This window comes from Providencia sp. PROV122, from assembly GCF_028482365.1.
Taxonomy (GTDB): domain Bacteria; phylum Pseudomonadota; class Gammaproteobacteria; order Enterobacterales; family Enterobacteriaceae; genus Providencia; species Providencia stuartii.
In genome coordinates, this window is record NZ_JAMPQI010000009.1 from 57,672 (window position 1) to 115,342 (window position 57,671).

58 protein-coding genes and 1 other annotated feature (2 of these 59 cut by a window edge) are annotated in these 57,671 nt (G+C 41.3%); of the genes, 35 read left to right on the plus strand and 23 right to left on the minus strand.

The window, feature by feature from the left end:
* From PSE69_RS07620 to PSE69_RS07630, 3 genes are all read left to right on the plus strand, one after another.
* Positions 1-679: the 3' portion of a hypothetical protein gene (locus tag PSE69_RS07620; RefSeq protein WP_272675198.1), read on the plus strand. Its footprint begins 545 nt before the window's first position; 679 of the gene's 1,224 nt are visible here — the last part of the coding sequence; the start codon falls outside the window, past its left edge; the stop codon is at positions 677-679.
* A 3-nt stretch (positions 680-682) separates the two neighbouring features.
* Positions 683-1,921 (plus strand): Zn-dependent hydrolase, encoded by a 1,239-nt coding sequence (locus tag PSE69_RS07625; protein ID WP_223854756.1) that lies wholly within the window; start codon positions 683-685, stop codon positions 1,919-1,921.
* A 68-nt stretch (positions 1,922-1,989) separates the two neighbouring features.
* The gene (locus PSE69_RS07630) at positions 1,990-3,174 is read left to right on the plus strand and encodes a M20 family metallopeptidase (RefSeq protein WP_004919023.1); all 1,185 of its coding nucleotides are present in this window, start codon (positions 1,990-1,992) and stop codon (positions 3,172-3,174) included.
* Positions 3,175-3,638: 464 nt separating this feature from the next.
* On the opposite strand, the gene PSE69_RS07635 is transcribed toward PSE69_RS07630, so the two are convergent.
* Complete coding sequence (locus PSE69_RS07635; protein WP_004919027.1) at positions 3,639-3,815, minus strand: DUF2526 family protein; 177 nt, start codon at positions 3,813-3,815, stop codon at positions 3,639-3,641.
* A gap of 113 nt (positions 3,816-3,928) precedes the next feature.
* Between PSE69_RS07635 and PSE69_RS07640 the strand changes: the two genes are divergently transcribed.
* Positions 3,929-4,279 (plus strand): hypothetical protein, encoded by a 351-nt coding sequence (locus PSE69_RS07640; RefSeq protein WP_088499351.1) that lies wholly within the window; start codon positions 3,929-3,931, stop codon positions 4,277-4,279.
* A 94-nt stretch (positions 4,280-4,373) separates the two neighbouring features.
* Here the strand turns inward: PSE69_RS07640 and PSE69_RS07645 are convergent, their stop codons facing one another.
* Positions 4,374-4,934 (minus strand): helix-turn-helix domain-containing protein, encoded by a 561-nt coding sequence (locus PSE69_RS07645; RefSeq protein WP_004919030.1) that lies wholly within the window; start codon positions 4,932-4,934, stop codon positions 4,374-4,376.
* A gap of 81 nt (positions 4,935-5,015) precedes the next feature.
* On the opposite strand from PSE69_RS07645, the gene PSE69_RS07650 reads away from it, so the two are divergent.
* Together PSE69_RS07650 and PSE69_RS07655 are read left to right on the plus strand one after the other, a co-directional pair.
* On the plus strand, positions 5,016-5,672 hold the full coding sequence (locus PSE69_RS07650) for an AzlC family ABC transporter permease (RefSeq protein ID WP_014658184.1): 657 nt from the start codon (positions 5,016-5,018) through the stop codon (positions 5,670-5,672).
* Positions 5,673-5,674: 2 nt separating this feature from the next.
* Entirely contained in the window at positions 5,675-5,995 is a 321-nt protein-coding gene (locus PSE69_RS07655; RefSeq protein WP_004919032.1) for an AzlD domain-containing protein, read from the plus strand.
* A 77-nt stretch (positions 5,996-6,072) separates the two neighbouring features.
* Here the strand turns inward: PSE69_RS07655 and PSE69_RS07660 are convergent, their stop codons facing one another.
* Together PSE69_RS07660 and PSE69_RS07665 are read right to left on the minus strand one after the other, a co-directional pair.
* Positions 6,073-6,261 carry a YegP family protein gene (locus tag PSE69_RS07660; RefSeq protein WP_004919033.1) on the minus strand — a complete coding sequence of 63 codons (189 nt, stop codon included), beginning with the start codon at positions 6,259-6,261 and terminating at the stop codon, positions 6,073-6,075.
* Positions 6,262-6,524: 263 nt separating this feature from the next.
* Positions 6,525-6,845, minus strand: coding sequence for a hypothetical protein (locus PSE69_RS07665; protein WP_088499350.1), 321 nt, complete (start codon positions 6,843-6,845; stop codon positions 6,525-6,527).
* Positions 6,846-7,100: 255 nt separating this feature from the next.
* Between PSE69_RS07665 and PSE69_RS07670 the strand changes: the two genes are divergently transcribed.
* Positions 7,101-8,111, plus strand: coding sequence for a luciferase-like monooxygenase (locus PSE69_RS07670; RefSeq protein WP_004919035.1), 1,011 nt, complete (start codon positions 7,101-7,103; stop codon positions 8,109-8,111).
* Between the two features lie 320 nt (positions 8,112-8,431).
* Here the strand turns inward: PSE69_RS07670 and PSE69_RS07675 are convergent, their stop codons facing one another.
* The 4 genes from PSE69_RS07675 to hxpB all read right to left on the minus strand — a co-directional run bounded on the left by PSE69_RS07675 (position 8,432) and on the right by hxpB (position 12,105).
* Positions 8,432-8,821, minus strand: coding sequence for a YkgJ family cysteine cluster protein (locus tag PSE69_RS07675; protein WP_004919036.1), 390 nt, complete (start codon positions 8,819-8,821; stop codon positions 8,432-8,434).
* Positions 8,822-9,102: 281 nt separating this feature from the next.
* Complete coding sequence (locus tag PSE69_RS07680; RefSeq protein ID WP_272675199.1) at positions 9,103-10,494, minus strand: L-cystine transporter; 1,392 nt, start codon at positions 10,492-10,494, stop codon at positions 9,103-9,105.
* A 180-nt stretch (positions 10,495-10,674) separates the two neighbouring features.
* Positions 10,675-11,250, minus strand: coding sequence for a metal-dependent hydrolase (locus PSE69_RS07685; RefSeq protein WP_004919040.1), 576 nt, complete (start codon positions 11,248-11,250; stop codon positions 10,675-10,677).
* Positions 11,251-11,439: 189 nt separating this feature from the next.
* The gene (hxpB, locus tag PSE69_RS07690) at positions 11,440-12,105 is read right to left on the minus strand and encodes a hexitol phosphatase HxpB (RefSeq protein ID WP_014658187.1); all 666 of its coding nucleotides are present in this window, start codon (positions 12,103-12,105) and stop codon (positions 11,440-11,442) included.
* Between the two features lie 524 nt (positions 12,106-12,629).
* On the opposite strand from hxpB, the gene PSE69_RS07695 reads away from it, so the two are divergent.
* Positions 12,630-13,169: a YniB family protein gene (locus PSE69_RS07695; protein ID WP_014658188.1), complete on the plus strand. Its 540-nt coding sequence runs from the start codon at positions 12,630-12,632 to the stop codon at positions 13,167-13,169.
* Positions 13,170-13,209: 40 nt separating this feature from the next.
* On the opposite strand, the gene PSE69_RS07700 is transcribed toward PSE69_RS07695, so the two are convergent.
* Positions 13,210-14,079, minus strand: a complete 870-nt coding sequence (locus PSE69_RS07700; protein WP_121875269.1) for a fructosamine kinase family protein — start codon at positions 14,077-14,079, stop codon at positions 13,210-13,212.
* A gap of 381 nt (positions 14,080-14,460) precedes the next feature.
* Between PSE69_RS07700 and PSE69_RS07705 the strand changes: the two genes are divergently transcribed.
* Positions 14,461-16,749, plus strand: a complete 2,289-nt coding sequence (locus PSE69_RS07705) for an FdhF/YdeP family oxidoreductase (RefSeq protein ID WP_014658189.1) — start codon at positions 14,461-14,463, stop codon at positions 16,747-16,749.
* An 86-nt stretch (positions 16,750-16,835) separates the two neighbouring features.
* On the opposite strand, the gene PSE69_RS07710 is transcribed toward PSE69_RS07705, so the two are convergent.
* From PSE69_RS07710 to PSE69_RS07725, 4 genes are read right to left on the minus strand one after another with little or no spacing between them, the layout of a single operon-like run.
* Entirely contained in the window at positions 16,836-17,702 is an 867-nt protein-coding gene (locus PSE69_RS07710) for a metal ABC transporter permease (RefSeq protein ID WP_004919051.1), read from the minus strand.
* Entirely contained in the window at positions 17,695-18,585 is an 891-nt protein-coding gene (locus PSE69_RS07715; RefSeq protein ID WP_004919054.1) for a metal ABC transporter permease, read from the minus strand. The genes PSE69_RS07710 and PSE69_RS07715 overlap by 8 nt, the downstream gene beginning before the upstream one ends.
* A complete protein-coding gene (locus tag PSE69_RS07720; protein WP_014658190.1) occupies positions 18,582-19,472 on the minus strand; it encodes a manganese/iron ABC transporter ATP-binding protein in 891 nt (296 codons plus the stop codon). The genes PSE69_RS07715 and PSE69_RS07720 overlap by 4 nt, the downstream gene beginning before the upstream one ends.
* Position 19,473: 1 nt before the next feature.
* Positions 19,474-20,385 carry a metal ABC transporter substrate-binding protein gene (locus PSE69_RS07725; protein ID WP_004919060.1) on the minus strand — a complete coding sequence of 304 codons (912 nt, stop codon included), beginning with the start codon at positions 20,383-20,385 and terminating at the stop codon, positions 19,474-19,476.
* A gap of 266 nt (positions 20,386-20,651) precedes the next feature.
* Between PSE69_RS07725 and PSE69_RS07730 the strand changes: the two genes are divergently transcribed.
* Positions 20,652-21,308, plus strand: a complete 657-nt coding sequence (locus tag PSE69_RS07730) for a transglycosylase SLT domain-containing protein (protein WP_004919061.1) — start codon at positions 20,652-20,654, stop codon at positions 21,306-21,308.
* On the opposite strand, the gene PSE69_RS07735 is transcribed toward PSE69_RS07730, so the two are convergent.
* Positions 21,305-22,009 carry a MarC family NAAT transporter gene (locus PSE69_RS07735; protein ID WP_004919062.1) on the minus strand — a complete coding sequence of 235 codons (705 nt, stop codon included), beginning with the start codon at positions 22,007-22,009 and terminating at the stop codon, positions 21,305-21,307. The genes PSE69_RS07730 and PSE69_RS07735 overlap by 4 nt on opposite strands.
* Positions 22,010-22,471: 462 nt before the next feature.
* On the opposite strand from PSE69_RS07735, the gene fos reads away from it, so the two are divergent.
* The 14 genes from fos to ihfA all read left to right on the plus strand — a co-directional run bounded on the left by fos (position 22,472) and on the right by ihfA (position 34,359).
* Positions 22,472-22,891: a fosfomycin resistance glutathione transferase gene (gene fos / locus PSE69_RS07740; protein ID WP_014658192.1), complete on the plus strand. Its 420-nt coding sequence runs from the start codon at positions 22,472-22,474 to the stop codon at positions 22,889-22,891.
* A gap of 55 nt (positions 22,892-22,946) precedes the next feature.
* Positions 22,947-23,471: a GNAT family N-acetyltransferase gene (locus PSE69_RS07745; protein ID WP_004919069.1), complete on the plus strand. Its 525-nt coding sequence runs from the start codon at positions 22,947-22,949 to the stop codon at positions 23,469-23,471.
* Between the two features lie 130 nt (positions 23,472-23,601).
* Positions 23,602-23,997 carry a hypothetical protein gene (locus PSE69_RS07750; protein WP_004919070.1) on the plus strand — a complete coding sequence of 132 codons (396 nt, stop codon included), beginning with the start codon at positions 23,602-23,604 and terminating at the stop codon, positions 23,995-23,997.
* A gap of 122 nt (positions 23,998-24,119) precedes the next feature.
* On the plus strand, positions 24,120-24,569 hold the full coding sequence (locus tag PSE69_RS07755) for a methyltransferase family protein (protein ID WP_004919071.1): 450 nt from the start codon (positions 24,120-24,122) through the stop codon (positions 24,567-24,569).
* A 307-nt stretch (positions 24,570-24,876) separates the two neighbouring features.
* Positions 24,877-25,476: a LysE family translocator gene (locus tag PSE69_RS07760; RefSeq protein WP_014658194.1), complete on the plus strand. Its 600-nt coding sequence runs from the start codon at positions 24,877-24,879 to the stop codon at positions 25,474-25,476.
* Positions 25,477-26,285: 809 nt separating this feature from the next.
* Positions 26,286-28,214 (plus strand): threonine--tRNA ligase, encoded by a 1,929-nt coding sequence (gene thrS, locus PSE69_RS07765; RefSeq protein WP_014658195.1) that lies wholly within the window; start codon positions 26,286-26,288, stop codon positions 28,212-28,214.
* 3 nt (positions 28,215-28,217) lie between these two features.
* Positions 28,218-28,757, plus strand: coding sequence for a translation initiation factor IF-3 (gene infC / locus PSE69_RS07770; protein WP_071599650.1), 540 nt, complete (start codon positions 28,218-28,220; stop codon positions 28,755-28,757).
* A 347-nt stretch (positions 28,758-29,104) separates the two neighbouring features.
* Positions 29,105-29,644: a translation initiation factor IF-3 gene (gene infC, locus PSE69_RS07775; RefSeq protein ID WP_036943861.1), complete on the plus strand. Its 540-nt coding sequence runs from the start codon at positions 29,105-29,107 to the stop codon at positions 29,642-29,644.
* Between the two features lie 94 nt (positions 29,645-29,738).
* Positions 29,739-29,936: a 50S ribosomal protein L35 gene (rpmI, locus tag PSE69_RS07780; protein ID WP_004263702.1), complete on the plus strand. Its 198-nt coding sequence runs from the start codon at positions 29,739-29,741 to the stop codon at positions 29,934-29,936.
* Between the two features lie 42 nt (positions 29,937-29,978).
* Complete coding sequence (rplT, locus tag PSE69_RS07785; protein WP_004263714.1) at positions 29,979-30,335, plus strand: 50S ribosomal protein L20; 357 nt, start codon at positions 29,979-29,981, stop codon at positions 30,333-30,335.
* Positions 30,336-30,424: 89 nt separating this feature from the next.
* Positions 30,425-30,549 (plus strand) — a sequence feature (Phe leader region).
* Entirely contained in the window at positions 30,431-30,475 is a 45-nt protein-coding gene (gene pheM / locus PSE69_RS19855) for a pheST operon leader peptide PheM (protein WP_120752679.1), read from the plus strand. It overlaps the preceding feature by 45 nt.
* A gap of 123 nt (positions 30,550-30,672) precedes the next feature.
* The gene (gene pheS, locus PSE69_RS07790; RefSeq protein WP_272675200.1) at positions 30,673-31,656 is read left to right on the plus strand and encodes a phenylalanine--tRNA ligase subunit alpha; all 984 of its coding nucleotides are present in this window, start codon (positions 30,673-30,675) and stop codon (positions 31,654-31,656) included.
* A gap of 14 nt (positions 31,657-31,670) precedes the next feature.
* Positions 31,671-34,058, plus strand: a complete 2,388-nt coding sequence (pheT, locus tag PSE69_RS07795; RefSeq protein WP_004919087.1) for a phenylalanine--tRNA ligase subunit beta — start codon at positions 31,671-31,673, stop codon at positions 34,056-34,058.
* Between the two features lie 4 nt (positions 34,059-34,062).
* Complete coding sequence (gene ihfA, locus PSE69_RS07800) at positions 34,063-34,359, plus strand: integration host factor subunit alpha (protein WP_004919089.1); 297 nt, start codon at positions 34,063-34,065, stop codon at positions 34,357-34,359.
* 248 nt (positions 34,360-34,607) lie between these two features.
* On the opposite strand, the gene PSE69_RS07805 is transcribed toward ihfA, so the two are convergent.
* Positions 34,608-35,504, minus strand: coding sequence for a RhoGAP domain-containing protein (locus PSE69_RS07805; protein ID WP_227698406.1), 897 nt, complete (start codon positions 35,502-35,504; stop codon positions 34,608-34,610).
* A 241-nt stretch (positions 35,505-35,745) separates the two neighbouring features.
* Here PSE69_RS07805 and btuC point away from each other — a divergent pair, with 241 nt between their 5' ends.
* The 11 genes from btuC (at position 35,746) to PSE69_RS07860 (ending at position 46,748) form a co-directional block, all read left to right on the plus strand.
* Entirely contained in the window at positions 35,746-36,747 is a 1,002-nt protein-coding gene (gene btuC, locus PSE69_RS07810; protein ID WP_004919093.1) for a vitamin B12 ABC transporter permease BtuC, read from the plus strand.
* Between the two features lie 6 nt (positions 36,748-36,753).
* Complete coding sequence (locus tag PSE69_RS07815; protein ID WP_121875057.1) at positions 36,754-37,524, plus strand: vitamin B12 ABC transporter ATP-binding protein BtuD; 771 nt, start codon at positions 36,754-36,756, stop codon at positions 37,522-37,524.
* A gap of 132 nt (positions 37,525-37,656) precedes the next feature.
* Positions 37,657-38,802, plus strand: coding sequence for a UDP-4-amino-4-deoxy-L-arabinose aminotransferase (arnB, locus tag PSE69_RS07820; protein ID WP_121875058.1), 1,146 nt, complete (start codon positions 37,657-37,659; stop codon positions 38,800-38,802).
* Positions 38,802-39,794, plus strand: a complete 993-nt coding sequence (arnC, locus tag PSE69_RS07825) for an undecaprenyl-phosphate 4-deoxy-4-formamido-L-arabinose transferase (RefSeq protein WP_004919099.1) — start codon at positions 38,802-38,804, stop codon at positions 39,792-39,794. Before arnB ends, arnC begins: the two co-directional genes overlap by 1 nt.
* Positions 39,794-41,776, plus strand: coding sequence for a bifunctional UDP-4-amino-4-deoxy-L-arabinose formyltransferase/UDP-glucuronic acid oxidase ArnA (arnA, locus tag PSE69_RS07830; protein WP_004919101.1), 1,983 nt, complete (start codon positions 39,794-39,796; stop codon positions 41,774-41,776). The genes arnC and arnA overlap by 1 nt, the downstream gene beginning before the upstream one ends.
* Positions 41,776-42,669, plus strand: coding sequence for a 4-deoxy-4-formamido-L-arabinose-phosphoundecaprenol deformylase (arnD, locus tag PSE69_RS07835; protein WP_004919102.1), 894 nt, complete (start codon positions 41,776-41,778; stop codon positions 42,667-42,669). Before arnA ends, arnD begins: the two co-directional genes overlap by 1 nt.
* 7 nt (positions 42,670-42,676) lie before the next feature.
* Positions 42,677-44,335: a lipid IV(A) 4-amino-4-deoxy-L-arabinosyltransferase gene (arnT, locus tag PSE69_RS07840; protein ID WP_072502212.1), complete on the plus strand. Its 1,659-nt coding sequence runs from the start codon at positions 42,677-42,679 to the stop codon at positions 44,333-44,335.
* Positions 44,332-44,679 (plus strand): 4-amino-4-deoxy-L-arabinose-phosphoundecaprenol flippase subunit ArnE, encoded by a 348-nt coding sequence (arnE, locus tag PSE69_RS07845; protein WP_004919105.1) that lies wholly within the window; start codon positions 44,332-44,334, stop codon positions 44,677-44,679. The genes arnT and arnE overlap by 4 nt, the downstream gene beginning before the upstream one ends.
* Positions 44,676-45,077: a 4-amino-4-deoxy-L-arabinose-phosphoundecaprenol flippase subunit ArnF gene (arnF, locus tag PSE69_RS07850; RefSeq protein ID WP_004919107.1), complete on the plus strand. Its 402-nt coding sequence runs from the start codon at positions 44,676-44,678 to the stop codon at positions 45,075-45,077. The genes arnE and arnF overlap by 4 nt, the downstream gene beginning before the upstream one ends.
* Before the next feature lie 90 nt (positions 45,078-45,167).
* Positions 45,168-45,656 carry a C40 family peptidase gene (locus PSE69_RS07855; RefSeq protein WP_014658203.1) on the plus strand — a complete coding sequence of 163 codons (489 nt, stop codon included), beginning with the start codon at positions 45,168-45,170 and terminating at the stop codon, positions 45,654-45,656.
* Between the two features lie 75 nt (positions 45,657-45,731).
* Positions 45,732-46,748: a lipoate--protein ligase gene (locus tag PSE69_RS07860; protein WP_004919115.1), complete on the plus strand. Its 1,017-nt coding sequence runs from the start codon at positions 45,732-45,734 to the stop codon at positions 46,746-46,748.
* Positions 46,749-46,825: 77 nt separating this feature from the next.
* On the opposite strand, the gene PSE69_RS07865 is transcribed toward PSE69_RS07860, so the two are convergent.
* The 8 genes from PSE69_RS07865 to PSE69_RS07900 form a co-directional block, all read right to left on the minus strand.
* Positions 46,826-48,364, minus strand: coding sequence for a sulfatase-like hydrolase/transferase (locus tag PSE69_RS07865; protein WP_061064119.1), 1,539 nt, complete (start codon positions 48,362-48,364; stop codon positions 46,826-46,828).
* Between the two features lie 397 nt (positions 48,365-48,761).
* Positions 48,762-49,133 (minus strand): helix-turn-helix domain-containing protein, encoded by a 372-nt coding sequence (locus PSE69_RS07870; protein ID WP_272675201.1) that lies wholly within the window; start codon positions 49,131-49,133, stop codon positions 48,762-48,764.
* A 651-nt stretch (positions 49,134-49,784) separates the two neighbouring features.
* Positions 49,785-50,570 (minus strand): heme ABC transporter ATP-binding protein, encoded by a 786-nt coding sequence (locus PSE69_RS07875; RefSeq protein WP_121875264.1) that lies wholly within the window; start codon positions 50,568-50,570, stop codon positions 49,785-49,787.
* A gap of 5 nt (positions 50,571-50,575) precedes the next feature.
* Positions 50,576-51,577: a FecCD family ABC transporter permease gene (locus tag PSE69_RS07880; RefSeq protein ID WP_004919125.1), complete on the minus strand. Its 1,002-nt coding sequence runs from the start codon at positions 51,575-51,577 to the stop codon at positions 50,576-50,578.
* On the minus strand, positions 51,574-52,395 hold the full coding sequence (locus PSE69_RS07885) for a heme/hemin ABC transporter substrate-binding protein (RefSeq protein ID WP_004919127.1): 822 nt from the start codon (positions 52,393-52,395) through the stop codon (positions 51,574-51,576). The genes PSE69_RS07880 and PSE69_RS07885 overlap by 4 nt, the downstream gene beginning before the upstream one ends.
* Before the next feature lie 17 nt (positions 52,396-52,412).
* Positions 52,413-53,462 carry a hemin-degrading factor gene (locus PSE69_RS07890; protein ID WP_121875263.1) on the minus strand — a complete coding sequence of 350 codons (1,050 nt, stop codon included), beginning with the start codon at positions 53,460-53,462 and terminating at the stop codon, positions 52,413-52,415.
* A 26-nt stretch (positions 53,463-53,488) separates the two neighbouring features.
* Positions 53,489-55,489 (minus strand): TonB-dependent hemoglobin/transferrin/lactoferrin family receptor, encoded by a 2,001-nt coding sequence (locus tag PSE69_RS07895; protein ID WP_121875262.1) that lies wholly within the window; start codon positions 55,487-55,489, stop codon positions 53,489-53,491.
* A gap of 114 nt (positions 55,490-55,603) precedes the next feature.
* On the minus strand, positions 55,604-57,671 hold the 3' portion of the coding sequence (locus tag PSE69_RS07900; protein WP_272675202.1) for a TonB-dependent receptor domain-containing protein. The gene runs 71 nt beyond the window's last position; 2,068 of the gene's 2,139 nt are visible here — the last part of the coding sequence; the start codon falls outside the window, past its right edge — the gene reads right to left on this strand; the stop codon is at positions 55,604-55,606.

Consider the following 57,671-nt stretch of genomic DNA (forward strand, 5'->3'; position numbering starts at 1 on the left):
GTGGAAGGCGTCATTATCGGTTGAAGGGGCCGATAATGTTGAAGTGAAAACAGTTGTTTCAGAAGATGAGATGCCGAGATTATTTAAAAAAATTCCTTCTCACTACAATACCAGTTACTTCAAGTTTTTGCGCTTAGCAGCGGTGGGGTACCTTGCTTATTTAGTTTCTACATGGGCAGCACCTATCGTGAGTATTAGCCCGTTTGTATTATGTTTACTATTTGGCGTTATTGCATCGTCACTGGGCTTTTTGGAAAGACAACCGCTACAAAAAGCGAATGGTTTTGGTTTTGCCATTATGGCGTTAATGCTATTTATTTTTGACACTCTGAATCATGCAACCCCAGACATGTTATTAAGGCTTGTCTACCCTATGTTGGTGCTGATCATTGCAGCCGTTATTGGGATGTATTTAGCTTCGTGGATTGTGGGAAAAATACTGGGTGTCTCTAAAGAGATGGCCTTTGCCGTGTCGTTAACCGCACTGTATGGCTTCCCTGCCGACTATATCATTACGAATGAAGCCATCAATGCGCTGACCAAAGATGAGAAAGAGCGTCAAATTTTGACCGGACATATGTTAGGGCCGATGTTAGTCGGTGGATTTATCTCAGTAACCATGGTTTCTGTGGTATTGGCTGGGATTATGGTTGGTTTTATTACACCGCTTGCAGGGTAAATGATGATGGAAACAAGTACATTAAGAATACAACGCCATTTAGAACAATTGGCTGAATTTACAGCAACGCCGGGTCAAGGAACGACACGAATGAGCTATAGCGAGCAAGATAAGCAAGCACGTGATTATATAAAACAGCAAATGCGTGCACTTGGCTTGCAAGTTCGAGAAGATGCCATCGGTAATATTTATGGTCGTTTAGAAGGCTCAGAGGAGGGATTGCCTGCTGTGATTATTGGTTCACACTTTGACTCTGTTCCCCATGGCGGCGCTTTTGATGGCCCGGCAGGAATTGTGACAGGGTTAGATGTGGTTGCGCGTATTCGTGAACAACAATTGCAACCCCGTTACCCTCTTGAAGTGATCGCATTAGTCGAAGAGGAAGGAACGAGTTTTGGTCGTGGCTTGATGGCATCAAGTGTCATTACTGGGCTTATCGGAACTCAAACGCTATATCAACTGAAAGATAGGCAGGGTGTTTCGGCAGCGCAACGCATGGCAGATGCGGGCTTTAATGCAGATAAGGCGGCAGAGGCGGTGCTGGCACCTTCATCAGTCAAAGCTTTTTTAGAATTGCATATTGAACAAGGTCCAGTGCTAGAGCAGGCCAATGAAGATATTGGAATTGTAGATATTATTGTTGGTATTGCACAACTGGAAGTGAAGCTAAGCGGTAAGGCGGGACATGCAGGAACGACACCAATGGATATGCGCGCTGACGCATTAGTCAACGCTAGCCGTATCATTAGCCAAATTCCTGATATTGCTACTGCCGCTGGGGATAATACGGTTGCAACAGTAGGGCGATTAAACGTCTTACCAAATGGCGCAAATGTGATCCCAAGTGAAGTGACTTTTAGCGTCGACATTCGCTCAAGAAATGAATCCGCTTTGCGTAACACCATCGAGCAGATCATTGCATTGGTGAAACAAGAGAGTGCTAAAGGCAATATTCAAAGTGATATCGTTCAGCCTCTTTATGTGTCTCCTACCGAATTAGCCCCTGAAATCCATCAATTGATGGTACAACATGCACAAAAGCAAGGTTTGCGTTATCGCACTATGGTCAGTGGTGCAGGACATGACACGATGATTTTTGCCGGTATTACGCGCACGGGGCTAATTTTTGTGCCTAGCCGTAATGGGTTAAGTCATCACCCTGATGAATGGACGGATTATGCACAAATTGCGCTAGGAGCCGATGTAATGTTCGCGACGGTTCGTTCGCTAACAGAGTGTTAAAGTGAAGAGAAGTATTATGTGATTAAGCAGATGAAGGCGTCTGTGCATAAGAAGGTAAAGGTAGAAAAATGGTAAACACAACAATTACAGCAGCGATCAAAAAACATACCGCAGATATGATTGCATTTCGTCGAGACCTGCATTCACACCCTGAATTGCCATGGGAAGAAGTACGAACCACTAAACGGATTGCGGAAGAGTTAAGTAAAATCGGTATCGAATATCGTTTAACAGAGCCAACAGGCATTATCGCGGAAATTAAGGGCGGTAAACCGGGAAAAACCGTTGCATTACGAGCTGATATCGATGCGCTACCCGTACTTGAGCTGAATGATGCATTAGACTATAAGTCTCAAAATCAAGGAAAAATGCACGCTTGTGGTCATGATGCGCATACCTCTATGTTACTGACGGCGGCAAAAGCGTTGTATGAAATTCGTGAAGATTTGAAAGGCAACGTAAGGTTGATTTTCCAACCGGCGGAAGAGATTGCTCAAGGTGCACGTGAAATGGTCAAGCAAGGTGCAATTGACAATGTTGATAACGTTTTTGGGATGCATATTTGGTCTACAACCCCCTCTGGGAAAGTCTCTTGTAATGTGGGGGGAACCTTTGCGTCGGCGGATTTACTTGTCGTGAAGTTTAAAGGACGTGGCGGCCATGGTTCGATGCCTGAAGCAACGGTCGATGCGGCTGTTGTGGCTTCTTCTTTTGTGATGAACTTACAAGCTGTCATTTCACGGGAAACATCGGCACTTGAGTCTGCAGTGGTCAGTATCGGTAAAATGGACGTGGGAACGCGTTTTAATGTTATTGCGGAGAATGCAGTATTAGACGGAACGGTACGTTGTTTTAATATCGAAACTCGGGATCGTATTGAAGCGGCTATCAGACGTTATGCAGAACATACCGCAGCGATGTATGGGGCTACAGCAGAAGTTATTTATACGTATGGAACACTGCCTGTGATCAATGAAGAGCGTAGTGCGCTATTGGCGCAATCTGTCATTACACAAGCATTTGGTGAAGATGCGTTGATGTTTGAAAAACCAACGACAGGTGGCGAAGACTTTAGTTTTTATATCGAAAATATTCCAGGTTGTTTTGCTTTATTAGGTTCAGGAAACCCTGATAAAGATACACAGTGGGCGCACCATCATGGGCGTTTTAATATTGATGAAGACGCAATGGCAACGGGAGCTGAACTGTATGCACAATATGCATGGTCCTATTTACAACAGGATAATTTCTAGTTGATGGTTCACCTTGTCGCGATAATCGCGGCAAGGTTTTATTTGTATTCTTACCTGCCGATAGAATCGTTTTATCTCATCGTTAAATCACAAGATACCTTGATGGATATTGTGAACATCAAAAATAAATCTAGCCATAAATATCATCTCCCCTAAAAGAGACGCAATTTAAAATTTTTAGAATACGTGAAGTATTAAGATTAAAATTTAGCTATAAATATAAAGAGAGAGAACGTTTTTATTTTTATTCTATTAAAAATGGTGATTTTGCGACGAATAAATAAATTATTAATATAGTGTTTAAAATATTTTACCAAAATACGCATAGTCAAATATAAACAAATGATTGTATATTTCACTTAAGTGGCCTATTTTATTGACATGCTTGTTTTCATTAATATAATTCGGTGAAGTTTTACTTATATTGTGATGAGTAACAATAATTGAAACTCATCACAATTAAGCTAAGACTCATGATGTTTAAATATCGCTTTTCTTAAACGTTGTTGCTGCTCGAAACGTTGCTCTTGTGTTAATTGAGCGTCGTGAGAAAGCTGTGCCAGTAATATATTCATATTTGAGATTGAGTTTTCTGCTAATAGTGCGTCAACGTGTTTAACAATATTGTCGTAGTGTTGCATAACTATCTCCAATAGACATGATTAAAAATTATAACACATGGAATGTGGGTAGTATTATTTATTGTGGCTGTCGATGATTTATTTTTTATTACATCTAGCATAGGAATAAGATATTGAAATTAACCGTTATACTGCTGTGTTTTCTACTGTGTGCTTGTACATCAAAATGGGAACCAATAGGCTCTGTGGAATGGACTTACCAAGAGGCAGATTCACAATGTGAATTTGATTCTTTTAAGCGATTTCCAGTTCGTAACGAAGTCGCCCAAAGAACGGTGTATGAAACAATTACGAAAAAATGCAAGAAAAACGATGAATGCGGTAAAGAGAAAACTTATGAGGAAAAAGTTCCCAAGACGGAAAGTTATGTTTTGGATGTGAATAAGGATAGCCGCCATCGCGAATATATGAGTTGTATGAAAAGAAAAGGGTGGCAAGAGAAAAATATCTACTTTTGGGAATAGGCGCTTGCTAGCGTTTAATTAGATAAAAACTCAGATAGAGCCTTATGTGATAACTGAGGCTCTATCTATTGAGTATGCGTCAAATGGTAGACATCTAATTTTGTTTATCAATGATCATGACAGCCATGGTATTTGGCTCAAGTGCTCGCATAATATGCGGCTCATCACCGGGGTAGTGGATATAGTCACCGGGAAACAACTCTGTTGGGTTATCTAAAGGGCCAACCATGGCACGACCGCTCATCAAAATAATATGTTCACTCACACCACGCATATGAGGTTCTGAAATACGATCTCGCCCAGGCTCAGCAACCACAGTATAGATATCACGTTGTGAGTTTGCGGGTGCTGCTGAAAGTAAAAAAGCGAGATAATTAGCATGTTCAGCACTGACTTGAATACCATCACCATGGCGAATGACGGTGACTGGCTCATGTCTATCTTCAATTAATCGAGAAAACGGCACATCTAAAGCGACACAGATAGCCCATAGAGTTTCAATACTTGGATTGCCATTTCCGGCCTCTAGTTGCGAGAGTGTCGATTTAGCAATGCCCGCCTGACGAGAGAGTTCGGAGAGTGACAGACCACTTTTTTGCCGTTCTCTGACTAATGCTTTGGCGATTAACTCAATAGGTGGAGTGAAGGAGCTCAAGTTTTAGTTTCCTATTTTGATTGCACTTTTAGATAACTACCGACATAATGAACGAACGTATTATATATCGAACGATTCATTATGCTAACCTCAACGCTTAATCATAGCACGGTAAAAAACATTGCACTGGTTTGTCTTGCGGATTTAATTGTCGGCATCTCATATGGGGCACTAGCGCATTCTCAAGGATTTGATTTTTGGGTTCCTTTGACTCTTTCTATTTTAGTGTTAGCAGGGGCGTCAGAATTTCTTTTTATTGGAGTCATTTTTTCAGGCGGAAGCCCTATTTCTGCTGCCTTGGCGGGGTTACTCGTGAATTCACGGCATATTCCATTTAGCTTTGCCGTCAGTGAGTTAGCGGGGAAAGGCCCAAAAGCGCTATTGGGCTATCATATTATGAATGATGAAAGTGTGGTATTTGGGTTATCTCAGGAAACTGAAAAAGAAAAAAGAGCGGCATTTTGGTTATGCGGATTAGGGATATTAATTTGTTGGCCAATAGGCGTATTGATTGGTGAAGGTGTAGGAAGCTTTATTCAAGATACTCATACACTTGGTATGGATGCGATGTTCCCCGCAATTATATTGGCGCTTTCATTACCCGCATTGAAAGATAAGCGATTGCGGTTAGCGGCAATCGTTGGTGCTGTGATTGCCGTGATCGCTACTCCCTTTTTACCAGCAGGGATCCCCGTATTACTGGCCTTATTAAGCTTAGTTATATATGTGAGAGGTTAATAATGATGGATAACCCATGGCTGATTTTGAGTGGAATTTTATTGCTGGCAGTGGGCACTTATCTAATGCGCTCATCGGGTGCCTTGCTCAAAGGAAAAATTATTTTATCAGATAATAGCAAGGCTCTGTTTTCAGCAGCAGCTATTGTGATCTTGTTTTCAGTTGCGATGACTTCGACAGTATTTGAAGGTGACCATTTTTCGGATATACCTAAAATAATTGGTGTGTGTGTAGCCGGATTGCTTACTTGGTATCAAAAACCTTTTATTGTCATTGTGTTATCTGCTTCTGTGGTGACCGCATTACTGCGCTTAATTTTTTGATATTAGCTTAAAACGCCCCGTTCAAACGGACAAGGGCGTTTAATTCACAATAATTTGATAAAACGAGTGGATGGAAATTAAACGGTAAGATCTTTGATTTCGTCCGTTGCTGCATTTTTTTGGACAGAAGCAATCCCTTTTAATGCCGCTTGTTTAGTTGAATACATCTCGCTACTGGCGATAATCTCATGATTGGCCGCTTTAAGAACAAAATAATAAGGCTGAGCGGTGTCTTTTGTTGATTTTTTCAGTTCAAAATAACCCATGATTGACTCCAAAAATGGTATAAAGTGGACACTCAGAATGTCGCAATACTCGCTATTGCCTCTTAAGATTAGAAATAAATAGGCAAATTTACTAGTTTTAGAGCCTATTTAATTTGAAAAAAAGCCTCTATAACATAGAGGCAATCGTAGGATTAATAGAACTAATTATTGTTAGTTTAAGATAACGAATATGAAGAATAGATGCTATTTGATTCTGCATATTAATCTAAAAGGTCGCATCTATAGATATTTTATTTTAGCGTTTATTGTGCAGCAGGCTCTGGTGCTGGTGCACTCTTTGTTGGTTGTGATGTGGGTTTCTGTTTTGCTGGCACATATTCAGGCACTTCAATAATACTCATTTTAACAAGGTAACGTTTACCATCAGCCGCTTTTGGTGCGTCATTCGCTAATTTTTTCAATGTCTCATTCGGTGTCGTTGTTTGTTGAGCAACACTAAACAACACATTGTGGTGGTTCCCCATATGTGGGCGTGAAGAGCGGTTATCAGGGCCATTGGCTGCTGCGGCAAATCCAACAGACATTAACATGAGAGCAAGTAAACCAGAATTTAGTTTGTTCATTGATATATCCTCTTATTTGTATTGATTCAGATAATCAATTAATTCATTTTTTGCCGCAATCGCTTTTACTGCCTTTGACCGAAGCTTCACAATTACTGCACTTTTTCCATATTTTCTACTTAATTAGCCCCGCTCGTATCGACAAGGACTATAAAAAAGCATCACTTGTGCGGTGTCTACTGAGTGGCTGGAAGGCGGCATGATAATCGATTAGCATGGTAGTTAAATAACAAAATAGCAACAAAGTGAGCCGTTATGTCTGAGATACAAATTCCATTTTCAATATTAGATCTCGCACCTATTCCACAAGGCGCTTCTGCGAAGGAGGCTTTCTCTCACTCTTTAGATTTAGCCCAATTGGCCGAGAAACTTGGCTTCCACCGTTATTGGCTTGCAGAGCATCATAATATGACGGGAATTGCCAGTGCCGCCACCTCGGTGTTGATTGGTTACCTTGCCGCCAATACCACAACACTGCATCTTGGCTCTGGGGGCGTGATGTTACCCAATCATTCACCGCTAGTGATCGCTGAGCAGTTTGGCACATTGAATACGTTATATCCTAATCGAATTGATTTAGGGATCGGTCGAGCGCCTGGGAGTGACCAACAAACCATGAGAGCGTTACGTCGCCATATGAGTCATGATATTGATAATTTCCCTCGCGATGTGGCTGAGTTGGTGAATTGGTTTGATGCAACAGATCCTAATCCTCCTGTCAGGCCAGTTCCCGGTTATGGTGAAAAGATACCTGTGTGGCTGCTAGGATCAAGTTTATACAGTGCGCAACTTGCAGCTCAAATGGGGTTACCTTTCGCCTTTGCCTCTCATTTTGCCCCTGATTTGTTATTACAGGCATTACAGACGTATCGGGAAAACTTTACGCCCTCATCTAGGCTCGCTAAGCCATATGCAATAGTTTGTATTAATATTATTGCTGCTGATACTGTTCGTGATGCGGAGTTTTTATTTACATCTATGCAGCAAGCTTTTGTGATGTTACGTAGAGGTCAGCCTGCACAATTACCACCTCCAGTGGAAGATATGGGGAAAATTTGGTCGCCTGCTGAACAATTTGGCGTGCAACAAGCACTCGGGATGTCATTAGTGGGGGATAAAGCCAAAATTCGCCATGGGCTAGCATCCGTATTACGTCAAACTCAAGCGGATGAAATCATGGTTAATGGGCAAATTTTTGATCATCAAGCCCGCTTATATTCATTTGAATTAGCGATGCAAGCAATGCAGGCGCTGAGAGAGCAGTAACGCTTATGAATAGCGGTAGCGACACTATTTATCCCATTAATATAAAATCCGTTTAGCATCACGAGTTAACCGCATTTTTATGGGCTACAGGCGATAACGAGAGGTATTGACCTGTAGACCCAAGCTTCTTCTGTTCGGCTAGATTGCATTCAAGACGCTGGTTTTTAAACGATGCTCTGTCAATTGAGCACAATGAATCGACTTATTTTCCCAATGCTAGAGGGCGACTCAAAATGGCAGAGTACGTTCAACGTGGTAGCATTTAGCTATTATTTTAGAGGATAAGTGAGATAACCCAGAATAATCTGGGTCATAGACGGCTAACAAGCGATTTGTGGCAGATGGGGTTCAAGAGGGGGCAGACCATGAGCCGCTCTAGCTCGGTCACAAGCTTCATTATGAACGCCATCAACCCATGATTGCTCGAATTCGCGGCAAGGGGTAGGCCTTTGACTATAGATAGCACAAGAGACACATTCACCAACCGTACCGGTTAATGCTGTGCAGCGTGTATTGTGTTTTTGATTGGTGCCCTTCATTGCACTCATAAATGGTGTTATTTGCTCAGTGAGATCTTGAGGAACCGTGCCACCACCACTTTCGCTTTCTGCCCAATAAAATGAGACGCGAAAATAAGCACAGCAAGCACCACAACTTACACAGGGATTATTTTCAGGATCAGTTTTTATTATATGAGTAATATTGGTCATATATAAAATCACTAAAAAATTTTGGAAATAATGACCCGCAGAAAACGGGCTGACGCAACATAGGCAGGAGGCCTAGAATCGTTGCTCAAACGCTATTATCTTACGTATTATTTCCGATTGGCAAGATTTTTCAGTGTTTCATACTGATATTTCTCATTATCTATACGATAAATAAATTCGATTAGAATTTTAAAAAACAAAAACTGCACCTTAATCAGTCGTGTTGCAACTTTTGGGGTGCAGTCAGTGGATAATTTTATCTTAAATTACGCTAATGTAAATTAGACGTGTTTTAGCTCACCATCATCCTCTTGGTTGTAGATGGTTTTGTCAGTTTCACCCATTAATTGGCTAGTGACCGTGCCCGCTGTCATAGAGCCGCTGACGTTGAGGGCGGTACGACCCATATCAATCAGAGGTTCGACGGAGATCAGTAAGGCAACCAGTGTGACAGGTAACCCCATAGCAGGGAGTACAATCAGCGCGGCAAATGTTGCACCACCACCAACACCAGCAACCCCTGCTGAGCTAACAGTAACAATCCCAACTAATGTCGCAATCCACAGTGGATCAAATGGGTTAATGCCCATGGTGGGGGCAACCATAACAGCTAACATAGCGGGATAGATACCAGCACAACCGTTTTGACCGATTGTCGCTCCAAATGAAGCCGAGAAGCTGGCGATAGATTCAGGAACACCAAAGCGACGAGTTTGAGTTTCAATGTTCAGAGGAATACTGGCGGCACTCGAACGGCTTGTGAACGCGAATGTTAATACAGGGCCTGCTTTTTTGAAAAACTTAATAGGACTGAGGCCTGTTACCGCAATGAAAATACCGTGAACGATAAACATCAGTGCTAGTGCGACGTACGACACTATCACGAATGTGCCTAGATTAATGATGTCTGATAGGTTAGAGCTTGCAACAACCTTGATCATCAACGCCATGACACCATAAGGTGTTAAGCGCATAACTAGACGGACGAGTTTCATTGCCCAAGCTTGCAGCACATCGATAGCCGCGAGCGCTTTTTCACCACGTTGTTGGTCATCTTTGAGTAATTGCAGAGCAGCAACCCCCAAGAAGGCAGCAAAGATAACCACGCTGATAATAGATGTTGGGCTAGCGCCCGTCAGATCAGCAAATGGGTTTTTAGGAATAAATGATAAAATAAGTTGTGGAACAGTTAGATCAGACACTTTGCCCGCATAATTATTTTGAATTGCATCAAGGCGAGCAGTTTCTTGTTGACCTTGAACCAAACCTTCGGCAGTTAAGCCAAAAAGATTTGCAATCAAAATACCAATAAGTGCGGCTATTGCAGTGGTTAATAACAGTGTTCCGATAGTTAAGAAACTGATTTTACCTAACGATGATGCCTTGTGCAGACGTGCGACCGCGCTCAGTATCGATGCGAAAACTAATGGCATAATCACCATTTGCAATAGCTGTACATAGCCATTACCCACGATATTAAACCAGAGAATAGAGTCTTTCAGTGTTTGGTGATTAGTACCGTACACCAAATGGAGAGCGACGCCATATGCCACACCAAAAACCAGACCTAATAGAACTTTTTTCGACAGGCTCCAGCCTTTTGCCCCTAGTTTTGCCAGTAGTATGAGCAGTGCTACAAAGACAAGCACATTAATAATTAAAGGAATATTCATTCCGAACTCCAATCGCAGTTTTTTGAATTATGTTATTAGCGCTGTAAACCTTAAAGGTTATAAGGAATTAGCTCATCCTAACAACTGGTTATATGTTATCAGCAGATAAAAGACAATTCTTATACTGAAAAGTAATAACTTATGATGAATGATGCTTACAGTATATTACAAAATAGATGACTATGTAGACATGCGTATATCTATTTGATTATGAATATATTTTATTATGCTTTCAAATTGACTATGAAAATCAAAGCTATAACTAACGGGTATAAAGCAAGCACAAACAGCCAAAACGATCGCGATAAAACGTTCTGCACGTTTATTTGACTTGCTACGCAGTAACGGAAAACAAAAACGAAAAGGCAGAGGCCATAAGAAGGGAACTCCGGAAGGGGTGAGTATATCAGCCACTAAATGGCTCATATAACCCAGTAAAAATGCTTGGATCAAATCATTAGGAATAGGCCAGTTGGCCGGTAGCCATTGGTAACAGGCGAGCACTAATAGTAGCCATGCGATTAAACTGTGTGTAAAACCTCGATGCCCACATAATTTGGAAATCGGCAGGGAAAGGATCCTTAACATCCGGCCGGGTATCGATGAAGGGTGGTCGATATCGGGGAGTAATGCCCCCAATAGCGCACCTGGCACCATATGCAGCCAATCACCTTGAGCAAGCTCAGGTGTGATCTCTAGCTTATGTGCCATTATTAATGAGGCGACAGAAAATAGCAGGTGCCCTTCAGCGGTCATGGTGGATAAATTACCATCTGTTTATCTATACAGTTAGGAGGGCAGTATAAAGCGTTTAAAAAGAATATGATAGGGCTAGAAATGCAAAAAACTCTTAGTTATTAGCAAATAACATCAGAGTTTTATACTTTTATGTAATATCCCTATCAAAACGTGATAGGGACGGGCGAAAAAAGCGGCAATAGATAATTAACGCAAATATTTTTCGGTGAGTTCATTAAGTGATGCGAGTTTAACATCCGCTAATCCCCAACGCGGATCATGAAAATGCTGTTGGTCAGGAACAACGATTGAGCGCATTCTTGCCGCTTTTGCAGCAATCATACCGTTAAAGGAGTCTTCTAGTGATACGCAGTGGATGGGTTTTGTCTCCAGCAAAGCAGCTGCATTGAGATAAACTTCAGGGTGCGGTTTACTGTGAGGTAAATCAGCCGCCGAAACAACCGCCGAAAAATAATCACGGATCTCAAATAAGTTCAGTACTTTCTCTAACATGTATTGCGGCGAGGCAGAGGCGAGGGCGATATTCAATCCCATTGAACGGCATAGTTCTAATGCGTGATGCACACCGGGAAGGAGGGGACGCTGCTCTTCAACTAAGCCAATAACACGATCAATAATCATCTGTTCGACTTCTTTTAGGCTATGTCCTTGCCACGGAGAAGCGTGATACCAAAGCTCTACGACATGGTCGATTCGTAAGCCTAGTGTATCGGGTAGTTTATCAGCGATGGATAGGTCGATGCCTAATTGAGTAAAAATTTCACGCTCCCCTTGCGCCCAAAAAGGCTCAGAGTCAATCAGCAAGCCATCCATATCAAAGATAACAGACTGGATGGATAAGTTGTGGTACATGTCAAAACTCCATTCATGTATGTGTGACCTTGCCATGTTTCAAGGTGTTGTATGCAGTAACAGGATTGACCCAATTAATTTGCCACCGTATCAATTCAAGGTATTGCATATCATCTGAAACTGATAGCCCTTTATTGCGATGAGTATTGTAGCAAGTCACTGACTGATTATATATATCGAAACGGTCATCTTTATCTTGAGTGTGAACGATCCCCAAAAGTTGGATCTTTATGAAACTATTCAGTTATGGATTGAAAATGCTCGATAACATGGCTGAGATATCAACACAGCAATCCATATCCGACACAAGGGAATATGGGAATGACAAGCCCCCTAAATCCGTCATATCGCGGTTGCGGTCTAAGAAGTGGGCAGCTTTGCCACTGACGACAATGGGCAGTCACGAAAGCGCAAGTTAAATAATCTGAAATTGCGAGTATCCGTATTATTCCTTGTGGTAAATTTGGTGGCTTTATAAAAATTCAGTTATGATTAGTTATAAAAAAATTTTTAGAGGGTCAATAATGAATTACCAGACTGCAAGTTATGTCGCAATCGGCAAGCGTATTATCGGTTGGATTGTTTTTCTTGTAGCATTGATTTCCACTTTAGCGTCATTAGTCAAATTGGCGGGTATGAAAGGGTTAGAAGGAGAGGGTATTAATGCAGTAGCCAATGATTTTATTAAATTAATGGCTGAAATGACGCGCCAAAGTACACCGTTTCTTAATGTCTTCTGGAACAACTCCCCAGTACCTCAAGTTGCCAATGGTTTTTCAGGCGCGAATATCGGCTTTATCATTATCTTTCTTTTTATCTTTGTTGGCTTAGCACTAAGCGCTTCTGGCTTACGCATGTATCGACAAATTAAATTTATTCGTGAAAGCCTCGAAGATCACGTGATATTGGAAAAAGCCAAAGGAAATGAAGTCTCGAAAGAAGAGCTTGAGGCTAAAGTGACGATCCCTCGACACACCATATTTACCCAATTCTTTATTCTTTATTTTTCGCCAATCGCATTCGGTATAGTTATCTATTTGGCATTAAAGTTGCTGAATTGGTAATTATCTGGCCCAGTCAGGCATCGCTGGGCCAACACCGTCATTATTTCTCGCCAATTAACTCATCGATAATGGTACGTGCGTGAAAATAGCTTTTTTCAAGGCCAAAAATATTGGATTGGCAAAGTAGATAATAAAGTTGATAAATAGGTTGCCTTTCGAGGAAGCCCGAAGGTAAAGGCCACACACTTTGGTATCCGTCAATAATTTGGATGGGTAACTCTGGGTATAAAGGCAACATTGCCATATCACATTCTCTATCCCCCCAATAGCAGGCGGGGTCATATAAAATACCATTCTGCTCTTGTGTCATAGCGCAGTTGGCAGGCCACAAATCCCCATGAAGTAAGGAAGGTTGCGGTTGATGTCCTGTCAGGCGCTCTTTGACAATATCAACGATCTGCTGAATATCGCCAAAGACCATTCCTTTCTCAGCGGCAATTTGTAATTGCAAACCAATACGTTTTTCGGCGAAGAAAGAGTTCCACCGTTTTTCCCAACCATTTGGCTGAGTGATGGTGCCTAACATTGTATCAAAGTCAAAACCATAGCTCGGTTGCTCTTCCCATTGATGTAGGTGGGCTAATTGCTGACCGAAACGCCATGCGTTAGTTGCATCAAAACTTTTTAAAGGAAAATATTCTAATAGCAGAAAGCTGTGGTGTTTATTACTCCCTACACCATACACTTTAGGCACAGTGATGGTTTTGCTTTTGGCAAGCATTTCAAGCTGTTCGGCTTCTTGTTTAAATAAAGGCAGAAATTCACGCAGATTCTGTTTGACGAAAATGGTATGGCCACCGTAATCGATTTTCATCGTGTGATGAATATCACCCCCAGAAAGTATTTCTTTGTTATGAAGTTCTGCTTCACCTAAGTGTTCGCTTAATAAACGGTACATTGCTTGCCACATGATACACCTCGCTTTGCTTTGGTCTTCACTAACACGATTCTATAGCGACAGTTTAGGAATTAACAGCAATAATTATTTAAAAAGAAGAGCCTATCACGAAATGGCTCAACTATAACATTATGTTGAATGGATTATTTTAGATATTCATTATTATCGATATATTGTTTTTAAATTAATAACTAGTCATAAATAAATATTGAAATAAGACTATGAATATATTTCAAATATTATTTTTCTTTTTTAAAAAATAAAGCCTTATTGTAATGACTATTATTTGCTATATTTTCTAATGAATATAATAAAATTAATTTTATACATAATTAGATTGTAATTATTCGATGTTTATTTTTTGCAATATTTAAATTAAAAAGAGTAATGAAAATGAAAGAGAAAATTGAAAATTACACTGGTCCTGCCGCTGGCTGGGGCGCGGTAAAAGCCGTGGCTGAAGCTATTCGAGGCCAAATGGAAATTGGTCATGATGTGATTGCTATGTTTGAAATGAATAAGCCTCAGGGGTTTGATTGCCCTGGTTGTGCATGGCCTGATCCTAAACATTATGCCTCCTTCGATATATGTGAAAATGGCGCAAAAGCCATGTCATGGGAAGCAACATCGAAAAGAACCACACCTGAATTTTTTGCAAAACATTCAGTAACTGAATTATTAAAGTGGGATGATTACGATTTAGAAAATGAAGGTCGTTTAACGCATCCAATGAAATATAATCCGCAAACTGACCATTATGAAGTGATTGAATGGGAAGAAGCCTTTGCACAAATAGGTAAACATTTATCTGGCTATGCCGACCCTAATGTGGTCGAGTTTTATACCTCTGGGCGCACCTCAAACGAAGCTGCGTTTTTATATCAACTGTTTGCAAGAGAGTACGGAACGAATAATTTCCCTGATTGTTCCAATATGTGCCATGAACCAACGAGTGTTGGACTTGCTGCATCTATTGGGGTGGGTAAGGGGACTGTGTTATTGGAAGACTTTGATAAAGCCGATTTAGTGATCTGTATTGGTCATAACCCCGGCACTAACCACCCAAGAATGCTGAGCTCATTGCGTGAAGTGTCAAAACGTGGTGCAAAAATTATCGCGATCAATCCGTTAAAAGAACGAGGGTTGGAACGGTTTGAGTACCCACAAGATCCTGTTGAGATGCTGACTTTAGAGTCAACTCAATTAGCCCAACACTATTATAAAGTACGCATCGGTGGCGATACCGCATTAATAAAAGGCGTGATGCGTGTTGTTATTGAGCAGCATGAGGCTGCGGTCGCACAAGGTAAATCGCCTATATTAGATAATGAGTTTATTCAGTCTCACACTGCCGGTTTTGAGGCACTCAAACATGATGTGATGTCGACGCGTTGGGAAGATATATTACGTGTTAGCGGTCTAACTCGTGATGAAATCGAACAAATAGCCCAATTATATATTGAGGCGGATAGCACGATTATTTGTTATGGAATGGGGATCACTCAGCACCAGCACGGTACACAAAATATTCAGCAATTAGTGAATCTGCTGCTGCTCAAAGGGAACATTGGACGTGAAGGGGCCGGCATCTGTCCTTTACGTGGGCACTCCAATGTACAAGGAGACCGTACTGTTGGGATCACCGAAAAACCAAGCCAAGCTTTTCTCGATAAAATCGAACAACGGTTTGGTTTTAAACCCCCAGCTAAATTTGGCCATGCCGCTGTCGCGAGTATGCAAGCTATTTCTCAAGGAAGTGCGCGTGCATTGATCTGTATGGGCGGTAATTTAGCGGTTGCGATGCCGGATCAGGATGCCTGCTATAGCGGTATGAAAAAATTAGACTTAGCAGTGCATGCAGCGACTAAACTTAATCGCTCCCATCTGTTGACAGCCAAAAACACATTCCTATTCCCCGTATTAGGGCGTACTGAACGGGATGAACAAAAAACCGGACCACAAAGTATTACCGTTGAGGATTCTATGTCGATGGTACATGCCTCGCACGGTAAGCTAAAACCGGCTAGCCCTCACTTGAAATCAGAGTGTGCCATCGTAGCCGGTATGGCTAAGGCTACATTGCCAAATACTAAAGTGGAATGGGATGAGTTTATCGATGACTACGATAAAATTCGTGACGCGATGGAGGCGGTGTTACCGGGTTTTGAAGATTATAACGCGCGGATCCGTGTGCCCGGTGGTTTTCACTTAACCAATGCGGCTGCAGAGCGGCGCTGGTTGACGTCATCAGGAAAAGCAAACTTCATTACGACGCAAGGCGTTATTGAAGACCCTAAATCAGCGGTGAATAGTGAATTAGTCTTGGCGACAGTACGTAGCCATGACCAATATAACACCACTATCTATGGACTCAATGACCGCTATCGCGGTGTTTTTGGCCAACGTGATGTGATGTTTATTAGCGAAGCACAGGCTAAGAAACAGAACTTAGCCGCAGGCGATAGAGTCAATATTATTGCACTGGATAGTGAACAAAAGCGCACTCATCGCCGCTTAGATAACTTAAAAGTGGTTATCCATGATATGGCTGATCGCTGCGTGGCGACCTATTTTCCAGAAGCGAATAACTTAATTGCGTTGGATAATTTTGACCCGCAAAGTGGTATTCCGGCTTACAAAAACATTCCAGTGGTACTAGAAAAAGTGGATGTAGCGTCTTAACACCATCTCTTGATGACATAGAGACAAAAGCCACCCTTAAGATGATTGGGTGGCTTTTTATTTTGCTTATTATCGCTAACAGCGCATTAGGCCGACTGTAACTTTTCTTGCGGCAATTTCGCTTTTTTACGCGCTAAGACCATTTTGCTATAGAGCAGGGCAATGATGAAGTAGATGGCTTGAGTAATAACAATACAAGGGCCTGTAGCACCGTCAATGTGGAAACTGACAATGGTTCCAATCACACTAGAGGTGACGGAGGCAATCACGGCCACAAAGAGCATCCACCCAAAGCTTCGACATAGGACAAAAGCGATGATGCCCGGGGAGATAAGCATCGCAATGACTAAGATGATCCCAACCGCTTGAAGCGAGGCGACAATGGTAAGGGCGAGCAATGAGAGCAGACCATAATGGATCAACTTTACAGGCAGGCCAATCACACGCGCTTGATTAGGATCAAAGCAATACAGCATAAAATCTTTACGTTTTAGTAAGATAATAGCGATGGTAATGCCTGCAAACCATAGGTTTTGCTTAAATTCGGCATCGGTAATACCAAGAATATCCCCAAATAGGATATGAGTAAGATGCTGCTCGGTATCGATTTTGGCAAACATCACTAAGCCGACGGCGAACATGCCTGAAAAGACAATTCCCATCACGGTATCTTCTTTGATACGACTATTCTCTTTGAGGTATCCGGTGGCAAATGCACAAAACAGGCCCGAAACAAATGCCCCAATAGCAAGTGGTATACCCGCAACAGAAGCAATAACAATCCCCGGTAATACAGCATGGGAGATGGCATCCCCCATTAATGACCAGCCTTTAAGCACTAAAAAGCAAGATAAAATCGCACAGACAGCACCTGTCACGATAGCCGTAATAATCGCTTTCTGCATAAACGGGAAAATAAAAGGTGCCGTTAGTAAGTCAATAAAATCACTCATTAGAGGCTCCTTGTTGTTTTATTTTATGCAGGTTCTCGACTTCCTGTTTTGCCTTACGACGAGAAGCAAAAATGCCGTGTTTTGGCGCAAAGAAGAATGCCAATAAGAAAATAACCGTTTGAAGCGTCACAATTAAGCCGCCAGTTGCTCCATTGAGGAAATAGCTGGCATAAGCACCGATCGCGCTGGTGGCAGTACCAATAGCGACTGCAATGATTAATAAACGCTTAAATTGGTCAGTGAGTAGATAAGCTGTTGCCCCGGGAGTTACCACCATAGCAATAACTAAGATTGCACCAACCGTTTGTAATGCAGCTACCGTACAAGCACTTAGTAGAGTAAAAAAGATAATTTTTAAGCGCAATGGATTCAAGCCAATTGAACGAGCGTGGCTTTCATCAAAGAACACGGCGAGTAAATCCTTCCATAAAGCCAGTAGCACGATAAAGGAGATGGCGATAATAATTTCAACCTGCAATACATCGGCGTCGGCGATACCTAAAATATTACCGAAAATGATGGTTTGCACATTCACTGAGGTTGGGTTTAAAGAGACGATTAATAGCCCCGCGGCAAAGAAAGTTGAAAAGATAAAGCCGATAACGGCATCTTCACGTAACCGAGTAATATGCTTAATAAAGGTCATAGCTAGGGCCGCGAGGATCCCCGTAAAAAAGGCGCCGGCGGCATAGGGTAAGCCTAACGCATAAGCTCCGGCAACACCCGGTACAACGGAATGAGAGAGGGCATCGCCCATTAATGACCAACCTTTGAGCATTAGGTAAGCTGAAAGAAATGCACAAACGGCACCCACAATAGCGCTTACCCAAATGGCTTTAACCATATAGTTGTACTCGAAAGGTTGCAGTAACAACTCGATCATACTGGATCCTTAGGCTGGTTTGTTCTAACGGGGGCATTGTGGTCATGGCCATAGAAAACGGCGGCGCGTTCATCATCGGTAATCACCGTGACAGAGCGTGGATCGTCGTCGTCATGCAGCTCTTGACCTGAAAGATTGATATGGCGTAGCACACCACCAAAAGCCACTTGCAAATTCTTTTGGGTAAATGTGGTTTCAGTCGGACCACTTGCGAGTACGGTGCGATTAATCAAAATGACTTGGTCACAAAACTCAGGCACACTCCCTAAGTTGTGAGTAGACACCAAAATCAGGTGGCCTTCATCACGTAGGCTACGTAACAGGTCAATAATGGCGTTTTCTGTTTTAACATCGACCCCTGTAAAGGGTTCATCAAGTAGGAGCACTTTACCTTGTTGGGCTAGCGCACGAGCTAAAAAGACGCGTTTTTTCTGCCCGCCAGAAAGCTCGCCAATCTGGCGATGCTCTAACCCTGCCAAATCTACACGTTCAAGTGCTTTTTTTACCGCTTCTTTGTCTTCACTTTTAGGAATACGAAAAAAGCCCATTTTGCCGTAACGCCCCATCATCACCACATCGGAGACAAGCACAGGAAAGTTCCAATCCACTTCCTCTGTTTGAGGAACGTAGGCAATAATGTTTTCTTTGAGAGCCTCTTTGATTGGCTCACCATTGAGCGTGACACTGCCAGATGATGGGGTGACTAACCCCATGATCGTTTTAAATAAGGTGGATTTACCACTGCCGTTGACGCCAACCAATGCACATATTGATCCGCCTGTAATATCAAAACTTGCATCATAAATTGCAGTGTGACCGTTGTTGTAAGTGACAGTGGCATCATCCACAACCAAATTAGGGTGTTCAAAGCGTTTCGAGTTACTCATATTACTGATCAAATCCTTTCGCTATAGTGTCAACGGTTGTATTTAACAGTTCGATATAGGTTGGTACTGGGCCATCTGCGGTTGATAGTGAATCTACATAAAGGACTCCACCGTATTTTGCCCCAGTTTCTTTACTAACTTGGCGTGCTGGTTTGTCTGAAATTGTACTTTCGCTAAATACCACAGGGATATTATATTTACGTACAGTATCAATCACATTTTTAACTTGTTGTGGCGTTCCTTGTTCTTCCGCATTAATTGGCCAGAGATAAGCTTCTTTAAAGCCATAATCTTTTGTTAAGTAGCTGAAAGCGCCTTCACTTGAGACTAACCAACGTTTCTCTTCAGGGATACGGTTGAGTCGCTCACGCAGTGGAGCATCAAGTTGTGCAATCTGTTCAGCATATTTTTTCGCATTTTGGTTGTAGATTTCTGCGTTTTCTGGATCATACTTAACCAATGCTTTGCGAATATTTTCGATATAAATTTGGGCGTTTGCAGGTGACATCCATGCGTGTGGGTTCGGATTCCCTTTATATTCGCCTTCACGAATTGGCATAGGGTCAATCCCCTCAGTGACGACAACAGCAGGAACATTTTGGAAATTTTCAAAGAAGCGTTGGAACCAGACTTCAAGGTTTAAGCCATTCCATAAGATCAGGTCGGCATCATAGGCCTTCATGATATCTTTTGGTGTTGGTTGGTAACCGTGGATTTCAGCGCCAGGCTTGGTTATCGATTCCACAACGGCGGCATCCCCTGCGACATTTTGTGCGATATCTTGAATAATGGTAAAAGTTGTGACGACCTTAAACTTTTTAGCTAATGCAGGTTGACTGATTAGTAAAATAGTAGATAAAGCAAAGACAGCAGAAAGTAGTGGTTTAGACAGTAGAGATAGTGTTTTCTTCATTATTCAGACCCTGACATCATTGGCTTAGTGGATTTTTTAATTACCCTGTTACGCATAAAAAGAATAGCAGGAGCAAAAGTCAATTGATAATGATTATCAATATCAATTGGATAAAGTCAAGACAAAAAGAGTGTGATTTTTCTATTATTGTGATTACTTTTTTCAATGACTAAAACATGTCTTGAAGTAAAAGTTAAGTAAAAATTATTTTATTTTTCTTACTATTAGTTATTCTTCCGTCAGTTTTATTAGCAGAGGATATCTCGGTGAAAAAAAATATCAGTGGCGCATTGGTATTTCTGTTGCTAGCGGGTTGCTCTAGTGAACCAGAAAAACAAGTATCAACACAACGGATGTTAAATAAAAGTAGCAATTTATCAACAGTGCAGCAAAATATTTCCTTTCCTCGTACGCCATTTGATGAGTTCATTCGAGAGTCTGCGAGTCGTTATAATGTTGATGAAACCTTAATTCGGGCCATCATTGAGGTTGAATCAAATTTCCGACCGGATGTCGTCAGTAAGTCGAATGCGATTGGTTTAATGCAAATCAAAGCTTCAACTGCGGGGCGTGATGCATATCGTTACCAAGGGAAATCAGGGGAGCCTTCAACGCGAGATTTAAAAGATCCGAGAAAAAATATTGATATTGGCACAGCTTATATTCGGATATTAAAAGAGCAACACCTTGCTGGGATTAACAATCCCCAAACGATGTACTATGCGACTGTCGTGGCTTACGTCAATGGTGCTGGCGCCTTGTTAAGGACATTTGATAATGATAAAGGCAGAGCTATCGCGATGATTAATCGATTGACACCTGAAGAGTTTTATCAACACGTTCAAACGAAACACCCAGCGCCTCAAGCTCCGCGTTATTTATGGAAAGTCAAAAATGCCTATAATTCATTAGCCATGAATTAATGATGTGCCGCCACTAAATGTGGGAGTTGCGCGACAATCTCAACGATACCGTTGATAACAAACTGCACTCCCATACAAATTAATAAGAACCCCATTACCCTTGATATCGCATCAATTCCACCATTACCTAACCATTTCATGATAGAAGTGGCACCTCGTAATGCTAACCAAACAATTAAGCTAACAATGAAAAAGGTGATTACCGGAGCGACTTTTAATACCCAAGGGGCAAAGCCAACATCACCTTGTAAAGAGGCCGCTGAGCTAATGATAATAGCGATGGTACCTGGCCCGGCAGTACTCGGCATGGCAAGGGGAACAAACGCAATATTAGGTGATTTTTGACGTTTTTTAGAGACGGTTGTGTCATCAGGTGTTAAGGCACTGGTATCATCGTTATTCTCACCGCTAGGGAATAGCATACCAAAACCAATAAATGCCACAATTAACCCACCAGCAATGCGTAATCCGGGAATCGAAATACCAAATGTATTCATCACTAATTGCCCTGCGTAGAAGGCAATAGTCATGATCGCGAAAATATAAATAGAAGCCAAAAGTGATTGATGGTTTCGCTGCTCTTTGGTCATGTTGCCAGACAAACTCAGCATCACTGCAATTGTTGTCAATGGGTTGGCAAGAGGAAGTATTAAAACCAATCCAATACCGATGGCCTGAAATAGCTGAAGAAAATCATTCATAATAGGCAAATTAAGCTCTTAATGGAGGTTAAAATTCAGTGCGAATTGGCACTATAGCAAAAATTATGCACAGATGCCCCGTAAAACCGCTTATCTCGCTACACAATCTCTGATATATCACGCGATAAAGTTACCAATCTTATTGAGATGATTTTTTTAAGATTTAAAAAGAAGTAGTTGTACACATTAACTGTGGATAACATTCGCATTCTATTGTGAATAAGTTGATTTACTCTTTTTATAACAGTGAGATATAACAGTGAGCTAAAAAATGTTCAATTTTTAAGATAAAAAAAACCCTTTTTATGGGGGACATAAAAAGGGAAAGGGCATCTATTAGTAGGTTGTCAAAATTTCGATATGGTTAAGTTATACCGTTAATTTTGTTATTTACTTACTGGTTATGTAAATTCATTAAAAGAATACGTGTACAATTATTTATTAGTGAGCGAGGGAGAAAAAATGCTAATTGGAATCAATCATTTAACTCTAGCCGTTAGTGACATACAAAAAAGTATTTCTTTTTATCAGACGGTATTAGGAATGCAGTTACATGCAAGTTGGGAGCGAGGGGCTTATTTAACCTGTGGTGCACTATGGGTATGCCTTTCTTATGATCCGATGAGACAAGAGGTTGCTGCTGCAAAGCGTCGTGATTACACCCATTATGCTTTTACGGTGTTAGCTGAGGATTTTTCGGATATCGTTGAAAAATTGCATCAAGCCGGCGTGACTGTCTGGAAAGATAACCGCAGTGAAGGTGACTCCTTCTATTTTTTAGATCCAGATGGTCATCAATTAGAAATTCATGTTGGTTCATTAATAGATAGATTAAAGAGTTGCCGCAAAAAGCCGTACGACGGAATGGTATTTTATTCATAGTCAATACACCGCGGCGAATAGGTGATAACACAGGTGAAAGTTATAGGGAAACATTATGTCTATTCAAAGTGTAGCGACTGTTGGTGGATTGGAACAACAATTAGATTGGTTATTAATCGACTGTGTGAACAGTGGGGCTTCGATTGGATTTATTGCTCCAATAACACAGGTTGAAGCGCGCAATTATTGGCAAACAGTTGATCAAGGCTTGCAAACCGGTGAACGTTTATTACTCGTAAAATTAGTCGACAAACAGTTAGCTGGGGCAATTCAACTTTCATTTTGCGCAAAGGCAAATGGTCGCCATCGGGCAGAAGTTGAAAAACTCATGGTACACACAGCTTTTCGTCAGCAAGGCATAGCTAAACAGTTACTTCTCGCTGTGGAGCAGGTAGCGCTAAGCCATCAACGAACATTACTTGTATTAGATACTCGTACAGGTGATGTTGCTGCACATCTGTATCGCCAACAAGATTATATCGAGGTGGGCGAAATTCCTCATTTTGTATCGAATGCTCAACAGGAGTTTGAAAGTACAACTATTTTCTATAAGCACTTAAGCGTAAACGTATCATCTTAATTTGCTTGCTTTTATTAGCCTATTAATATTGCTAGAGTTTTCTTTACAAACTATTTTTTATTATAAATATTGCTTTACGCCCTATGCACTATGCTAACTAAAGTCAAACAGGTAAGTTTTGGGGTTGTAAATGAAAAATGTAATGACGGCTCTGACGGCATTCGTCATGCTAATGGGAGTCGCAATAGCTGCACTGCTTATTGTTTTTCCGCAGCAATGGAAGCAGGACATCTATCCTAGTGTAGCAAGTATTTTGCCTGAATCTATTAATGCGCTAATGCCAAGCTGGGGTGCGGATTATAATGCATGTGACAGTTTAGAAAGTAATTTGCAAACCTTTGCCGAATATTTAAAGACAAATGAAGATGTTGTCAACGTTAAAGGTATGAATGGACTGGACGACCAATTGAATGCCATACGCTCACGGGTTGAGAGTATGCCAGTACAAGTACGGAAATTAGTTTGCCAACAAGAATATGCACGCTTAGAAGGGTTAAAAAGTGTGTTCTTTTTGGGAAATAATTAGCGTTAATTTAATCAAAATAGTGCAGAAAATATCGCAAGGATAGAAAACAAAATTTGTTATTTAAAACATCTTACATGATCTGTGTTAGTCTAAGTATGCCGTGTTGATTTAGGGAGCGTATCATGCGCATATTTAGACTTCCTTTCTTAAATTGGCTAATTTTCAACGCCATCGCCTTCTATTATCTTGATACGAAAAATAGCCTGTCTTGGAATTTCTCTGGTTGGATGGGAATATTGGCGATACTGGTTGCGTTGGAAAGCTTTGGGTGGATAGCCGCCAGTTTATATTATTTTTATCGTTACAAGACATCCCCTAATCCCATCGTTCAGGCAACAGCGTTGATCACGGAAGGGCCATTTAAATTCTCTCGTAATCCACTCTATTTGGCGTTTACATCCTTGTGTGTCAGTTTGGCACTGTTTACCCAATCACCGTATTTTCTTGTATCAGGCCTTGTATTTTGGCTGGTGACCGATCTGTATACCATCCCTCAAGAAGAAAAGTTCCTATCAGCACGTTTTCAAGAGGAGTGGCAACGTTATAGCCAACAAACACGACGCTGGCTGTAACTTAAGAATACGGTGTGTATTTTAAAATAACCGTTAAATATGCATTTTGTTCTTAACAACTAGCGCAAAATATCGTTGTTTATCATATTGTCTTGTTTATTTATCAGCGGAGCGTATCACGACTAGAGGTATCTATTTACTGGTTGATGACGTAAAACAAGGCATGCGCACGCAGAGATAAAAAAAGTGAATTCAGATCACTTTACACTGCTCTTCACTCAGTATTCAGCGGCCTGAAGGCCAATGCATTGAGTAAACAATCCATTGCTATTTTTTATTAACCATTTGCTCAATAGATGCACACACTATGAATATTGAAACTTTCATTTCGTTATCGATGTTTTCTTTTGTCACGTCCATTACCCCAGGCCCCAATAACATCATGTTACTTGCATCGGGGATGAATTTTGGACTAAAGCGAACTATGCCACACGCATTAGGGGTCTCAATAGGCTTTTTGGTGATGCTAATTGCAGTGGGAATGGGAGTGGGGGCTTTAATTAAGTCGTCAGAGATCGTTTATAATATTTTGAAGTATCTAGGGATAGCCTATTTATTATGGCTAGCTTGGAAGACGACAATCAGCCGTTCAGTTGGATCAGCAAAAAACAGTAATGAAAAACCGCTAACGTTGTTAGAAGCAGCGCTGTTTCAATGGGTAAACCCAAAAGCATGGATGATGGCGATATCGGGTATGGCCCTCTACACAGACTCAACGAACCCTTATAGCTCAATGTTGCTTGTGGCGGTTATTTTTAGCCTAATTAATTTTCCATCTGTCACGATTTGGGCTATGTTTGGTAGTGAGTTGCGCGAACGATTGAAGAACCCTAATGTTTTGAAAAAGTTTAATTTAATTATGGGGCTATTGCTTGCGGCAAGTGCGATATCAGTGATATTCCAATAATATCTTATCGCCTCAACAGTAAGGCAAAAAGGGAAATATTGGGTTATCGGATAAGTGATAGTGGATATACAGCATTATGGTGTATATGGGGAGTGTAAGCAGGCTGGTGGAAAGACGCATACCACCTATACATTCCGCTATATACCTCCACGCGCACAATTGAGTTAATTAAACCAATCGAAACGGGAATGAATATTGAGCAAACCTACGATTAAATAAATCGGATAGAAAGTCAGCATTAGTGAAAAAGGGGCTGACTGAATTGTGATTATCATTGCGCTGATATATAGGCTCAGTTTTTCACTCGTCATTTTGAAAAATAGGCGGCCTTTAATGGGAAGCAGCTATTAGCAACCTGTGGTGACAATCCAAATATTTTTCCAGTTGAGCAAAGCCAAGGGTTGATTATTTTAGTATTTATACCTATTTATATTGTTGTGGCAATGCGGCATATCTTGTTTTAATTGTAGAAAATAGACTCAGTATTTTTATTACGCTCATTTTCGTATTGATTGGTACTTCATATAAACTCACCATTTTCTATGTTGCACTATTCAAATTGTGTCCATCGCTCTATTTGAGCAGGCTTGAACTATTCGGCGATAATAATCACTCATCTATCGCGAATAAATCAGTCTGTGTTATCATTGTCAATGAGTTACTTTTAATGTGCATAGTCAGTTAGTCATTTGTGTACATATCTCGCATAGTGAAGTGAGGAATTAATCGTAACGTATTGTTTTATAAACTTGGAATAATCAAGCAAGTGATCTTTCGTGTGGGTCACCACTGCTGATAAGGATTTATTAATGCCTGTTATTACCCTTCCTGATGGAAGTCAGCGTCAGTTCGACCATGCCGTTTCTGTGATGGATGTTGCGCGTGATATTGGAGCAGGTCTCGCAAAAGCGTGTATTGCGGGCCGTGTAAACGGTGAATTGGTTGATGCCTGTGAACTGATCGAGCATGATGCCAATTTGGCTATCATTACCAGCAAAGATGATGAAGGGTTAGAAATCATTCGTCACTCTTGTGCTCACTTGCTAGGTCATGCAATCAAACAATTGTGGCCAAACACCAAAATGGCAATTGGTCCAGTTATCGATAATGGTTTTTATTATGATATTGACCTAGATTATGCGCTGACGCAGGAAGACTTGGAAAAGCTTGAAAAGCGTATGCTTGAGCTTGCCAAAACAGATTATGATGTAATTAAAAAACGTGTTTCTTGGGCCGAAGCTCGCGAAACCTTTGTTGCCCGTGGCGAAGATTATAAAGTTGAAATTCTTGATCAAAATATTAGTCAAGACGACCGCCCAGGCTTATATCATCATCAAGAATATATTGATATGTGTCGCGGTCCACACGTACCTAATATGCGTTTCTGTCACCACTTTAAATTACAGAAAGTGGCGGGTGCATACTGGCGTGGTAACAGCGATAATAAAATGCTGCAACGTATTTATGGTACCGCTTGGGCAGATAAAAAGCAGCTGAATGCCTATCTATTACGCCTTGAAGAGGCGGCTAAGCGTGACCACCGTAAAATTGGTAAGCAATTAGATTTATACCATATGCAGGAAGAAGCGCCGGGTATGGCGTTCTGGCACAATGATGGCTGGACAATCTTCCGTGAATTAGAAACCTTTGTACGTACTAAACTGAAAGCCTATAATTATCAAGAAGTAAAAGGTCCATTTATGATGGATCGGGTACTTTGGGAAAGAACTGGGCACTGGGAAAACTACAAAGATGCGATGTTCACAACGTCTTCTGAGAACCGTGAATATTGCGTGAAACCAATGAACTGCCCAGGTCACGTACAAATTTTCAACCAAGGTTTGAAATCATACCGTGATCTGCCATTAAGAATGGCTGAGTTTGGTAGCTGCCATCGTAATGAACCATCCGGCGCGTTACACGGTTTAATGCGTGTACGTGGCTTTACACAAGATGATGCTCATATCTTCTGTACTGAAGATCAAATCTTAAGTGAAGTCACCGACTGTATTAAAATGATTTATGACGTTTATGCAACATTTGGTTTTGAAAAAATTGTTGTTAAATTGTCTACACGTCCTGAAAAACGTATCGGTACTGACGATATGTGGGATACCGCAGAAGCGGATCTGGCTCAGGCGTTAAAAGATCAAGGTATTGAGTTTGAATACCAGCCAGGCGAAGGGGCATTCTATGGTCCTAAAATTGAATTTACACTGTATGACTGCCTAGACCGCGCATGGCAGTGTGGTACTGTACAGTTAGACTTCTTCTTGCCAGGTCGCCTCAATGCATCTTATGTTGGTGAAAACAACGAACGTATTGTGCCTGTGATGATCCACCGTGCGGTATTAGGTTCACTTGAGCGCTTTATCGGTATTTTGACAGAAGAATATGCAGGCTTCTTCCCAACATGGTTGGCGCCACAACAAGTGGTTGTGATGAACATCACTGATACTCAGGCGGATTATGTTCAAGAATTAGTCAGCAAGCTACAAAGTGTTGGCATTCGTGCGAAAGCGGACTTACGTAACGAAAAAATCGGCTTTAAGATCCGCGAACACACCTTGCGTCGTGTTCCTTACATGTTAGTTTGCGGCGATAAAGAAGTTGAATCAGGTAAAGTCTCTGTACGTACCCGTCGCGGTAAAGATTTAGGCAGCCTAGATGTCAATGAATTTACAAACAAACTGCTAGAAGAAATTCGCAGTCGTCAGCTTAATCAGATGGAGGAATAAGGTATTAAAGGCGGAAAAAAACTCCCAACAGCACGTCCAAATCGTATTAACGAAGAAATCCGTGCAACTGAAATTCGAGTTACCGGTTTTGACGGTGAGCAACTCGGTGTCATGAGTGTGCGTGAAGCACTTGCGAAAGCGGAAGAGGCTGGTGTTGACCTAGTTGAAATTAGCCCTAATGCTGAGCCACCTGTTTGCCGGATCATGGATTACGGCAAATATCTTTATGAGAAGAGTAAGTCTCAGAAAGAGCAAAAGAAAAAACAAAAAGTTGTTCAAGTGAAGGAAATTAAATTCCGTCCAGGAACAGATGAAGGCGACTATCAAGTTAAACTACGTAGTCTGATTCGCTTTTTGGAAGATGGTGATAAAGCCAAAGTTACCTTGCGTTTTCGCGGTCGTGAAATGGCTCACCAACAGATCGGTATGGAAGTGCTTAACCGCATTAAAGCCGATCTGGATGAACTGGCGTCTGTGGAGTCATTCCCTTCAAGAATTGAAGGTCGCCAGATGATCATGGTCTTAGCACCAAAGAAAAAGTAAGTTTATCATCATGAACAGCACCCGCATAAAAGCGGGTGCTATATCCTGTTGAACCAATCATTGAAAATATCTAACAACCTATATTGGATGCTCTGAATATAGGCTTGATAATATGAAAAGACATGGGTTTGTGCGAAAAAATTGATTATCTACTTGAGTAATCGGGCAATAAGCATTAAAATCCGCGGTCGAATCGCCTTATCATTCGGTAATTACCCGAGGTGACGTAGGCAAAGAATATGGCACTTTAGTTATCAACATATTGAATCTATTAGATTAAACGGTAACTAGGGTGTATGCTTTAGAGAATATAAGCAAATCTCTTTATCCAGTTGGAGGAATAAAGTATTAAAGGCGGAAAAAGAATCCCAACAGCACGTCCAAATCGTATTAACGATGAAATTCGTGTGAATGAAGTCCGTTTAACCGGTTTAGACGGCGAACAGCTCGGCATTATGAGCCTGCGTGATGCACTAGAAAAAGCCGAAGAAGCAGGGGTAGACCTTGTTGAAATCAGCCCAAATGCCGAACCGCCAGTTTGTCGTATCATGGATTACGGCAAATTCCTTTATGAGAAGAGCAAGTCTCAAAAAGAACAGAAGAAGAAGCAAAAAGTTGTTCAGGTGAAGGAAATTAAATTCCGCCCTGGTACAGATGAAGGTGATTATCAGGTCAAACTACGCAACCTGATTCGCTTTCTCGAAGATGGTGACAAAGCTAAAGTTACACTGCGTTTTCGTGGTCGTGAAATGGCTCACCAACAAATCGGTATGGATGTACTTAACCGTATTAAGTCCGATTTGGATGAGCTGGCGTCTGTGGAGTCATTCCCTTCAAAAATTGAAGGGCGTCAGATGATCATGGTGCTGGCACCTAAGAAGAAATAATTAGGCCATCAAGTAATTGTGTTTACAGCAATGTAGATGCTATTCGCCTAATTAATTCGTAGTTTATCACAATGCGAAGTTGGAAATTAAAGAAATGCCAAAGATTAAAACTGTACGTGGCGCAGCAAAGCGCTTTAAAAAAACTGCAGGCGGTGGCTTTAAGCGCAAGCATGCAAACCTTCGTCACATTCTGACTAAAAAGTCTACTAAGCGTAAACGCCATTTACGTCCGAAAGGAATGGTATCTAAGGGCGATCTGGGTCTGGTAGTTGCCTGCCTGCCTTACGCATAAGTAAACATTGGTTAATAAGATTAAAGACGATAGGAGATAGCTATGGCTCGCGCAAAACGTGGTGTAATCGCCCGTGCACGTCACAAAAAAATTCTGAAGCAGGCGAAAGGTTACTATGGTGCACGTTCTCGTGTTTACCGCGTAGCGTTTCAGGCGGTAATCAAAGCTGGTCAATACGCTTACCGTGACCGCCGTCAACGTAAACGTCAGTTCCGTCAACTGTGGATCGCGCGTATCAACGCAGCGGCTCGCCAAAACGGTCTGTCTTACAGCCGTTTCATCAATGGCTTGAAAAAAGCTTCAATTGAAATCGACCGTAAGATCCTGGCAGACATCGCCGTATTCGACAAAGCAGCATTCACTGCTTTAGTTGAAAAAGCGAAAGGCGCTTTAGCTTAATGTTTGCTTGAAAAGAGGAAGGAGACTTCCTCTTTTCATTTATGTGGTTTTATGTTAATACTTAAGTAATACAGTCCGTTTAGTGAATTAATTATATGCAAATCGTCGCTTTTCGTTTCTTCTTTTACTTTAGCACCTGAGTTTCGGGGGCTTGCGCGCGTAAGAAAAGAAACGAAAAGTTACGCTAAAGCCTCCGTCAGGAGGCTTTTTTGTTTTTGATTGAAGAAAAATACAGTAAAATCAGTTAAGTGCTTATCCATTCAATAAATGGCAAGTGAGAACTTAATAAATCGGTGAATAACTAGCAAAACGACCGTAAGGTCATAAAGGGGAAATAATGCCACATCTCGCTGAGTTGGTTGCACAGGCAAAAGCAGCCATTGAACAGGCCCAAGATGTTGCTACGTTAGAGTCAGTTCGTGTTGAATATTTAGGCAAAAGTGGCCACTTCACACTACAGATGAAAACGTTGCGTGATCTGCCTGCTGATGAACGTCCAGCAGCAGGGGCTGTGATTAATGAAGCCAAAGTACAGGTTCAAGATGCACTGAATATGCGTAAAGCAGCCATGCAGGCTGAAATACTGAATGCACGTTTAGCATCGGAGAAAATTGATGTCTCATTACCTGGGCGTCGTATGGAAAATGGGGGATTACACCCAGTTACCCGTACCATTCAGCGAATTGAAGAGTTTTTTGGTGAGTTAGGCTTTAGTGTTGAGACAGGGCCTGAAATCGAAGATGACTACCATAACTTTGATGCATTAAATATTCCTGCCCACCACCCAGCTCGTGCCGATCATGATACTTTCTGGTTTGATGCGAAGCGTTTGCTGCGTACCCAAACTTCCGGTGTGCAAATTCGTACCATGAATGGGCAACAACCGCCAATCCGTATTATCGCACCTGGTCGTGTTTACCGTAACGATTACGACCAAACACACACGCCAATGTTCCATCAAACAGAAGGGTTGATTGTTGATAAAGATATCAGCTTTACTAACCTAAAAGGCACATTGCATGCTTTCCTAAATAATTTCTTTGAAGAAGAAGTCCAAGTCCGCTTCCGTCCATCTTATTTCCCATTCACAGAGCCTTCTGCTGAAGTGGATGTTATGGGGAAAAATGGTAAGTGGTTAGAAGTGTTAGGTTGCGGCATGGTTCATCCAAATGTACTACGCAATGTGGGTATTGATCCAGAAATCTACTCAGGCTTTGCATTTGGCATGGGAATGGAGCGCCTTACAATGTTGCGCTACGGTGTTTCTGATTTGCGCGCATTCTTCGAAAATGATCTTCGTTTCCTCAAACAGTTTAAATAAGGCGGGACTTTCTCATGAAATTCAGTGAACTTTGGTTACGTGAATGGGTGAACCCAGCCATTAGCAGTGAAGCATTATCCGAACAAATCACGATGGCCGGTTTGGAAGTTGATGGTGTTGAACCGGTGGCGGGGCAATTTACAGGTGTTGTTGTTGGTGAAGTGGTTGAATGTGGTCAGCATCCAAATGCAGATAAACTACGAGTCACAAAAGTCAATGTTGGCGGCGATCGCTTGCTTGATATCGTGTGTGGGGCACCTAACTGCCGTCAAGGCTTGAAAGTAGCTGTCGCAACGGTTGGTGCAGTTCTACCCGGCGATTTTAAAATCAAAGCAGCAAAACTCCGTGGCGAGCCGTCAGAAGGGATGCTCTGTTCATTCTCTGAGTTAGGTATTTCTGATGATCATAGCGGTATTATTGAGCTGCCATTAGACGCGCCAATTGGTACTGATTTACGTGATTATTTGAAATTTGATGACAGCATCATCGAAATTAGCATTACGCCAAACCGTGCGGACTGTTTAAGCATTCTTGGTGTAGCACGTGATGTGGCTGTAATCAATAAACAAGCACTGACAGCGCCTAAGATTGAGGCGGTGAAAGCCACTACAACCGATACCTTCCCAATCCGCGTTGAAGCACCTGAAGCATGTCCGCGTTTTCTTGGTCGAGTTATCAAAAATATTGATGTCTCTGCACCAACCCCAATGTGGATGAAAGAGAAATTGCGCCGTGGTGGCGTGCGTTCAATCGATGCTGTTGTTGATATCACAAACTATGTATTGCTTGAACTGGGTCAACCTCAGCATGCCTATGACCTCGATCGCCTAAATGGCGCTATCGTGGTGCGTATGGCAAAACAAGATGAAAAGCTGGTTCTGTTAGATGGTAGCGAAGCGACGCTGAACGCTGATACGCTAGTGATTGCTGATGAGAAAAATCCACTCGGTATTGCGGGTATTTTTGGTGGTGAGCATTCAGGTGTTAACAGCGAAACCAAAAACATCCTTCTAGAATGTGCGTTTTTTAATCCACTAGCGATTACAGGCCGTGCACGTAATTATGGTTTGCACACTGATGCTTCTCACCGTTTTGAGCGTGGTGTTGATCCTGAATTACAGTTCAAAGCCATTGAACGTGCGACACAATTGATTCTGGATATTTGTGGTGGTGAAGTTGGTGACATTATTGATGTCACCAGCTCAGCACATTTACCGAAAGTCGCTCATATTACTCTGACTCGCAATAAACTCGATCGATTGATTGGTTATGCGATTGCGGATGATGTTGTGACAGATATTTTGACCCGTTTAGGTTGCCAAGTGAAAGCTTCTGAAGGGCGTTGGGATGTGGTTGCACCAAGCTGGCGTTTCGATATGCAGATCGAAGAAGATCTGGTTGAAGAAGTTGCACGGGTTTATGGTTATAACAACATTCCAGATGTACCGCTGCGTGCAGATTTAGTCATGACTAAGCACAAAGAAGCTAATCTGCCGCTTAAGCGTATTAAGGCGATGTTAGTTGATAAAGGCTACCAAGAAGCAATTACTTACAGCTTTGTCGACCCGAAAGTGCAAGCTTTGCTTCACCCAGAGCAGGAAGCATTAGTGTTACCAAACCCAATTTCTGCTGATATGTCGGCGATGCGTTTGTCACTTTTAACAGGTCTTTTGACTACGGTAGTCTATAATCAAAATCGTCAACAAAATAGAATTCGATTATTTGAGACAGGTTTGCGCTTTATCCCTGATAATCAAGCAGAATATCAAATCCGTCAGGAAACCATGCTGGCTGGCGTGATTGCGGGTAACCGATTCGATGAACATTGGTCATTAGATAAACAAGTTGTGGACTTCTTTGATTTAAAAGGTGATCTTGAAGCTGTTTTGGAATTGACTGGCAAACTGAATCAAATTACATTTAAACCTGAAGTACATCCGGCATTGCACCCTGGTCAAAGTGCTGGGATTTATCTGGAAAATGAACATATTGGTATTATTGGTGTTGTTCATCCAGAACTAGAACGTAAACTCGATTTAAATGGTCGAACTGTGGTATTTGAGGTTCGTTGTGATGCGATAGCACACCGTGCAATCCCTGATGCGAAGGCGATTTCACGCTATCCATCGAACCGTCGCGACATTGCGATTGTTGTGCCAGAAAACGTTGCCGCCGCAGATGTTTTGGCAGAATGTAAAAAAGTTGGCATAAATCATATAGTTGGCATAAACTTGTTTGATGTGTATTGTGGTGAAGGGATAGCAGACGGTTATAAGAGTCTCGCTATCAGTCTCGTCTTCCAAGATACAACGCGTACCATGGAAGAAGAAGAGATAACCGCGACCGTTGATCTGTGTATTGCTGCATTAAAACAGCGATTCCAAGCCTCCTTGAGGGACTAAAACTATGGCGCTTACTAAAGCTGAAATGTCAGAAAATTTGTTTGAAAAACTGGGTGTTAGCAAACGTGATGCTAAAGACCTTGTGGAATCTTTCTTTGAGGAGGTTCGCCTCTCCTTAGAAAATGGTGAGCAAGTGAAATTATCTGGATTCGGTAACTTTGATTTACGTGATAAAAATCAACGTCCCGGTCGTAACCCAAAAACTGGGGAAGATATTCCAATTACTGCACGCCGTGTTGTCACTTTCCGTCCTGGCCAAAAATTGAAGAGCCGCGTCGAAAAAGCGACACCAAAAGAGTGATAGTAGACTTGCATTGCGAGTAAAAGACCGCCGTTTAGGCGGTCTTTTGTTTTTCATGGCACAGCATTATTTCAATATATTTTATGCTATCTATCTGGATGCAGAATAGGGCTTCCACACTATCAGCTAGAAAATATTTAGAGGGTATTGAGGATTGATCACACTGATGTATTTATCGATATTTTAAATAGCTACCTATGGTATCGGTAGCTATAGCTTTAAAGGTGGAAAAATTTATATTCGGTCGCTTATCTTTGCAACAATGCGGTAAAATAATTAATAGGTAATTGTGCAAGTCCTATTTGTTTGAGTTGATCAAGAGGATTTCCCGCTGTTTTAGAATAATCGGTTCTATCGAGAGTCGGGGCAAAGGCGATCGATAAATTTTCTGGGGTCATCTGGTGTTTTTCTGCATGACGGCTGATTTCGGTAAGTAGGGGCACCGCTATTTGCAATATCAATGGCAGTTTTTTTAGCGGTGGCAGTGAGTCTAAAATTTTTGTATCAGAAACGGCTAAAATATTATTTTCGCTCGTTGCCAATGTTGGGTTTGTTTCAATAGCACGTTTCACTGTAGCTTTGTTTCCGATTGCATCATGATATTTTGTGAAGAGAGTCGATAATGTTTTTTGTTCACTCGATGAACTATCTAAAACGTTGCCAACTAATTTTTTATATGCTGATGTTAGATCAGATACGTCAATGTTATTTTTTTGAATAAAAAAGATATCAATAGATTTATTGCTAGCGAGATGCTCTAATATTATTTCAACTCTCTGTTTGTTGCCTGATATTCGAAATGGTCCTGTTTCATGTAAGTAATTTGGATGAGATAAGATAGCAGTACCAATCTCATTAATTTGCTGGTATTTAAGGCGATCTTCATAAGCGATACCAATATACTCATTGATAGCATCTATATTCTGTTTTTCAATGAGTTTTGCTGTTTGTTGTTGCGCTATCCGCATTTGCATTGCGTTTAATTCAGCCGGGGTTTTGTATTGAGAAGGGGGGAGCGCATTTTCTTGATCGCTATCGCTTAATTTTTTGTAATTTAATACATCAATATTTTTGTTTTTTATTTCAATAGATTCATGTTGGTGTTGCGAAGGTAACCCTAAAAATTTTTTTAAAACATTAGTCACTCGTTGGATTGATGCAGCAAAGAGGCTTGTTTTGGGTTGATTGATAGGCTTAAGGGGTGTATCGGTTATTTTAGTTGTGGAAGTGAAGTCGGGCGTTGATGTTGATAAAGTCGATTTCATATTGTCCCTTCAAATGCTCAAATAAAAATGGATGTGCAGTATAAATTTGCTGCATTGGTATCGCTTGCACAAAAAGCTATAATTGGGCAATACTGTTAATATTTAAGACATTTTCTACTTAATGAATAATCAATTGCTTACCCTTCAAAAACGTCAGAGGCACGCCGATATACGGTTACTGTGTGTATTGGTCTGTTTTTTAATCGTTGTCAGTGTCTTGGCTTTGAGTGTCGGTGAAGTAGGGTTATGGCCAAACCAATGGGCGAGCGAATCGGCACAATTATTTATTTGGCAAATTCGTTTTCCTCGATTATTGGCAGTCATTACCATTGGTGCAGCCCTTGCGGTAACAGGGGCTATCATGCAAGCCTTATTCGAAAATCCACTGGCTGAACCTGGGTTATTGGGGATCAGCAATGGTGCTGGTGTCGCCGTCGTTCTGATTGTTTTGCTCTCTCATGGGGTAACTCAGTATTGGCTAATAAGTTCAGGTGCAATTGTTGGTGCATTATTATTAACCGCGATACTGCTGTTTTTTGCCAAACGAAAGCATTTTAATAACACGAGCTTACTGCTAGTTGGCGTGGCGCTTGGTGTGATTTGTGGTGCGATAATGACTTGGATGGTCTATATGAGTAGCAGCCTAGACCTACGTCAACTCCTCTATTGGATGATGGGAAGTTTTAGCGGTATTGATTGGCGTCAATTTGCTCTAGTCATTGCTTGTATTCCTTTTTTATTGTGGGCAATTTGCCAAGGTAATACACTCAATTACTTATCACTTGGATCATTGCAAGCTTATCAACTCGGTTTTTCTCACCATCGCTGGCGTCTTGCTCTGATTATCGTGACGGGGGTGCTAATTGGTTTGAGCGTTGCTATTGCGGGTGCTATTAGTTTCGTTGGGTTAGTCATTCCCCATATTTTACGGTTGGCAGGATTGACCGACCACCGAACATTATTGCCGGGGTGTGCTATCACAGGAGCGGGAGGGTTATTATTAGCCGATATGCTTTCACGCACACTGATTGCTAATGCTGAGGTACCTATTGGTGTGATAACCGCGACGTTAGGGGCACCTATCTTTATTTGGCTATTAGCGCGTAACAATCAATGGCGATAAAATAAAATGATGAATAGACAACCTATCATTGAGCTAATTCAGTTTTCCATTGATAGCCGACTTATCAATATTAATGAAACTGTGTTTGCGGGAGAGCAAATTCATTTACTTGGTGCAAATGGGACGGGGAAAAGTACCTTGCTCAGTGGAATGAGTGGTTTTTTAGCTTTTCAAGGACAATTAAATATTAATGGTCGGGCGCTCAACGAGTATCGGGTGCAAGCTTTGCGTCAGCAGAGAGCCTATTTTCCTCAGCAAGTATCAACGCAACCTATTTTAAAAGTCTTTCAATATCTGGCGCTGTTTTATTCATCAAATGAGTATCAAATAGCGTTATTTAACCAATTAACTGAAGATTTCCAATTAGCGTGCTTGTTAATGAAACCTATCACACAACTTTCGGGTGGTGAATGGCAGCGAGTCCGTATTATTGCAACTTTTTTGCAAGTTTGGGATCGTCAAGATTTAAGTGGAAAATTTATTCTATTTGATGAGCCAACAAACAATTTAGATATTATTCAACAATCCAAGCTTGATAAATGGGTGAAATATTTTTGTGATTGCCAAGGAACGGTTATAATGAGTGGGCATAACTTGAGTCATTCATATCGACATGCAAGTCGTATATGGATGTTAAAAAAAGGTGAAATTATTTTTTCAGGTAAACCTGAGCAAGTGATGACTGACTTTAATTTATCTGAGATATTTGCAAGTAAAATTATTTCAAGTACAGATAGCGAAACGAAAACTTGGCAAGTAATTAGTTTTGACGAGTAGCAGAAAAATTGTTTTAATCGTCGGTTTCATTATGCTTTACGATATAAGAAATGTTTTCAGGTGTTGATGTTCGGTTAAAGTAACTTTAACTAGAATACTCTCTTCTTAATAAAAAATTAGGCTACAGATTATATGAGCAATTTCCTTCCGTTTTCAAAACCGGCAATCGGTGACGAAGAGGTTAAGGCAGTAGAGAAAGTTCTACGTTCAGGCTGGATTACGACAGGGCCTCAGAACCATCAGTTGGAACAAGATTTTTGTGAACGTTATGGTTGTAAGCATGCAATAGCGCTAAGTTCAGCCACTGCGGGTATGCATGTTGTTTTAATGGCATTGGGTATCGGCCCAGGCGATGAGGTGATCACCCCGTCGCAGACATGGGTATCCACCATTAATATGATTGAGTTATTAGGCGCGACACCCGTTATGATTGATGTCGACCGTGATACATTAATGGTACAACCCGATGTGGTAGAAAAAGCGCTTACTGCGAAAACGAAAGCGATAATTCCTGTACATTACGCAGGTGCTCCTTGTGATCTTGACGCTTTGCGTACTATCGCGCAAAAAGCGGGAGTGGCGTTGATTGAAGATGCGGCTCATGCGGTGGGAACGCGCTATAAAGAAGAATGGATTGGTCAGCAGGGAACCGCTATTTTTTCTTTTCATGCAATTAAAAATGTGACGTGTGCGGAAGGTGGATTAGTCGTCACTGATGATGATGAATTAGCACAGCGCGTTCGTACCTTAAAATTCCATGGTCTCGGGGTTGACGCCTTTGATAGACAAATGCAAGGTCGAAAACCACAAGCAGAAGTGGTTGAACCTGGTTTAAAATATAATTTATCTGATATTCATGCAGCGATTGCTGTTGTTCAGTTGTCTCGTGTTGAAGAAATGAATCAACGTCGTGCACAATTGGTAGCGCGTTATCGTGCCGCACTGAAAGACTCCCCATTACAAATGCTTTCAGTTCCTGAATATTCACATTTGCATGCTAACCACTTATTTATGGTGCGTGTCGATAAAAGTGTATGCGGTATTGATCGTGATAGCTTTATGGAAAAACTAAAAGCGTATGATATCGGTACAGGTTTACATTTCCGTGCCGCACATACACAGAAATATTACCGTGAGAAATACCCAGAGCTCTCACTCGTAGAGTCAGAATGGAACACCGCGACCCTTTGTTCCCTGCCTCTCTTCCCTGATATGTCTGATGCAGATGTTGATCGGGTTGTTAAAGCGATAAATGAAATCCTTTTGGAGTCAAAATAGTGTCATTTGTAGATGAATTTGAAGAGATAAAAAAAGTCTCTGTTGTAATCCCTGTTTATAATGAAGAGCAAAGCCTACCTCAGTTACTTGAGCGTACAATTAAAGCGTGTAAACAACTTACGCAAGAGTATGAGTTGATTTTAGTGGATGATGGGAGTAGTGACCGTTCCGCTAAAATGTTGACTGAGGCAGCAGAAAATCCTGATAACCATGTTATCGCGATTATTTTGAATCGTAATTATGGGCAGCATTCTGCAATTATGGCTGGTTTCAATCAAGCGGATGGTGATTTGGTGATTACACTGGATGCTGATTTACAAAACCCTCCAGAAGAGATCCCTCGCTTAGTGCAAACGGCGGCACAAGGCTATGATGTTGTTGGCACGCGTCGTGCTAACCGTCAAGATTCTTGGTTCCGTAAAACGGCATCTAAAATGATTAATGCGATGATCACAAAAGCGACCGGTCGCTCTATGGGCGATTATGGTTGTATGTTGCGTGCTTATCGCCGTCATATTATTGATGCGATGTTACAATGCCATGAAAGAAGTACATTTATTCCAATTTTAGCCAACACGTTTGCTCGTAGAACCATTGAAATTGATGTAGCGCATGCTGAACGTGAGTTTGGCGATTCTAAATACAGCTTTATGAAGCTGATTAATTTAATGTATGACCTGTTGACGTGTTTAACAACAGCACCTTTGCGTTTGTTAAGTGTTGTTGGGAGTATTATTGCAGCAGGCGGTTTCTTGCTTGCAGTGTTGTTAATCGTATTACGTTTGCTCTTTGGTGCAACATGGGCCGCTGACGGCGTATTCACACTGTTTGCAATACTCTTTATGTTTATCGGTGCACAATTTGTTGCTATGGGCTTGCTTGGTGAATATATCGGCAGGATTTATAATGATGTGCGCGCGAGACCCCGTTATTTTATTCAAAAAGTCGTCGGTGCTAAGGCTAAGACTGACAAAAACCAGGAAGAAAACTAATGAAAGCTATTGTTTTTGCCTATCATGATATTGGCTGTGTAGGGCTGAAAGCGCTAAAAAAAGCAGGTTTCGATATTCAAGCAGTATTTACTCATACTGATGATCCTAACGAAAACCACTTTTTCTCTTCAGTAGCGCGTGTCAGCGCGGACATGGAACTTCCTGTTTACGCGCCAGAAAACGTAAACCATCCGCTATGGATTGAACGTATTCGCGAATTAAAACCTGATGTAATTTTCTCATTCTATTACCGCGATATGCTCAGTGAAGAATTGCTGGCATTGGCCCCTAAAGGTGCATTTAACCTGCATGGCTCTTTACTGCCTAAATACCGCGGTCGTGCGCCAATTAACTGGGCATTGCTGAACGGCGAGAAAGAAACAGGCGTGACGTTGCACAAAATGGTCACTAAAGCCGACGCTGGTGACATTGTTGCACAAGAAAAAGTCACAATCACCGATACTGATACTGCATTAACGTTACACGCAAAAGTTCGTGAAGCGGCTGAAGTACTGTTAGATAAAACACTGCCATTGATTGAAGCGGGTAGCTATAAAACAGTGGCGCAAGATGAGAGCCAAGCAAGCTATTTCGGTCGTCGTACCGCTCAAGATGGCTTGATCGACTGGAACCGTTCTGCAAAAGAAATTGATTGCTTAATTCGTGCTGTTACTGAGCCATACCCAGGCGCATTTACCTATTTAGGTGAGCGTAAAATGGTAATTTGGCGTGCACGTGTGCTCGATGATAATCAAGGTAAACGCGCGGGTACAGTATTATCAAGTGACCCTCTGCGTATTGCTTGTGGCGAAGGGGCTATTGAAGTTGTTAGTGGTCAGGGTGACTCCGGTTTATATATGCAAGGCAACCGTCTAGCAAATGAAATGGGTATCGTGACTGATGTTCGTGTAGGGCCAAAACCGACTGCACAAATTAAACGTCGTAAGCGTGTTCTGATCTTAGGTGTTAACGGTTTTATCGGTAACCATTTAACAGAGCGTTTATTGCAAGATGATAATTATGATATCTATGGTATGGATATCAGCTCATCGGCGATTGACCGCTTTATTGGTAACCCACGTTTCCACTTTATCGAAGGTGACGTCAGTATTCATACCGAATGGATCGAATACCACATTAAGAAATGTGACGTTATTCTGCCATTGGTGGCGATTGCAACACCAATCGAATATACCCGTAACCCACTGCGTGTCTTTGAATTAGATTTTGAAGAAAACCTGAAAATCGTGCGTTACTGCGTGAAATATAACAAACGTATTATCTTCCCATCGACTTCTGAAGTTTATGGTATGTGTGATGATAAAGAGTTTGATGAAGATGAGTCACGTTTGATTGTTGGTCCTATCAATAAACAGCGCTGGATCTACTCTGTGTCTAAACAGCTGTTAGACCGAGTAATTTGGGCATATGGCGCGAAAGAAGGCTTGAAATTTACGTTATTCCGTCCGTTTAACTGGATGGGGCCACGTTTGGATAGCCTGAACTCAGCACGTATTGGTAGCTCTCGTGCGATCACTCAGTTAATCTTGAATTTAGTTGAAGGTTCGCCAATTAAATTGGTTGATGGTGGTGAGCAAAAACGCTGTTTCACTGATATTAAAGATGGTATCGAAGCACTGTTCCGTATTATTGAAAACAAAGACGGCAAATGCGACGGTCAGATCATCAATATCGGTAACCCAACAAACGAAGCAAGCATTCGCCAATTAGCTGAAATGTTACTTGAAAGTTTCGAAAAACACCCTCTACGCGGCCATTTCCCTCCGTTTGCAGGTTTCCGTGAAATCGAAAGTAGCAGCTACTATGGTAAAGGTTATCAAGATGTTGAGCACCGTAAACCAAGCGTGGAAAATGCACGTCGTCTGCTTGATTGGGTTCCAACAATCGATATGAAAGATACTATTGAAGAGACACTGGATTTCTTCTTGCAAGGTGCGGTAGAAGAATTAGGTAAGAACTAATGAAAAAAGTTGGCTTGAGAATTGATGTGGATACCTATCGAGGCACATTAGAAGGTGTACCGCAACTACTCAACGTGCTGAAACAGCATGACATTCAGGCCAGCTTTTTCTTCAGTGTAGGACCCGATAACATGGGGCGCCATTTATGGCGCCTTTTGCGTCCTAAATTCCTGTGGAAAATGCTGAGGTCAAATGCCGCCTCCCTATATGGGCTAGATATTTTATTGGCGGGTACAGCGTGGCCAGGTAAAAAAATAGCCAAAGATTTAGGCTATTTGATGAAACAAACGCTAGATGCAGGTCATGAAGTAGGGTTGCATGCTTGGGATCACCAAGGTTGGCAAGCCAAAGTGGCTAAATGGAGCGAAGCCCAATTAACGGAGCAGGTTAAATTGGGGGTTGATGCTTTGCAGCAAGCCATCGGTCAGCCTGTTACGTGTTCGGCGGTTGCTGGCTGGCGAGGCGATGAACGTGTGCTTGAGGTTAAACAAAAGTTTGGTTTTAATTACAATAGCGATTGTCGCGGTAAGTATCCATTTAGACCCATTTTACGTGATGGTTCAATAGGCACGGTACAAATTCCTGTCACATTACCGACTTATGATGAAGTCGTTGGCACCGTTGTCAGTGATGAAAATTTTAATGATTTTATCCTTCAAGCGATAAAAGAGGATCAAGGTGTCCCCGTTTACACCATTCATACTGAAGTTGAAGGTATGTCTAAATCAGAACAATTTTCACAATTATTGGAACGAATTGCCCAAGAAGAAATCCAATTCTGTACATTGAGTGATTTGCTGCCAGAAGACATTAGCACTTTACCTAAAGGGAAAGTCGTGAGAGCGCCATTCCCAGGGCGTGAGGGTTGGCTTGGCTGCCAAGAAGAGGGATAGTATAAGCATGTTGAATAATCGAGCGAGCAAAGTAGGAGCCTCTCTGCTGGCTCTTTTTTTTATCTTAACTTATCTGCTACCGTTAAATAGCCGTTTACTCTGGCAACCTGACGAAACACGATATGCAGAAATCAGCCGTGAAATGTTACAACGCGGTGATTGGATCGTGCCATATATGCTGGATATACGCTATTTTGAAAAGCCAGTAGCAGGCTATTGGATCAACAATATTAGCCAAATGATTTTTGGCGATACTAACTTTGCAGTTCGTTTTGGTTCGGTATTTTGTATTTTGCTCAGTGCATTACTTGTTTACCGAATGGCAAAAATGATGTGGCGTAACAACCATGTCGCTTATGTCGCAAGTTTTATTTATGTGTCGATGTTCTTGGTATTTGCTGTCGGCACCTATAGTGTACTTGACCCTATGCTATCACTCTGGATAGCAGCCAGTATGTATTGTTGCCTATGGGCAATGAAGGCGCGTGGCATAAAAGAAAAACTTGCTGCATGGATATGTCTTGGTTTAGCGTGTGGGATGGCCTTTATGACTAAAGGGTTCCTTGCGCTTGCCATTCCTGTGATTGTAATGTTGCCTATCACAATCTACCAAAAGCGCTTTCTTGAGATGGTGAAGTATGGGCCATTGGCGATTATATCAGCGGTTATCATTAGTTTACCTTGGGCGCTAGCCATCGCTAAACAGGAGCCTGACTATTGGAATTACTTCTTCTGGATAGAGCACATTAAACGTTTTACCGCCGATGATGCGCAACACATTGCTCCTTTTTGGTATTACATTCCGATTATTTTATTAGGCAGTATACCTTGGGTTGGGTTATTACCTGGCTCTTTGCTGAAAGGTTGGAGAGAGCGCAAATCAAGTCCAGATATGTTTTTCTTGCTCTGTTGGTTTATTGTGCCTGTGATCTTCTTCAGCATTTCACGCGGCAAATTGCCAACATATATGCTGCCATTTATGGCTCCACTAGCACTGCTCATGGCTAAATATGGGGTGGATTGTGTACGCAGTGGGAAGATGAAAGCATTAAAGGCCAATGGCATGATCAACGTTGCGATTGGGGTGCTCGCCGTAATCGCTGTCATTGTTGTCAGTACGGTGATTAAGCGCCCGTTATACGAAGCCGACGAATGGTCAAAAATGGTGCTTGGTATCGTTGCTTTTTCGATTTGGGGTATCATCGGTTACCTATGTACCGTGTTAAATGCCAAATATTGGCTATGGGCCGCCTCTTGCTCGTTGGCGGTGAGCCTGTGTATCGGTAGTGCATTGCCAAATAACACGATAAATTCCAAACTGCCACAGAGCTTTATCCACCAAAACCATGACTTGTTGATGGATAGCAAATATCTTATGGCGAGTAATGTGGGCATTGCAGCCGGGTTAGCGTGGGAAACGAAAAACGCTAATATCTACCTGTATAATAGCAGCGGTGAGCTGACTTATGGTTTGGAATACCCGGATAGCCAACACCGTTTAGTGAAGCCTGATCAATTTGCGGCTTGGTTGGCAAAAGCTCGCCAAGAAGGCCAAGTGACAGTGGTTTTCTTACTTGGACGTAAAGAAGGATTACCGGATATTCCTAAGCCAGATGAGGTGATCAGTAATTCGCGAATTGCGATAGTGGTGTATCACAAACAATGATTGCTCAATTATTATTACTGCTTTTAGTTAGTGTACTCACTTGCCTTGGGCAAATAGCGCAAAAGCAAGCGGTGGTATGCTGGCAGGGTGATAAACATAATAAAACGGCATCAGCCATTCGTTGGCTGGTGCTGGCATTGCTAATGCTTGGGTTAGGCATGCTGTTTTGGCTTAAATTGCTCGAAAGCATGCCGCTTAGCATTGCGTATCCAATGCTTAGTATTAATTTTGTGTTGGTTACTTTGATTGGTCAGTTTGTCTACCATGAGCAGACAGGGCTTAATCATTGGTTAGGTGTGGCGGCAATTATGTTTGGTATTTTCTTGATGAGTATAAGCGGATGAACAAAGGCTATTTTTGGGTAATAGGAAGTGCGCTATTAGTCACCATTGCACAATTAAGCTTAAAAGCAGGTGTAGTGGGGTTGCCTTCGTTTACATTAGGATGGCATTGGTTACAATCTGAATGGCTACTCGCAAATCTGGCAAATCTTAGCATAGTGTTCGTGGGGTTAGTCTGCTATGCCTTATCAATGCTATGTTGGTTGTTTGCACTAAAATCCATCCCGCTTAATAAAGCCTATCCGCTGATTAGTTTAAGCTATGTATTTGTTTATCTATTGGCGGTTATTTTACCTTGGTATCATGAACCCGCGACTTGGCTAAAAGCAGGGGGCGTTGCATTTATTATCCTTGGTGTTTGGTTAATTAGCCGTCCAACAAAAGGACAATCTCAAAAGTAGAATAATTTGGTTGCGTGATAATTTATTTTTCATATTTGAGCAACTATGATAATAAATTAAGCGTGTCGATTGTTTATTTAAGGGTGCAACATGATAATAAAATGGCAACACCTACCATTATTGCTTTCATTAGTGTTGATTGGCTGCTCTTCCACGTCGGTAAAAAGAACGCCACCACCGCCACTAAAAACGCAATTATCTGACCCTATAATGACCATTGCACAACTTAAAGAACAGTTAGAGCAATGGTATGGTACGCCATATAATTATGGTGGGATGAGTCAAAGCGGTATTGATTGCTCTGGGTTTGTTTACCGTACATTTAGCGACCGTTTTGCTATCCAATTGCCGCGTACAACGATAGATCAAACACGATTGGGAACGCGTATTGATAAATCCGACCTGATGCCAGGTGATCTCGTCTTCTTTAAAACGGGGTCCGGTGAAAATGGTTTACATGTCGGAATTTATGATACAGATAATACCTTTATTCATGCATCGACCAGTAAGGGTGTGATCCGTTCGTCAATGGATAATGTGTATTGGCGAAAAGTGTTTTGGCAAGCGCGGCGTATCTGATTTCCCGTGTGATCCCCTCATTTTTGTCTTCAATTATGCTATCTTAGTTGCAACTTTTGTTTCTAGGATAGCTTAATGTCTCGCTTACGTTTACTGATTTCAGAATCTTTCGACCCTTGGTTTAATCTTGCGGTTGAAGAGACGATTTTTCGTCAAATGCCCGCCGATCAACGTGTTATGTTTTTATGGCGTAACGCTGACACGGTCGTTATTGGGCGAGCACAGAACCCATGGAAAGAGTGTAATACGCGTCGTATGGAAGAGGATAATGTACGCTTAGCTCGCCGTAGTAGCGGGGGCGGTGCCGTTTTTCAAGATCTCGGCAATACGTGTTTTACCTTCATGGCGGGCAAACCAGAATATGATAAAAGTATTTCGACAAAAATTATTGTGGATGGCTTAGCAAGGGTGGGGATCAATGCTGAGGTTTCTGGTCGCAATGATTTGGTATTAAACACCGATGATGGGCCAAGGAAAATATCAGGATCTGCTTACCGAGAAACCCGTGACAGAGGATTCCATCATGGTACTTTACTTATCAATTCTGATTTAAATCGGCTTGCAGATTATCTTAACCCTGACCCTAAAAAATTACAGGCTAAAGGGATCACTTCAGTTCGCTCAAGAGTCACGAATTTATGTGAACTGGTATCAGATATCAGTCATGAAAAAGTGTGCGAGGGTATCGTAAAAAGCTTTTTCGATTATTATGGTGAAACCGTTGAGGCTGAATTTATCTCACCTGAGAAATTACCGGACTTACCGCATTTTCGTGAAACTTTTGCGAAGCAAAGTAGTTGGGAATGGAATTTCGGTCAAGCACCTGCTTTTACCCATTATAGTGATACACGTTTCCCATGGGGAGGTATCGAATTTCATTTTGATATCGAAAAAGGGGTTATTAAACGTTGCCAATTTTTTACGGACAGTCTTGACCCATCCCCATTAGAATGGTTAAGCCAGAAACTTACCGATCAAGTTTACCAAACAGAAACCATTCGTAAATTAATATTAGAAATGCATCAAATATGGCCTGAATTAACCGAACAGTTATCTGATCTTGAAAGCTGGCTAGTGCATGAGTTAAGCTAAATACGCTTTGTTTCTATGCTGCTTAAATGTTACCTAACCCGAAATAAAAATAGGTAAGGGGTAGGTAACATTAAGCGTTATTTACCATGAATATTAATAGCGTCATCCGGTTTGTCTTCTATTTTTTCACTCAAACCAAAATCTTCTATATAATTTTCTGAATTAAATAAATGATAATTTTCATTTAGAAGTGGATTAGAAACGCCTAACCAATTAGCAATACCATCAATAAACATCATCCCAGATTTGTTAGCAACAATATATTGAGTTGATTGGTGATCGGAAGAGAGCTGGATTAATGGAACACGGTACGCATATTTTGTTTTTCCGTGTAGGAGCTTTATTTGGTCTCCCTCTTCTTGATGGGAAAGACCATGATCAGCAAAGTAAATCATTGAGAATTTACGTTCTTTTTGTTGGTATTGCGTCTCTAACAATGAATAAATTGACTCAAGGATCTCATCTGTTTTATTAATGCTTGCAACATAGCAGGAGATATTATGATATTGCCTATCTTGGGTAATAAAATGATTTTCATAATCCTGAATTCTACCGCATGGGTTCGGGTGTGAACCATAAAGATGTATAATAAATAATCTTTTCTGTTTCTTTTGGATAGGGGCATTTAATTCTTTTTGAAAGATAGGAATAAGGGAAAAATCACTTTCATCATTAGAATTGAAGGCACCGAGTTTATTGAATTTTTTCACATCAGCATGCTTTGCTATAAAGGTAATTGGAGTGTCGTGTTTACCGATATAACCTTGATTCGATATCCAGTATGTTTTGAAACCGGCTGATTTGGCGAGTCCAACTAGATTTAAGCCATAATTAGGTTCTAATTTTTCTTTATCTGACTGTGTTAACATTAATCTTAATGAGCCAATAGTGTTATTTCCAGCACTGTTTAACCCATCAATAATGGTACTGTTCACACGGCTTAAGAAGGGGGTGTTATTTATAGGGTATCCATAGACACCCATATAATCACGGCGAACACTCTCTCCGATCACTAATACATAGTCATCATAACGGCTGTTGTTATTTAACGTTGATTTTCCCCATTCGCTGGGTTTGGTAAAATCATGTAGTGCGCTAACTTCACCCTTAACCTTAGATACGGATTCATAAATATTGTAGAAATAATCAAATGGCGATTGATTAATCAAGGCAATTATCACCAGAATGATCATCAGTGTTTTGTTTCGATAATAATTAATATTTAATTTTGTACATAATTTTTGGAAGGCGAATATTCCAACAATAATGAGGACGGCATAAAGATAATGAGTAAATGGAATTTGTGTGAAAAACTCAATGCCTTCAATAGCATCAGTTGCAATAACCGAAGCAAAATATTGGTAGGTTGGTTTATCAAAGGTCAGTCCAATAGGCGTATAAATAGCATACAATATTGCTATTGGTACACCTATCCAATAATAAGCTTTTTTTGAAGCGTAAAGGATAATATAAAGAGCACAGACGAGCGTAATGTCTCTCGGAGTTGGATGAGCATACCCAGAACCTTTCAACATTAATTTTGATGAAACGATAAGAATGATGAGTGGTATAATGTATAAAAAATAGTGTTTTATTTTTAAAATTTTATTTTGCATTCTATTTTTATACCATGCAAATAATCTGGAATGTCCCACAAAAACAGCCTTTATAACAATAAAAAAATAATATTAATAATAATTTAACTATAACACTCATAAATGAGTTGCCGCAGATTATGTTTTTTTTCACTGAATGTCAAAAAAATACACATTGGACGTGTGTGCTTTAAAGGCATGACATCACTCTATTATCCGTTCTGAAATGATTTTTTAAGAGAAGATAGCTTTCTTTTGTTGCTATATAAGGCGGTATTGAGGATAAACTTGTTAGCGATATGGGCAAATTTCAAAAAAAGAGCCGGTATTTACCGGCTCGGACATAGACTTCAATGTTTAGGGAATGAAAAAATAATTAAGGGGACTATTAATACTCAACTATACAACTGAAATTTATTTAGTTGTTGCAGTTGCAAGACATAAATGTTTTACATTCAGGCAACTGACCACTTTGACGAAATTTTGCTGGGGTAATGTCAAAGTGTTTTTTAAAGATACGTGTAAAAGTGGCTTGTGAGCTAAAACCATATTGCAGAGCGATATCTAAAATTGGCAGGTTACCATTGCGTAATGATTTAGCAGCTTCTAATAAACGGCGTTTACGAACGTATTCGCCAAGCGTGCAACCTTTCATTTCTTTGAAAACACGCTGTAAATGCCACTTTGAATAACCACTTTTATCGGCAAGTGTGTCGATTTTGATGCCTTCATTGCGCTGTAACTGACTTTCCAGCCATTTAACAATATCGTTGACTACACTCTCAGACATATTTACCTCCCACTTCTATGGGTTATTGTTCATTAATAACTAATAATAACTAAAGAAATTACTGTCTATTCTTCCCATTTTTCCGATATATCGATAGGCATAACGTGCTTTTTTTTAATGAGAATAGTTATTGATACGATAGATTTTATTAATAATTCAAATTTATACATACAAGAGTGTATGTTATTTGTCTATTAAAATCAAATAGCTGAGTGTAAATGGTAGGGGTTGATATATCAAAAAAGCAGTCGGATATATCAAGTTCAATTTTTTTGTTGGATGTATTCGAAATTATTAACCAAGTAAAATATTGAAAAATTAATTTAACTTAAGTTGTGACAGGTGTGCTGATTTTTACCATCAATACTTAGGAAATACCGAGGTAATAGTGACGGGGGTTAATGCTCAATAATCTGTGATTTTTGATGCTAATGGTTGACTGTTTAACTTTAGTTGAACTATCAAATAAGTCAATTTACTTAACGTATCTTTAACAATTTAAAAAAATCACTTGACTCAACATGGTATAAGCAAGAAATACATGGCGTGGCATTCATGTCCTGTTTTGGCAAAGAGGTTAGCTGGAGATGAAATTATGCAAAGGGAAGACTATTAGGTTTCTTGAGAAGACCCAAGAAACCTAATAGGTGACTAACGACGCAAGTAGATGTGTGGGGTGGCTGTTTCAGGATGTGAGATCACATCTAAATCTGCTTTATACCAACGAGTTAGATTTTCTGTCGTCAGAACTTCTTCAGGCGTACCTGCCGCCGCAAGTTGGCCTTGGTGAATTAAGTACACGCGATCAGCATACAGGGAGGTAAGGTTAAGATCGTGTAAGACGCAACACACGCCAAAAGGCCGCTCACGTGTTAATTGGTGTAATAACCGTAGGCTATGTTGTTGATGGTAAAGATCAAGAGCTGAAGTTGGTTCATCAAGAAAAAGACAAGCAGGGCTATGGTTGGGTTGCCAGACTTGAGCAAGTACTCGTGCTAACTGAACGCGTTGTTGTTCACCACCAGAAAGCTGACGGAAATCGCGTTGGCGTAATTCCAAACAATCTGTTTGTGCTAACGCCGCTTCAATGGCTTGTTGCTTATGCTCAGCGCCATACGGGCTACGCCCCATCGCCACGACATCTTCAACAGTAAAGGCAAATGATAAGCTACTTTGTTGCTTCATCACCGCACGTTTTTTCGCCAATGCATTATGTTGCCATTTGCGTAAATCTAAACCTTCTAACAGACACTCCCCGTGAGTGGGAGAGTGAAAACCAGTCAGTAGTTTTAATAAACTGGATTTTCCTGCACCGTTTGGACCAATAATGACGACCATTTCATGTTGCTGTATGGATAAACTGATATCTTTTATTAATACCTTATCGGCAACGTGAAAACTGAGGTTACGTGCTTCAAGTAGAGTTTGTGTATTCATGATGTTTAAACTCTCCCTGCTGGTTGACGTAAAATTAGCCATAAAAAGTAAGGCCCGCCAATGAGCCCTGTTAGTAATCCAACAGGAATTTCAGCAGGAGAAACCGCAGTTCGAGCAATGGTATCGGCAATTAAAAGTAAGGTCGCTCCAACAATCGCAGAGCCAGGTATTAGCCAGCGGTGATCAGGGCCTAGCGTCATACGGATTAAATGGGGCACCACGAGGCCGACGAAACCAATCACGCCACTCATTGCAACAGCACAACCTACCAGTAAGGCGCTAAGGAATAGTAAAATAAATTTTGTTCGCTCCACATTTAACCCGAGATAGTGAGCGTCTTCATCACCTAGTTGCAGTAGATTAAGTCTATTACCTTGCCAAAGGCAGACAAAGCAGGTCGGTAAGATAACACTGGCGGCAATCGTTAAGGAAGTCCAGTCGACATTCGCAAGTGTTCCCATCATCCATAAGCTAAAAGTACGCAGCTGTTGGTCATCGCTGATATAGCTTAGTACGCCGATGAATGACATACACAAGGCATTGATCGCAATCCCAGCGAGAAGTAAGCGTGCTAAATTCCCATTTGAGTAGCGATTTAAGCTAAAAATAATAATTGAAACAATAAGGCTGCCGACGAAAGCGGCGCCAATATGCCCATAGTTAAGTAGGGCGGTAGGTAATGAAAAAGAGAATACAATAAATGCAGCGACACATAAGGCCGCGCCACTGCTGATCCCTAATAAGCTGGGATCAGCAAGCGGGTTACGAAATAACCCCTGCATGATGGCACCTGAAACAGCAAGAGCAAGACCGACTAAAATCGCTAACAAAATACGTGGTAGCCGGATATTGAGCCAGATCTGCCAAAGAGGGTCTGTGGCAGGCGTCTGCCACAGAGTTTTAAACGATACATTCATTGCGCCAGCGTTGGAGGCAAGTAAGGCTATCGCCATCAAAACGAACAATAACGCAATGATAGCGAACAGAGGGTATTTAATTCGACTCATTGAAACTTCTCTAATGCCTCGCGTATCTGTTGCATGACTTTAGGGGTACCAAGGCTAAATCCAAGCATTCCCATATCATCAACAACGATTAGTGCCTTATTTTTTGCGGCAGGTGTCATTGCCAGGCCTGGCAATTTCCAGACTTTATCTTCACCACCTAATGATTTGATGCCTTCATGGGTGACGATAATCAAATCAGGTTGACTTGCAATCACACCTTCTTGTGATAATGGGCGGTAACTATTAAACCCGTTCATGGCGTTTTTAGCTCCCGCCGCTTTGATAAGACTATCCGCAGCGGTTTGCTGCCCCGCAGCAAGCGGCATTACGCCACCATGACTCATGATAAACAGAATTTTTTTATCTATGGGTGAGGTATTTACTTTGGCAATCTGTTGATTAAATTGCTCAACTAACCGTTTACCTTGTTCTGTTTTACCGACAGCATTAGCCACCGTTGTAATTTTTTCTGGAATGGCTTCTAATGCAGGCTTACCAGTCACCTTGATGACTTTTACACCACTTTTTTCTATCTGGGAAAGTGCCATTGAGGGTTTTGCTAGTTCACTGGCAAGCACAAGCGTTGGGCGCATAGAAAGCACACCTTCAGCGTTGAGCATTCGCATATAACCGACATCGGGTAGCTTAACAGCTTGAGCAGGATGAAGGCTGGTGCTATCTCGAGCAACCACTTGAGCGCCTGCATCAAGTTCAAAAACAATCTCCGTAACATCACCACCTAACGTGATGATCCGTTCGGCTGATTGAGCGGAAAAGCTCATGATTAATGTCACTGCAATTAGAAGCCATTGTTTCATTTTTATTTACCTAACGATTAAATGTGCGGTAGCGCCATAACCTGATTACGCCATTGTTCTTGCTCTGGAGTACCTTCAGTACGTTGCCCGTACATTTGTACGATTTGATTACCGTCTTTATCGAAGACTTCAAGGCTTGTTACGAAACCATCTTGAGTAGGTTTACGTGTTACCCAACACTCTGAAACGCCGTTTTCAATCATATGCAACGTAAAGTCTGGATTAAAAATGTTGAGCCATTTAATGTCCGAACCTTCTGCTTGATATGGCATAAGGCGTTTTAATTGACCAGTAAAAATCTGCACGCAGCCACGATTACCGACAAAAATCATGATTTCATTTTGGTCATTAAACGCGGTATTGACTAATTGATTGAATGAATCAACAGGAACTTGCCATGCTAAATCATCACTAACGGCACGGAAGACTTGTTGGCGACTAAGATTATTTTTTTTCAATAAAATAAAGAACTGGTGGACATCGGTCATGTTGCGCCACTCTTGTTCTAGCTGCTGTTTCAATTCATCACTGATTGGCTGCTCAGAGAATGGCACAGCGGCTTCAATAGCAAGAGGTGGATTGTCTGACGTTGCATATTGTGCAATGAGAGAGTTCCATGCCGCCATATCAGTCTCATCTGTAGTATAGACTTTATGCAGCGCATCGCCTTGTTTATCGAAAAATTGAATACTATGGCGTTCACCATTTTTTGAATCTTCAGTCAGCGTGAAAATGGCATCCCAATGAGAGAAGAACATGCGTAAGTCTAAGGCGCGTGGATTTAAAATTAACCCTGCATGGTCGCTAAATTTTGCATTGTCATAGCGACCAACTTGCTCATGAACGACATACTCATTGCGGGTGATGGCCTTAACTTTACCGACAGATGCTAGCGCTTTCAGTAGTGTTGGGGCATCAACATTCAGTCTTTGTGCTTTGTCATGACCTACACGACAATGCAATAGTTCACCTTCTGAAACATTAAGGTAGGCAGCCAGATCACGAGCGTATTTTGCTTTGTTTTCTGCTTTTGCTTGTTGGTAACGCCCGAAAAGTGTTGAACTCACAGTGTATCTCCTTAATTAACTATAAATTACCATTGGAAGCTGACGAGCAGCTTGGCATTACGCCCATCCTGAGGGACGCCTTGTGACGAGTAGTATTCTTTATCGAAGGCATTGCCTAAAACGACACTGGTTCCTAGGCCTTTTAATTGGCCTTCACCTTGGTAGCTAACGTAAAAATCATGAACAGCGTAGCCTGCTTGGCGCGGTGCTTTGGATGCATCGTTGAAATCGGTATGACGAGTAAATTCACCTAACCAACCCACAGAAAAACCACTGTCTGAAATTGGTACGTTAAGGTTGCTGGTTAGCGAGTCAGGTTTAATGGAGGTAATTGATTTACCATTTGATTCATCTTTACCTTCGGTGTGGTTATAAGCTAAATTCCAATCCAAATAGTCGTTTTTATAGTCCATTGAAGCATCCCAACCCCAAATTTTAGCTCGTTTTGTATTGATGGAGGTTGTGTAGTTATTCTGAGGATTTCTAAAGTCAACGTTCACATAGGTATTGATATAGTCTTTTGCTTTAGTGTCAAAATAACTTGCTTTAAATTGTAGATTGTCACGTTCAGTGAATAGATCATCAAACCGTAGCCCAACCCCATATTCAGCAGTACGTGTAGACTCTGGTTTGAGATTCGGATTTGGTCGCCATTTATTTACTATTGGGCCCATTTGGAAATGAATTTCATCGTTATACATTTCCATCATAGAAGGTGCTCGGAAAGCTTCTGAATAAGAGGCAAATAGCATTGACCAGTCTGTTGGTGTAATGCTAACGGCGCCTTTAGAAGACCATTTGCCTTCTTTCACGTCCTCATTATCTTTAGCGGTTGCTTTATAATGGTCATAGCGAGTGCCAACAATAAACGATACAGGTAAATCTTTTAAGGCGATTTCATCTTGCAAGAAACCTGAAGCAAAGGTGATATCAGCATCAGGGAATTGCGTTGTTGAAGCGTAAGGTGTTTGATTTTGTTTGTATGTTTCGCCGCCATAAGTAAAGTTATGGGCTGCGATAGGTAAATCATACAAGTGTGTTTTATTATCAACTTTCAGACCATAAGTTTTTTGGGTACGGCCTTCATAGTGAGTATTTTTACCTTTAGCGGTAATATTAACGTCAGAATAGTAAGTGGTTGCTTTAAGATTTAACCAATCGTTTGATTCTGGGTTTAACTGGTAAGTCGCTTGGGCATCACGTTGACGTGTAGTGCGGTTAACCTTTAGATTATCCTTAGTAATATCGATTTGTTGTGGGTCTTTGGGTTCATAAGCATTGTTATTGTAATAGCGCAGTTGCCCTGATAGCTTTTGCTTATCATCAAACTGCCATGTCCCTTTGGCGAGTAGGTTTGAGATGGTTTCTTTGTTTTCCATATCATCGCCATTGCTTAAGCGAACATCTCCGACTTGTTTGGTAACAAAACTAAACAAACCATCAAATTGCTCAGTACGCCCAAAAGATGTACCGCCAAAACCAAAGCTATGATCCCCTGTAGCAGCTTGGCTAAAGACACGAAAGCCACTGTTTTGACCCTCACGTAATAGATCTTTAGCATCTACGGTTTCCCAAGCGATCACACCTCCCATCGCGCCGCTACCATACAGTAGAGCTGAAGGGCCACGAACAATTTCGACTTGTTTTATCAGTGCAGGATCAATAAATGTGCCGTTAACGTGACCAGTATCAGTACCTTGGCGTACATTATCGACGAGGGTTAAAATACCGCGACGGTCAAAACCACGCATGTAGATATCTTGACCATTAGTGCGACTAGTACCAGTAACACCGATCCCCGGAATTTTACGCAAGATATCGTTGACCGTACTTGCCGTTTTTGTTTCAGGTGAGTCATTTTTGATCACAGTGACCATCATTGGGGCATCGAAGCTATCTCTTTCAGTACCTGTTGCATAGACGGTCATCACATCATTGCGATTTGATGGTGTTGTTTCTGCATGAGCGCTTGCCATAACGGAAAGTATTGCGCTTGTCAGAACGGATAAACGTAAAACATGAGACATATTGTTATACTCCATAAAGTGTTACCGGTTTGCTCCCTAAGTTTCGATTTTGCCTAAATCTGTATGCAGGGAAACAAACCGGCGAGTATTATTTATTTTATAATTATTAAATGGTTACCATTGATAACTCACATTGAAATAGAAATTACGGCCTTCTTGGGGAACCCCCATCGAAGAGACATATTGACGATCAAAGGCGTTTTTCATCGTTAATGTCGTATTCAACCCTTTTATAAATTGGTCAGCTTGATAGTTCACATAAAAGTCATGAAGGCTATAGCCTGCATACTGGATGACTTCTTTATGGTAACGATCGAGTCCATGCTGAGATTTATGTTGTTTTAATTGGTACTTAGCATTGCCTTGGAACTGTGTTTTAGCCGCAAATTCACCTACCCAGCCAAGACTAAGGCCAGTAGTTGCAATGGGGGCATTGAAGCGAATGAGTAGCGTTTCAGGGCGAATGGAAGAGAGAGAATAGCCTGTGCCGTCCTCTTTACCTGTTGTTTTGTTATGACTGATATTTAAATCAAACCAGTGGGTTTTGTAGCGAATAAAGCTATCAATACCTCGAATGGTGGCGGAAGGAACATTGCTAAAATAAATTTCATTAGGGAACCATTGATATTGCCCTTTCATGAAATGGTATTTTTTGGTGTAACGACCTTCAACGGCAATATGGTTTTTCGCTTTGGTATCAAAATACGTTGACCCAAATTGCAGTTCATCGCCATTTGATAACAGATCATCAAAACTTGCTTTTAAACCAACTTCTACTGTTTTATTTGTCTCAGGTTGTAAGTCAGGCGTAGGTCTAAAATCGGAAGTTAGCCAGCCGCCCATCACCGAAAAGTGATTAGAATTGTTATACAGCTCTGCCATACGAGGCGTCCGATAACCTTCGGAGTAAGAGGAGTATAGGTTTAACCAATGTGCCGGCGTGATACTGACCGCAAAACGTGACGACCAATTCGTGTCTCTATTTTTTGCAAACCCTTGACGTGAAGCTTCATAGCTTGTGAAACGGGTTCCTGCTGAGAGTGTAATAGGCAGGTGGTGTAACGTCATATCATTGTTAACCCAGCCCGAAATATTAGCTAGTCGAGCAGGGGGGTAGCTGATCGCGTGTTTATTGGGTTTTTGCTGTTGTTGATAATACTCGATACCACTTTCTATTTGGTTATTCACCCAGCCCTCAATAGGAACAATAAAGTGATTAGTCAATTTGGTACCATAGGTATATTGCGTACGCTTTTCGCGTTGATATTGATTATCAGCCTTAGCTTTTTCTCTATCTAACTGACTCAAAGAGAGGTCGGTATAGTACAGATCCCAATTTGCTTGCCAGTTAGGGAAACGGTTTGAGGTAATATATTGACTAATTGAAACATCCCGCTGGTGGCTATCGCGCTCGTGGGGCGTGTTTTTAAAACGCGTATCAGCGGAGTTGTTTACTGTAGGTTGTTTGAGACCTAACCCATCATTACGATAATCACGTAGCTGTAAGGCTAAATGATAATTAGGGTATGCATACCAAGTGGTTTTTAATAACCAATTATGCACTTTCTCATGATTATCTTGAGTTGGAAAATCCGCAGATGCGAGTGAATATTTTTTACGTTGGCTATAACTTAATAGCATATCCAGAGGGCCAGTATGTCCATATACCGATGCCCCGGCAAGGTAGCTGTGGTCATTGCGGTTGACCCCACTGAAAACGCGGCCTCCTAATGCCTGCCCTTGCTTTAATAAATCCTTTGCATTCACGGTTTTCATCGCTACGACACCCGCTAGCGCGCCACTTCCATGAGCAACGGATGAAGCACCTTTATGGACAAAGACTTTTTTTACCAGTGACGGGTCAATAAATGTCGCATTGTATAACCCAGAATTAAAATCTTGAGTGACGTTATCCACCGTGATTTTTACACCACGAGAATCATAGCCACGTAGATGAACCTCTTGACCGTAGGTTCCACCAGTACCAGAAACAAAAATACCGGGTTGGCCTTTTAATAAATCTAAGGCAGAGCTTGCTGATTGATATTCAGGGGCTTGAGCATCAATGACATCGACTTGCTCGGCCACCGCAATATTTTCGTGATGAAAAGGGTGGGTCGTAACATGAACAGTATCACCTATCGTCTTTTTTGCTGTTGCAACCGCGCTAAATCCTGAAATA

Bases quoted from the DNA above. Each gene is read 5' to 3' on its own strand.
- PSE69_RS07660 (WP_004919033.1), bottom strand. From the start codon at position 6,261: ATGGGTTATTTTGAACTGAAAAAATCAACAAAAGACACCGCTCAGCCT.
- PSE69_RS07895 (WP_121875262.1), bottom strand. From the start codon at position 55,489: ATGTCTCATGTTTTACGTTTATCCGTTCTGACAAGCGCAATACTTTCC.
- PSE69_RS07860 (WP_004919115.1), top strand. From the start codon at position 45,732: ATGTCTCGCTTACGTTTACTGATTTCAGAATCTTTCGACCCTTGGTTT.
- PSE69_RS07880 (WP_004919125.1), bottom strand. From the start codon at position 51,577: ATGAGTCGAATTAAATACCCTCTGTTCGCTATCATTGCGTTATTGTTC.
- PSE69_RS07665 (WP_088499350.1), bottom strand. From the start codon at position 6,845: ATGAACAAACTAAATTCTGGTTTACTTGCTCTCATGTTAATGTCTGTT.
- PSE69_RS07655 (WP_004919032.1), top strand. From the start codon at position 5,675: ATGATGGATAACCCATGGCTGATTTTGAGTGGAATTTTATTGCTGGCA.
- PSE69_RS07670 (WP_004919035.1), top strand. From the start codon at position 7,101: ATGTCTGAGATACAAATTCCATTTTCAATATTAGATCTCGCACCTATT.
- PSE69_RS07870 (WP_272675201.1), bottom strand. From the start codon at position 49,133: ATGTCTGAGAGTGTAGTCAACGATATTGTTAAATGGCTGGAAAGTCAG.
- arnD (WP_004919102.1), top strand. From the start codon at position 41,776: ATGAAAAAAGTTGGCTTGAGAATTGATGTGGATACCTATCGAGGCACA.
- PSE69_RS07760 (WP_014658194.1), top strand. From the start codon at position 24,877: ATGAATATTGAAACTTTCATTTCGTTATCGATGTTTTCTTTTGTCACG.
- PSE69_RS07815 (WP_121875057.1), top strand. From the start codon at position 36,754: ATGATGAATAGACAACCTATCATTGAGCTAATTCAGTTTTCCATTGAT.
- arnE (WP_004919105.1), top strand. From the start codon at position 44,332: ATGATTGCTCAATTATTATTACTGCTTTTAGTTAGTGTACTCACTTGC.
- PSE69_RS07725 (WP_004919060.1), bottom strand. From the start codon at position 20,385: ATGAAGAAAACACTATCTCTACTGTCTAAACCACTACTTTCTGCTGTC.
- pheT (WP_004919087.1), top strand. From the start codon at position 31,671: ATGAAATTCAGTGAACTTTGGTTACGTGAATGGGTGAACCCAGCCATT.
- PSE69_RS07680 (WP_272675199.1), bottom strand. From the start codon at position 10,494: ATGAATATTCCTTTAATTATTAATGTGCTTGTCTTTGTAGCACTGCTC.
- PSE69_RS07735 (WP_004919062.1), bottom strand. From the start codon at position 22,009: ATGAATGATTTTCTTCAGCTATTTCAGGCCATCGGTATTGGATTGGTT.
- PSE69_RS07710 (WP_004919051.1), bottom strand. From the start codon at position 17,702: ATGAGTGATTTTATTGACTTACTAACGGCACCTTTTATTTTCCCGTTT.
- hxpB (WP_014658187.1), bottom strand. From the start codon at position 12,105: ATGTACCACAACTTATCCATCCAGTCTGTTATCTTTGATATGGATGGC.
- rplT (WP_004263714.1), top strand. From the start codon at position 29,979: ATGGCTCGCGCAAAACGTGGTGTAATCGCCCGTGCACGTCACAAAAAA.
- PSE69_RS07865 (WP_061064119.1), bottom strand. From the start codon at position 48,364: ATGCAAAATAAAATTTTAAAAATAAAACACTATTTTTTATACATTATA.
- PSE69_RS07755 (WP_004919071.1), top strand. From the start codon at position 24,120: ATGCGCATATTTAGACTTCCTTTCTTAAATTGGCTAATTTTCAACGCC.
- PSE69_RS07650 (WP_014658184.1), top strand. From the start codon at position 5,016: ATGCTAACCTCAACGCTTAATCATAGCACGGTAAAAAACATTGCACTG.
- btuC (WP_004919093.1), top strand. From the start codon at position 35,746: ATGAATAATCAATTGCTTACCCTTCAAAAACGTCAGAGGCACGCCGAT.
- PSE69_RS07635 (WP_004919027.1), bottom strand. From the start codon at position 3,815: ATGCAACACTACGACAATATTGTTAAACACGTTGACGCACTATTAGCA.
- pheS (WP_272675200.1), top strand. From the start codon at position 30,673: ATGCCACATCTCGCTGAGTTGGTTGCACAGGCAAAAGCAGCCATTGAA.
- PSE69_RS07875 (WP_121875264.1), bottom strand. From the start codon at position 50,570: ATGAATACACAAACTCTACTTGAAGCACGTAACCTCAGTTTTCACGTT.
- PSE69_RS07750 (WP_004919070.1), top strand. From the start codon at position 23,602: ATGAAAAATGTAATGACGGCTCTGACGGCATTCGTCATGCTAATGGGA.
- PSE69_RS07685 (WP_004919040.1), bottom strand. From the start codon at position 11,250: ATGACCGCTGAAGGGCACCTGCTATTTTCTGTCGCCTCATTAATAATG.
- arnB (WP_121875058.1), top strand. From the start codon at position 37,657: ATGAGCAATTTCCTTCCGTTTTCAAAACCGGCAATCGGTGACGAAGAG.
- PSE69_RS07705 (WP_014658189.1), top strand. From the start codon at position 14,461: ATGAAAGAGAAAATTGAAAATTACACTGGTCCTGCCGCTGGCTGGGGC.
- thrS (WP_014658195.1), top strand. From the start codon at position 26,286: ATGCCTGTTATTACCCTTCCTGATGGAAGTCAGCGTCAGTTCGACCAT.
- PSE69_RS07625 (WP_223854756.1), top strand. From the start codon at position 683: ATGATGGAAACAAGTACATTAAGAATACAACGCCATTTAGAACAATTG.
- rpmI (WP_004263702.1), top strand. From the start codon at position 29,739: ATGCCAAAGATTAAAACTGTACGTGGCGCAGCAAAGCGCTTTAAAAAA.
- PSE69_RS07885 (WP_004919127.1), bottom strand. From the start codon at position 52,395: ATGAAACAATGGCTTCTAATTGCAGTGACATTAATCATGAGCTTTTCC.
- fos (WP_014658192.1), top strand. From the start codon at position 22,472: ATGCTAATTGGAATCAATCATTTAACTCTAGCCGTTAGTGACATACAA.
- PSE69_RS07630 (WP_004919023.1), top strand. From the start codon at position 1,990: ATGGTAAACACAACAATTACAGCAGCGATCAAAAAACATACCGCAGAT.
- arnT (WP_072502212.1), top strand. From the start codon at position 42,677: ATGTTGAATAATCGAGCGAGCAAAGTAGGAGCCTCTCTGCTGGCTCTT.
- arnF (WP_004919107.1), top strand. From the start codon at position 44,676: ATGAACAAAGGCTATTTTTGGGTAATAGGAAGTGCGCTATTAGTCACC.
- PSE69_RS07720 (WP_014658190.1), bottom strand. From the start codon at position 19,472: ATGAGTAACTCGAAACGCTTTGAACACCCTAATTTGGTTGTGGATGAT.
- PSE69_RS07745 (WP_004919069.1), top strand. From the start codon at position 22,947: ATGTCTATTCAAAGTGTAGCGACTGTTGGTGGATTGGAACAACAATTA.
- PSE69_RS07695 (WP_014658188.1), top strand. From the start codon at position 12,630: ATGAATTACCAGACTGCAAGTTATGTCGCAATCGGCAAGCGTATTATC.
- PSE69_RS07855 (WP_014658203.1), top strand. From the start codon at position 45,168: ATGATAATAAAATGGCAACACCTACCATTATTGCTTTCATTAGTGTTG.
- ihfA (WP_004919089.1), top strand. From the start codon at position 34,063: ATGGCGCTTACTAAAGCTGAAATGTCAGAAAATTTGTTTGAAAAACTG.
- PSE69_RS07675 (WP_004919036.1), bottom strand. From the start codon at position 8,821: ATGACCAATATTACTCATATAATAAAAACTGATCCTGAAAATAATCCC.
- arnA (WP_004919101.1), top strand. From the start codon at position 39,794: ATGAAAGCTATTGTTTTTGCCTATCATGATATTGGCTGTGTAGGGCTG.
- PSE69_RS07700 (WP_121875269.1), bottom strand. From the start codon at position 14,079: ATGTGGCAAGCAATGTACCGTTTATTAAGCGAACACTTAGGTGAAGCA.
- PSE69_RS07715 (WP_004919054.1), bottom strand. From the start codon at position 18,585: ATGATCGAGTTGTTACTGCAACCTTTCGAGTACAACTATATGGTTAAA.